Below are 53,993 nucleotides of genomic sequence, written 5' to 3'. Positions count from 1 at the left end.
GCGCTTTTGCCCGCGCAACTTTGCCCGGTGCACCGGTTGGCGGCGGGTTTGTGGTGATTACCAACAATTCCGATGACGATGACAGGCTGATAGCAGCAAGTTCGAAGGCCGCCGGTATGATGCAGCTGCACAACATGCGCATGGAAGGCGATGTCATGAAGATGTACCGGATGGCCGATGGTGTTCCTGTCCCGGCGCATTCTACGGTGACGCTTGAGCCGGGTGGTATGCATATCATGTTTATGGAGCTTGCCGGCCCGCTTGAGGAAGGCTCGACGGTGGATGTGGATCTGACTTTTGAAAAGGCCGGAAGCATTACTGTGCCTTTTGAAGTTAAAGGCATTGCTGCCGGTCGAATGCACATGGACAACATGAATCAGAACGATAGCGCATCAGACGACGCTGAATGATGGACTGATCGATGCGGAAAGAAGGCAGCAAACCAGCCTTCTTTCCTAAAAACTCCTTGAGAGTCATCTGCCTGGTTGAAACGCTGCTGGAACAGCCATTTTGCTCCGATAAAATCCAGTTTGATTTTCTGCTACCAGTTTTGGTTGCGCGCTTTGCGCGCCCGCTTTTTCTGATGCGCGTGTTTTGACGTGGACATGGTCAACGTTTGCTGGTTATTGGGCACAATTGTGCGCAATGGCGCGTTTCTCTTTAAATCTGTTGTGACCGATCGCTTCCGGTAGGGGAAAGCGAAACTGTTCCGGTCCCCGGAAAACACTTGCCTTTGTTGCCATATGCACCAAGGGCAGAAATGAGAGCGGATCAGATGAACCAGTCAGGTGATGTGACAGCTTTGATGCGGTGGTTTCGCAGTTTATCGCTGCGTGTGTGGCTGGGTGTCGGCATGGCCGCGGCCCTTTTGCCGCTCGCTATCGTCGCGGTGATCGGTTATGTCACTTTTCACAATCAGATCTCGCGTCCGTTTCGCGATGTTGTGAACGCGCAACATCGCATTCTTGTTCCTTTGGAACGCATTCATAATGAGCTTTGGGATATTTCGGCAGCGGTCAACGATTTCGCCGAAGAGGGCAATGAAGCCTATCGGCGTGCGTTTGAGGCTACCGAGCGAGAAGTGGCCGTTCAACTGAAAGAGCTAACAGCCGCTGTTGAGGATCATGACCGTTTTCAGCCGATTCTGACCGGCGTTCAGCAGCAGTGGTCGCAGCTGCTCGAAACCGCCTCTCAGATAAAGGCAGGCAATCCGGCCGATGCCGACCCGGCGCTGCACCGTTTCGAGGATGTGATTGCCGAAACCGCCAGACGCTTGGGCGATATTTCGGAGACAGTGCGCATCGATACTGAAGCAAGCCATGCTGCGGCGTTAAACGCTTTGGCTCGGCTCGAAATGATCGCGGCGATCGGTGGAACGCTCGCCGTTCTTTTTGCCGCTGCCGGGATCTATATTATCGACAGAGCGCTGATCAACAGTACCGATAAGCTGGTGGACGGCGCTCTGCGCATCGCCGCCGGTGATCGTGATCGGGATATCGATGTTCAGGTGCCGCCTGAGCTGGCATCGGTTGCCGATGCCTTCAATGTGATGACCAAGCAGATCATCCAGCAGGAGCACGCCCTCGCCAAAGCTGCGCGAACAGACAGCCTGACCGGTCTTTTGAACCGGCGTGAATTCGACCGACTGCTGGCAGAGCGTGAGCAGGAAGCTGACGAAAAGACAAAGGTTTTTGCGCTGCTTATGCTGGATGTCGACCATTTCAAAGACTTCAACGATGAGTATGGTCACATTGCCGGTGATGAGGCGCTGAGGCAAATCGCAGAAACCATTCAGTCTGTTGCAAGGCAGGACGATATTCTCTTCCGTTATGGTGGGGAAGAATTTGCAATGCTCCTGCCTGACATCGGGCCGGGATCTGCATTTTCAGCTGCAGACCGTGTCCGAAAGGCTATCGATGAACAAGGCGTCAGGTTGCCAACCGGCGAATGGCATCGGATGACTGTCAGCGTCGGGGTTTCTGTCTACGGGGCCAACGAGTCCGATCCTCAGGTGCTTAGCCTTGCCGATCAGGCGCTTTACAAAGCGAAATCCAGCGGTCGCAATACCGTGAAAGTGTCCTGGTCTGGCTAAAGCCACTATGCCAGCCCTGAATGTTCCGGTGTTTTCTGATCTGACCGGGGGGTAAGCCCGGCCTGTTTTAAAGTGCGCTCCAGCAATTGCTCGTAGATCGGGTTTCCGCCAAGCCATTGAGCCACAACATTTGCAGTCAGGCATGTCGCAATCAGCGGCATGGTCATTGTGTATGCGCCTGTCAGCTCCAGTGTCAGTGCGACGCCGACCACGGGTGCGCGTACCGAGGCTGAAAACAGGCCGCCCATTGCTGCAATTCCGAAAGCAAGCGGTACAAGACCGGCTTGCGGCAGAGCCGCCTCCAGTGCTGAGCCGAACAGAAGACCGGTGCAGATTGCCAGCGCCAGCATCGGTGCGAAAATGCCGCCCGGTGTGCCGGCCGAATAGCTGCCGACCATCGTGAAGTAGCGCAGGAACGCCAAAACCAGCAGCATGGTGAGTGCCGGTGGATTGTGGCCGACGATGTTGATGATGTGCTCACCGCCTGTGACGGAAAGGGGCATCAGGATGAAAAGAGCGCCGACAGCCAAACCGATGATGGCGGGAAACAAGTATGGCACTTTCTTGTGGAGTTCGGCAGCAACAGCAGTGGTGCGCATCAGCCCGGCATTGAGGATCACGCCGATGAGACCAAGCACACAGCCAAGCACGACGAAGGCAGGCAGCAATATCAGGTCCGGCGTTGCAACGGACATGGCAAAATCGGGCGCTTTGCCGCCGATCACTTCTGTCATCACGGTTGAAAGCAGAGCGGCGACAATCACGCCCATATAGGTGCGGAAAGTGTAGGGAAACTGCTTGTGCGTTTCTTCTACGATGAAAAGGATCGCCGCCAGCGGCGCATTAAAGGCGCAAGCCAGACCCGCAGCAGCGCCGGCACCCAGCATACCGCGTCGCTCCACATCACTGACCCTGAAGAAGTCAGTTGTTGCTTCTGCGATGGACGCGCCGATATGGATCGTCGGGCCTTCACGGCCCAGCACGAGACCGGACGACAACGCGCCGACGCCTGTTAAGAATTTGACGGGCAGAATACGTTTCCACCGCACCTGCCTGAGGCCCTGCATGGCACCTTCGATCTCCTGCACACCACTGCCTCCGGCCTCTGGCGCATAGCGTTTGACGAAGAATACAGAAACAACCGTTATGGCGCAGGTTATCAGGGCGGCGGAGATGACCAGAAGTGGTCCTTTGACAACTTTTGAAAGCTGTTCTGGCCAAAGCAGCAGGTGATCAATGAAAAGATGAAAGAAGGAACCGATGGTTCCGGTCAGGACACCGGCCAGAGCAGCCAGAAAAATATAGCGTGCCTGTGCATATCGATTGCCGGGCCGATCAACCAGAGCCGTTGGGTCTTCCATAAAACTTACCTGCCTGCTGCGGGGCGTATGCGATCGTTTTTCAAAATGCGCTGCATGCCCCCTCTCAATAGGATGCCAGCCGCGTCTGATAAACAGTTAAAAGTGACACGCTTTTTGAAAAAAAACATGTTTGGCCCACACGGCCCCGATGTATTTGCAAGCAAAGCAGACAAGCGTTTGTCTGTCCAGCAGGCAATTTCCAGCGGGACCATGCGCCTTCAGGGAATTGTGTTCAGCCATTCTTCCGTCGCGAATTTCTCGGCAGCGCGCCTTTCTGCCGCTGAATATTCCTCGGCTGTTATCGCGCCTTCTGCCCCGCCGTTCAGATCTGCGAACGTGGCTTTCATACGATCAATCACCTCCCTGCGGGCCAGGCCGGTCTGGCTTCTGACCGGATCAACGCGTTTGGCAGCACTGGCTGTGCCCTTATCGGAAAGTTTTTCACGGCCAATGCGCAAGACCTGCATCATCTTTGCCGCATCCATGTCATAGGCCATGGTGACGTGGTGCAGAACGGTCCCGCCCGCATAACGCTTCTGTGCCGCGCCGCCGATCTTGCCCTTTGAACTCGAAATATCGTTGAGCGGCTTATAGAAAGCGTCGACACCGAGTTCGTTCAGCGCTTTCAAAACCCAGTTATCGAGGAAGGCATAAGAGTCAGCAAAGCTCATGCCGTCGACAAGATCGCCCGGTGCGTAGAGAGAATAGGTAATCGCGGTGCCCGGTTCGACAAACATTGCGCCGCCACCGGTGGCACGGCGAACAACTTCAACACCGAGTTCACGCGTGGCTTCCAGATCGACTTCGTTCTTGAGTGACTGGAAGCTGCCAATGATGATGGCAGGCCTTTCCCATTCCCAGAACCGCAATGTCGGAGCACGCCGGCCTGCGGCAACCTCGCGTGCCAGGACATCATCGAGTGCGATGTGCATGGCTGGGGAAACCGCTTTTGAATCAATGATCTGCCATTCAAAATCGCGCCAGGTTCTGGCAACTCCTAGAGCGCGGCGAACGGCAATGGCAATGGATTCCAGGCTGAAGCCGATCAGGGCCGCTTCAGGCCTAAGTTTCGCTTTCATGGTGTCTGTCAGCGTTTCGGCAGATGCGTCTGCCCTTAGCCCTTCCAGTGCGGAGCGGATATCGGCAAGGGCCTCGGGCGGTTCCAGGAAGAAGTCTCCGGAAATCTGAACATCGGCCAGCTTGTTATCGCGCACTTCGAGATCGGCGATAACCAGTTTGCCGCCGTGAACCTTGTATTCGCCATGCATTAATGCGCACTCCCTGCCATCGTTTATCTGACTTCGATTGTTTGTAACTGTCTTACGCATGCCTTCAGGCCGCGCGCAAGAACCAAAGCGTCTCTGCGCTTGTGTTGGGGCTTGTGTTGGGACGCCGGTCTGTCATGGAAAAAACGCTAAAATCGCGTAGATTCATACAGGTCGTAGCAGGAGGCAAAAACATGGACCAGTTCGGGCATATTTCAGAAACTGATGATATATGGCGACTTGCTGAGCAGGTTGAAGCCTTGCGCGGGCTTGTCGTCACCGAGGCTTCGTTTATTCTGAAAAGCTTCGGCCCGGAAGCAGCGGCCATGCCGGCCATTCAGAATCTTGCTCATTATCTGGCGCTGCGCCATCATGATCTCAGGCCGCTTCAACGGGTTTTGATGCGTCACGGGCTATCCTCGCTCGGTCGGCTGGAAAGCCGGGTTCTGCCGACGCTGGATGCGGTTCTTGTCGCGATCTCGGCCCTTGCAGGGCGTGAAAGCCCGGTTCCGTCGCCATCATCAGCGCAGTTTTTTGCAGGCGAGGCACAGCTGGAACATGCGACCGATCTCATGTTCGGGATGCAGCCTGTCTTAAGGCGCAGCCGCATCATGGTGACCCTTGAAACAAAAGCCGCAGAAGATCCGGGGTTTGTCCGTGACCTTGCTCAGCGCGGAATGGATATCGCACGGATCAATTGTGCGCATGATAATCCGGATGTCTGGCGGGCAATGGCGAAGAATGTCGAGGCGGCGGCGAAAGCCGTCGACCGGAAAATAGGCGTGCTGATGGATATCGCCGGGCCAAAAATCCGAACGGAAAAAGTTGTCACCGCCGAAAAGAAGGCGAAGGCGAAGGTCGGGGACCTTATCCGTCTGGTGACCGCATCCGAACCGGCCTGTGACAACAATGTCAAATTTTGTGCCTCCGTCTCTCTGCCGCAAATGGTGACCCGGCTGAAAGTGGGAGATCGTGTTCTCTATGATGACGGCAAGTTGCAGACTGTTGTGGTCAGTCTCGGTGATGGCGAAGCGCTGGTTCGCGTCGATCGGGCCAAGGCAGGCGGCGCAAAACTGAAACCCGAGAAGGGCGTAAACCTGCCTGATACCGCACTCGGCCTCTCGCCACTCACCGATAAGGATTCCCACGACCTGCTCAGCGTGATCGAATGTGCCGATATGATCGGCTATTCATTTGTTTCGCGCCCGGAAGATCTGGACCTGCTTGATGAGAAGCTGATGGTTGAGGCAAACCGAAATCCCGGCATAGGCGTGGTTGCCAAGATCGAACGTCCCGAGGCAGTGAAGAACCTGCCGGGGTTGATTGCGCGTGCTGCAGGCAGGCGTGACTTCGCGGTGATGATCGCGCGCGGCGATCTTGCTGCCGAAATCGGCTTTGAGCGTCTGGCCGAAATGCAGGAAGAGATACTCTGGATTTGTGAAGCGGCCTGCGTGCCGGTGATATGGGCAACGCAGGTGCTTGAAAACCTGGTCAAAACCGGTGTGCCGTCGCGCGGCGAAATGACGGATGCCGCCATGGGCGCGCGTGCCGAATGCGTGATGCTGAACAAGGGAGTGGCGATCGCTGACGGGGTCACGACGCTCGACACAATTCTCAGGCGTATGGATCAGCATGTCTTCAAGAAAACGCCCGAACTTCGGGCGCTGAAGAGCTGGTAAAGCATGGCGTTTAAAACGCCGGTGCTTCGAGACCTGATGCGCGATAGGCGGCGATCACGGTGTTGGCCATCAACATGGTGATCGTCATCGGGCCAACGCCGCCGGGAACCGGTGTGATGGCGCCTGCAACAGCTTCACAGGCGGCGAAGTCAACGTCACCGAGGAGCCGGGTTTTGCCTTCTCCACGCTCAGGCGCTGGAACGCGGGTGATGCCGACATCAATCACCGTGGCGCCGGGTTTAACCCAGTCCGCCTTCACCATTTCCGCGCGCCCGGTTGCCGCGACCAGAATATCGGCCTGACGGCAAACACCAGCGAGATCCTTGGTGCGTGAGTGGGCCATTGTCACAGTCGCATTGGCCATAAGGAGTAGGCGACCCATCGGGCGGCCGAACAGGTTTGATCGTCCGATGACGACTGCGTTCTTTCCGGAAAGGTCGTCCCCGAGAACCGAGCGAATCAGGATCATCGCACCGGCCGGTGTGCAGGAGATCAGTCCGGTTTTCATGTCGCCAACGGCTAGTTTTCCGGCGTTGACGATTGAGAGCCCATCGACATCCTTTTCCGGACGGATCATCTGGATAACCGGGAACTCATCAAGGTGTGCGGGAAGCGGTAACTGAACCAGAATGCCATGAATGGCGTTGTCGTCGTTCAGCTCGGCCACAACGCTTTCAAGCTTTTCCTGAGTGGTATCAGCGGGCAGTGTGATCTGAACAGAATGAAAACCACATTCTTTGGCACGTTTGCCCTTGGCGGTGACATATGTATGGCTGGCGGCGTCATCACCGACAATCACAACAGCGAGGCCAGGTCTCGTGCCGGTGCTGTTTTCCAGATCCGTTGCGGATTGCTTCACTCTCTCAATGACGGATGCTGCAATTGCCTTGCCATCAATACGTTGCGCCATCTGACCACTATTCCTCAGGCTCTTGCTCCGCGAGAAGCGGATGCTACAAACAAAAACGGCAAGCGCCGAAGCGCTTGCCTGTAACTCATATCCGGAAATGTGACCTTTCCCGGTCAGCCATTCAGTTCAGGCGCGATTTGACTTCGTCAACCGACTTGTTGAACAGCTTGGACTGAACCGCAGGTGTTGCCTTCTTTTCCAGAACAATTCGTGCAGCTTCGACGGCGACATCCACAGCTGCACCGCGAACGGCCTCAACAGCCTCAGCTTCAGCCTGACGGATTTTCTGCTCAGAGAAAGCCGTGCGGCGTTCAACATATTCCTTCGTCTTCTGCCGGGCTTCTTCCTTAATGGACTGAGCCTCACGCTCTGCAGCGGCGACAATGTCCTTGGCTTCGTCTTCGGCTTCACGACGCTTGCGCTGATACTCTGCAAGAACATGCTGGGCTTCTTCGCGCAGACGCTTTGCTTCGGCCAACTCGTCACGAATCTGATCCGCACGCGAATCAAGCGACTTCAGAAGAATGCCGGGAACCTTGAAATAGGCAACGACAATAAAGAAAAGAATGAGGCCGACGAATGCGTAAAATGTTGCGTCTAAAGTCATGGATCAGGCCTCCCTTGCGGTCGAAACCGCCGCTTCAACGTCACCCTTGGCAACACGGCCGCCAATCAGATGGGTTACGATCTCGGTGGTTGTTTCCTGAGCGATGGCGCCAACTTCCTTCAACGCTTCTTCGCGAACGGCCTGAATACGTTCATTGGCTTCGGCAAGCTTGCCGGCCAGTTCTGCTTCCAGCTGCTCACGTTCTGCATCCGCTTCGGCACGGGCTTTCTCCGCTGCGGCTGCGGAAATTGAACGGGCTTCGCTGCGAGCCTGTGCCAGTTCCCGCTCGTAAGCGGCCACGGCTTCATCGGCCTCGTTGCGCAGCCGTTCGGCTTCATCGAGATCCTGAGCGATGCGGTCATGGCGATCTTCAAGGATACTGCCCACCCGCGGAACGATGACCCGCTTCATGACCAGATAGAAAATACCAAACGTAATCGCCAGCCAGAGAATCTGCGAAGGAAACGTCGCAAAATCGAAGGGCGGAAAAACCGCAGCCTCGTGTTGCTCAGCCTGCTGGATCGCAGTTTCTGTAGAATGTGCCGTCTCAGCAAGAGCCGGGGTCACAAGCATGCTCGCCTCCTGACGCATCGCCCAGAACCGAATTTATCCGTCTGCAACGAGGCGCGATTTCAAAGTTAAGGCGGTTCAGATCATCAATCCCGTGAAACGGAAGCATCTGGCGCCCATATCTTCGGCAATAAGGCCTCGGCGCTGCCTGAGCAGTGCGCCGGGGCCAGACTGTAGAACCGTTCAGAACTTAAACGGCGAACAGCAGGAGAAGAGCGACGAGCAGCGAGAAGATGCCCAGAGCTTCTGTCACGGCAAAGCCGAAGACCAGACGGCCGAACTGGCTGTCGGCGGCAGACGGGTTGCGCAGTGCGCCGGTAAGGTAATCACCGAAGATGCGGCCGAGACCCATGGAGGTGGCGCCCATGCCGAGGCATGCAATACCTGCACCGATGAACTTTGCTGCTTCCGCTTCCATAAATGAACTCCTTCGAAATGGGTTGTTGCGGCTTAATAGCGGTGTCGGCCCGAGCTGTCCAGCCAAGCCGACCGACTTAGTTTATTTCCTAGTGATCGCCTGCATTGACGGCATCGTTGAGATACATGCAGGTCAGCACGGCAAAGACGTAGGCCTGCAGGAAGGCCACTAGGAATTCCAGCGCCGTCAGAGCGACGGTCATAGCCAGAGGCAGGATTGCGCCCCCGGTTCCGATCGTGCCGATCGCACTCAGCGAGACGACAAATCCGGCGAAAACTTTAAGCGTGATGTGTCCGGCCAGCATGTTGGCGAAAAGACGGACAGAAAGGCTGATGGGGCGCGAGAGAAACGAAACGATCTCGATCAGCGTCACGAGCGGCAGAAGAACAGGCGGAATTCCTGACGGTACGAAGACTTTGAAGAAGCCGAGGCCGTGCTTGTAAAGACCGTACCCTACGACTACTGCCATCACCATAATCGCCAGTGAGAAGGTGACGATGATCTGGCTGGTCACGGAGAAGAAATACGGGAACATGCCAATGAGGTTTGCTGTCAGAAGAAACAGGAACAGCGTCAGGACGAACGGGAAGAAAACCATTCCCTTCGTTCCGGCGCCCTCGCGCAGCATGGAGGCGACAAACTCATAAAGAAGCTCGGCAATCGACTGTGTGCGTGACGGGATCAGGCCGCGCTTGGCTGTTGCCAGATACATAAAGCCGGCAGCGGCGCCGACCGTGACCGCCATGAACAGTGATGCATTGGTGAAGGAAAGGTCCAGCCCGCCGATATCGATCGGTACGATGTTATGGATCTGAAACTGATGGGTCGGATCGTTAGACACCTGTGCTCTCTCTTCTCGTTTTGCCCGCACATCCGGCTTTTAAAAAGCCGGTTCAATCGCGAAACCAGTTTTACTTCTTGTCTCGTTTTATCCGGTCTTCCGGCTCTACCACAAGACCAACCGAGCGCAATATGTTCAAAATGCCGGCGCCAAATCCAAGAAGAAGACACACAATCATCCCCCAGGGACTTGTTCCGGCGAATCGATCCAGAATATAGCCAAGCATGAAACCAACGAAGATGGCGGATATGAACTCATTTGAGAGTTTTAGCCCCCTGGACATTTCCCGGCGGTCGTTGACCTTTTCCGGTTTGTCCGATCCCTCGTCCGTTTTCTGGCCGCGCCTTTGCCCCAGTGCGCTTGCCAGCTGCTTGCGGCGTTCCTCCAGTTCGTCTTCACCGTCCTGCATCATGGCTCATCTGCCTGCTAAAAAACATCTTAAGCTTTCGAAAGCCCCGAAGCCCTGAGTTTTTCAACCGCGATCAGCCCTCGTCTCAAGTCGGGGGCAACATAGTTTTAGAGATTTTGCTAGTCAAGCTATTCGAGTCATAAACGCACCGCCTGCGGACACGTCAGTCCGGGCGATCGAAAAGGCTGCGTTTTGCGGTCAGACGCAGCGCCTTACCGAAGCAGCCTCGCATTGAAAACAGGCCGTCTTGAATGCCCGCTATCACATCGCGATATTTCAGCTTTCCTCGCCGAATTTTGCCTCGATGAGGTCGGCAATTGCGGTGATGGCGGCTTCGGCATCATGGCCCTCGGCAGCGACAGATATCGTGCTGTCAAGTCCGGCTGCCAGCATCATCAGGCCCATAATGGATCCACCGTCAACACTCATGCCGTCTTTGGTCACGGTAATGTGTGCGTCGAACCGGTCGGCCATATTCACGAATTTTGCCGAAGCACGGGCGTGAAGGCCGCGTCGGTTGATAATTTTGATATCGCGGGAAACCGTATTCATTCAGTCGCCAGGTCCTATTTGCCGCTTAAGACGCGGCTGGCGACATTGATATATTTGCGTCCTGCGTCCTCTGCTTCTGCCAGTGCCTTGGCCATGTCGTTCTCGCCGCGTACGGCGACCAGCTTGATCAGCATCGGCAGGTTAACGCCGGCAATGACTTCGGTCTTTCCGCTGGCCATGATTGAAATAGCCAGATTGGAGGGCGTGCCACCGAACATATCCGTCAGAATGATTACGCCGTTGCCGCTGTCTGCTTTACCAACCGCTTTGAGAATATCATCGCGGCGGTGATCCATGTCATCTTCCGGGCCGATCGAGATGGTTTCGATCGCTTCTTGCGGCCCGACAACATGTTCAACGGCCAGCCGAAATTCTTCTGCAAGTCCGCCATGGGTCACAAGCACCAGTCCGATCATATGCGTTTCGCTCCCTTCTGAAGCACGGATCCGCCCGTTTCATGGGGCATTGCAGTGCTCCAACTGCTGGATTTTTCGCTGCTTTTCGCCCCCAGCAGCGCCTTCGGCGTTCCTGAGCGGAAGGCCGCCGACACAGGAGGCGGCAAACAGACTTATAGAATACGCATCTTGTCCAAGCCTGCGCGAAGTTCAAGCCAAAAAGGGTCAAATATGTCACGAAAACAAACGCGTCCACTGTGCTGATGCATGGCAAACACAGATAAGCCCGGCGAATGCGGTTTTTCAGACAAGAAGACCGGGCACCGCCGGCTGGCCGGTTTCAAGGCCGGGGCAGGCTGCCATCAGGCGGGAAAGCGGATCTGGCGATGGCCATGTCAGGTTGATCTGCGGCAATGTTCGGGTCTTCGTAACCGCCCAGCGCTGATTTACAGGCGGCATGCGTTCGGCCGTGTCCGGCCTGACCAGGCTGACAGCAAAATCGATGACAGCGGCAGAAATATAAGGCAGGCGGGCAATGCCGGTCCCGCGCACTTCAATCTGACCTGCTATGGTTTGCGGTGTTTCTGCAATAATGCGCCCGTTTGCGGCGGAAACAAAGATCTGATCGTCCGCGATGAGGCGGGAAAAAAGGCCATACGTTCCCGCGGCGCGCAGGCAGGCGAGTGCACATTCGCTCTTGCCTGCCCCTGGTGGTCCGATAAACGCAATGCCGGTGCTGCCGATGACAATCGCCGTTGCGTGCCGGTTTATCCTTTCGCGTGCATCCGTCATGAATTGCGTGAACCGGAAGCCGGGAGCGTCAGTGTGAAACAGGCTCCGGCCAGCTCTCCGGTTTCTTCATTCGTGATATTGTGGGCGGTCAGCGTGCCGCCATGGGCTTCGGCGATCTGTCTGGAGATAGAAAGCCCAAGGCCGGAATTCTGACCGAATGCCTCACTATCCGGGCGATCCGTATAAAAACGCTCGAAAATCCGTTCGATATTCTCGATGCGGATACCCGGCCCGTTATCGCTCACCGTAATCACAATCTGATTGCGATTGCGCTTCAGCCTGACGTCGATCCGACCGGTATGTTCAGGCACAAATGAGCGGGCATTTTCAATCAGATTGGTGATGATCTGGCCGATCCTGAGGTCGTGGCCGAACGCCTGAAATGCACCCTTGCCGTGGTTGGCATTTTCGGCTTCGAAATGAATTTCGACTTTCTTGGTGCGCTGGCTGGTTTGCTGTGAAAGGGAAACCAGATCCGTCAGAAGCTTTTCAGCGTCGAAGGTCTTGGCGTCTTCACGGGCAAGCTCCGCATCCAGCCGGGACGCATCCGAAATATCACTGATCAGACGATCAAGCCGGCGGACATCATGCTGGATGATTTCCGTAAGGCGCGCTTTGGACTCCTCTGTCTTGGCAAGCGGTAGTGTTTCGACCGCACTTCGAAGCGATGTCAGCGGGTTTTTCAGTTCATGCGCCACGTCTGCGGCGAAACTGTCAATGGCATCAATTCGGTCGTAAAGCGCTGTCGTCATTTCCCTGAGCGCCTTGGAAAGATGGCCGATCTCATCCTGACGCGATGAGAAGTCCGGAATTTCTTCCCGTTCCCGCGGGCCGCCTCTACGGACACGCACTGCGGCATCGGCCAGCTTTCTCAGCGGATTGGCAATCGTTGACGACAGCATCAGCGACAGAACCATCGTGACGACAGCTGTAACGGCAAACATGCGGATAATGGCGAGGCGTTCGGCATGGACGATCTTGTCGATCTCACCGGCCTGGGTGGACAGCATAAGCACACCGAGCACGGCGCGAAACCGCTGAATCGGCACCGCAACAGATACGATCAGCTTGCCGCCATCGGTAACGCTGACCTGCGTGGAGCGCTGGCCGTCCAGTGCCTTTTCGACTTCCGCGTAAATCGAGCCGTCACCACTTGGCGCCTCCTGATAGCGCGGCAGGTCGCCCGGCTGTAAAAGGCGGTTCATCAGGCTGCCGAGCCTGCTTTCTGCGCGGTCTACGAAGCTTTCTTCAACCGGTGGCAGATCAGAGCGCAGCACATAGCTACGCGAATACATGTAGCGCGAATCCAGGATCAGGTTCGCATCCGGATCGAAGATTCGAGCACGGGTGCGGGTGGGGGAAATCAGCCGTCTGAGGATCGGGGCGACCTTTTCCGTATCGATCGGAAAGCGAAGATCTTCATCGCTGGTTGTCGGGCGGGCACTTTCTCCTGCCTGAAGCTCCAGAAGCTTCTGCGGATCGATGGTCATGGTGTCGGTTTCAACCGAAGCTGAAGACGCAATAGCCCCTGCGATGATCTCGCCCTGTGTCAGCAGGCTCTGAATGCGTGCATCAATCAGCCCTTCGCGAAACTGGTTGAGATAAAGGATGCCGCCGACAAGGAAGAAGAGCGCCAGAAGGTTGAAGAACAGAATGCGCCAGTTCAGGCTGGAAAAGACCGTGGAGCCCAGAAGCCATCGCAGCGCGGCAAATGGCCTGATCCATCGCCGCCCCGGTTTCCTCTTTGCCGATGCTTCCTTGCTGTCTGCCACGCTTCAGTTTCGCTCTGTGATCAGGCTGCTTCGCGGAAACGGTAGCCCACGCCGTAGAGCGTTTCAATCATGTCAAATTCGGTGTCCACCATCTTGAACTTCTTGCGCAGCCGCTTGATGTGGCTGTCGATCGTACGGTCATCGACGTAAACCTGATCGTCATAGGCAGCATCCATCAGGGCATCACGGCTTTTAACAACGCCGGGGCGCTGGGCGAGAGACTGAAGGATCAGAAATTCTGTCACTGTAAGGGTCACAGGTGCGCCTTTCCAGGTGCAGGTGTGGCGTTCGCGATCCATCAGAAGCGGCCCGCGTTCAAGCGGCTTGCTGGCTTCGCTTTCAACCGTCTTGATGCCGCTGGCTGCATTTTCCCGCGCTGCGGCGCGACGCAGAACGGCGCGGACGCGCTCAACCAGAAGCCGCTGCGAGAACGGTTTGGTGATGAAGTCGTCGGCCCCCATCTTCAGGCCGAAAAGCTCATCGATCTCCTCATCCTTCGATGTCAGAAAGATGACCGGAATGTCTGACTTCTGGCGCAATCTGCGTAGAAGCTCCATTCCATCCATTCGGGGCATCTTGATGTCGAAAATCGCCAGTTGTGGCGGGTTGGACTGGAGACCGGTCAGCGCCGTGGCGCCGTCGGTGTATGTGTCGACGCGAAAGCCTTCCGACTCCAGTGCAATCGAGACTGAGGTCAGGATATTGCGATCGTCATCCACCAGAGCAATCGTCTGCATGCGTGGGTCTCCTTAGCGTTTAAAAGAGCATGCGAGCCCGTATTCAGGTTCCAGCCCTTGTTGGAAAAAAACTGGAACAAATTGTGGCAAAGCGGTCAATACCAAGAATTTACCGGGGTTGAACCCTTTTAGAGCCGTTTTTCTCTGATTTTCTAAGTCCATGAGTTAAAACGCAGAATCAGGAATTCTGCAATTTTAACAATTTCATTAAATCGATTAAACCTATGAAATTATTGACCTTTATAAAATCCAAGGTTGATGAATGCGAAATTATTTAATATGTTTTTAAAAAATTCATTTTGTTTAAATCGGTGAAGGATCGTTTCGATGGCGGAGGAGCTTGGCGTTTTCAATCACGAATTTTCTGCACGAGAGTCGGGATTGCGGGGGCTAAAAAGAGTTTATTACAATCTGTTGCCGGCTGAACTTTGCGAGGAGGCGGTTCGGCGCGGTGAGGCGACCATGACGGCTGATGGTGCGCTGCGGGCACTGACAGGGCAGCATACCGGCCGGTCTGCCAAGGACAAGTTTGTTGTCTTTGATGACGCGACACGCAATGCGGTGTGGTGGGACAATAACAAGCCCATGTCTGCCGAACACTTCGCGCTCCTTAAAGCAGATATGCTGGCGCATGCGGAAGGCAAAGACCTGTTTGTTCAGGATCTGATCGGTGGCGCCGACAGTCAGAACGCGCTGCCAACGCGTGTCGTGACAGAGTATGCTTGGCATTCGCTGTTCATTCGCAATCTTCTGATTCGGCCGGATATGGACGCGCTTGAGCGGTTTCAGGCTAAGCTGACGATTATCAATCTGCCGAGCTTCGTGGCCGACCCCAAGCGCTACGGCTGCCGGACGGAAACGGTGATCGCCTGCGATCTGGAGAACGGCCTCGTTCTGATTGGCGGCACATCCTATGCCGGTGAAATGAAGAAATCTGTGTTCACAGTCCTGAACTACCTTTTGCCAGCGCGCGGGGTGATGCCGATGCATTGCTCGGCCAATGTCGGCGACAATGGCGATGCTGCCGTATTTTTCGGCCTCTCCGGCACGGGAAAAACAACGCTCTCAGCTGATCCTGAGCGCACGCTGATCGGCGACGATGAGCATGGCTGGGGCGCAGATGGACTCTTTAACTTCGAAGGCGGGTGCTATGCCAAGACGATCCGCCTTTCGGCAGAGGCTGAGCCGCAGATTTATGGAACGACAAAGCGTTTCGGAACTGTGCTTGAAAATGTCGTTCTCGATGCCGATCGCAAGCCGGACTTCGACGACGCGTCGCTGACGGAGAACACGCGCTGCGCTTACCCGCTTCACTATATCTCGAATGCATCATGCACCGGGCGGGCGCCCCATCCCAAAACCATCATCATGCTGACGGCCGATGCTTTCGGTGTGTTGCCGCCGATTGCCCGACTGACGCCGGACCAAGCCATGTATCACTTTCTCTCCGGCTATACCGCTAAGGTTGCCGGGACGGAAAAAGGTGTAACAGAACCGGAAGCAACTTTTTCAACCTGCTTTGGCGCTCCGTTCATGCCGCGTCATCCGGCAGAGTATGGCAATCTTTTAAAGGCGCTGATTGCAAAACATGGTGTCGATTGCTGGCTCGTGAATACCGGCTGGACCGGCGGGGCCTATGGTATTGGTCAGCGCATGCCAATCCGGCAGACCCGCGCCATGCTCAAAGAAGCGCTTTCCGGCCGCCTTAGAGATGCCCAATTCAGGGTTGATAGTCATTTCGGATTTAGTGTTCCGGTTGATATTGCGGGCGTCGAGCGCTCTATCCTTAACCCGCGCAGCACTTGGGCTGACCCATGTGCCTATGATGCGCAGGCGGCCAAGCTGGTGGATATGTTTGTCGCAAACTTTGCGCGCTTTGAGCCACATGTTGACAGCGGCGTGAAGGCCGCCGCGCCAGGCGTTTTGGTGGCTGCGTGAATCGGAATTAAGCTCGGCAGGAGGAGTGCCTGAAATGCCCGGGATGCGAATTTGCGCGCCCGGGCATTTCTCGTCTCGAGGTGTCATGTCTACCAGGCGAGTTCCACATGGGGGCGACCGTCCGATGTTCTGGCGGCAGACCGGCCGGTTTCGTCGACTGTGCAATTGATCCGGCGACGCATCGATGAAAAGCTGTCAAAGGCCACGACATCGACGGGCTCGTCGAATTTCAGTGTCAGGCGGTATCGGCGTGGATGGTCGGCAAGCATTTGCGCCGAAATGATTTCAGCATCGAAGGCATGGCCAAGATAGGAGCCCGAAACTCGTGTGCCCAGCGCCCATGGATTGAGTGGTGGCCGGTTGCCCGCCTTGGCGTGAAGCGTATTCCAGTCGCGAAAACCATACTGTGCGGCAACCAGTTCCAGCGCGCGGGCATGGGAGATCGCTTCATTTTCCTGTGCGAGCCGGGTGCGCAGACGTTTCGCCTGATCTTTGATAGCCTCAAGAGAGGGGAGTGGTAAATTCGGCATGGCGAAGTTTTCCATTCGCATTCGCCTGTCAGGTGTTTCGGTGTCCGCGTTGCCGGAACCGCGAATGCGCAAGGTTTGAAAACATCGCTCAGACGGTTGTCGCGGGTACTTCACCATGGGTTGTTCAAACCCAGCGGACGGCAGGCGACCCAAGCCTTGGGAATTGGCTAAACCGCAATCATGGCGAAGTCAAGATAATGGATTGCAAGCCTTCGCCGTGGGTATCTCTTGAAGCCTTGTTGTCACCATGAGATAAAGCGTGCATGGCCTCAAGCGATCTCTTCATCAATGACCGGATAACGATTTACGGCTGGGAACTGACCGAACAGTTTGTCCTGGCTGGCGGTCCTGGCGGGCAGAATGTGAACAAGGTTGCAACTGGCGTGCAGCTTTTTTTCGCAGTCGAAAGCTCACCGTCCTTGCCGGAGCGCGTGAAGCGGAATCTGGTCCGGCTGGGTGGCCGCAAGGTTTCGAAGGAAGGCGTTCTGCTGATTGAGGCAAATCGCCATCGCAGTCAGGAGCGTAACCGCGAGGATGCCCGCGAACGGCTGAAGGAACTGGTTTTGGCCGCTGCCGCACCGCCGCCGCCGCGTCGCCGCAAAACCAAGCCCACGCGTGGTTCGATTGAACGCCGGCTGAAGGAAAAGGCGGGCCGCGCCACCATCAAGAAGATGCGTGGCAAACCATCATCCGACGAGTAGGATAAACGATGAGCGAGCAGGCTTTTCCAACTGGCTTTCGCTATCTGCCGGATTATCTCGACCGCGCAGAACAGACAGCGCTGCTTGAGGACATACGTGCTGTTGTCGCGGAGGCACCGTTATATGTGCCGCTGATGCCGCGCACCGGCAAGCCTATGTCTGTCAGAATGACCAATTGTGGCACGCTTGGCTGGCTCACGGACAAGGAACGCGGCTATCGCTATCAGGAAACACATCCCGTCACCGAAAAACCATGGCCAAAAATGCCGCGACGACTGCTTGATCTCTGGCATGATCTTGCCAGTGTTGAGGTGCCACCGGAGGCATGTCTGATCAATTTCTATGAGTCGGACGCTAAAATGGGCATGCATCAGGATCGGGACGAGGCCGATTTTTCCGCGCCGGTCCTTTCGATATCACTGGGCGATACCTGCCTTTTTCGTGTCGGCGGACAGGAGCGCAAGGACAAGGCGGTCTCGTTTAAGCTGAAAAGCGGGGATGTTGTGCTGCTGGCTGGCGATAGTCGTCTGGCGTTTCACGGGGTTTCGCGGATCTACCCGGATACATCGACTTTGCTGAAAAACGGTGGGCGCATCAATCTGACGCTGCGACGCGTGACACCGGTTCCTTAAAGACTTTTCCGTATGGTTATGGCGCCCGGATCAGGCCCGGGATGACGCAAGAAGTGGACTTTTGCGAAAGGCTCAGGGCTTTTTGCGTTTAAAGTTTCCTCAGCGCCACTGTCTCCACCAGATGATCACGGCCTTTGCGCAGGATCAGATCGGCGCGTGGTCGGGTGGGCAGAATGTTCTGCTGCAGGTTCACAAGGTTGATGTTATCCCAGAGGTCTTCAGCGATCTGCAATGCATCGGCCTCTTCCAGCTTTGCATAGCGATGGAAGTATGAAGCCGGATCCCGAAATGCGGTTTGCCGCAGTTTCTTGAAACGCGAAACATACCACTGGTGAATCTGCTCCATATCGGCATCGATATAGATCGAGAAGTCAAAATAGTCCGAAACGATCGGGACCATGCGCCCGCCTTCCGGCAGGTGGCGCGACTGTAAAACATTGATACCTTCGAAAATCAGGATATCAGGCCGGTCCACGGTGACGAACTGATCAGGCATCACATCATAGCTCTGGTGCGAATAAAGCGGTGCCTTCACATTGGGCATACCGGCCTTGATCGCAGACAGAAATTTCAGGATCGCGCCGGTATCAAAGCTTTCGGGAAAGCCCTTGCGGCGCATGAGCCCTTCCATTTCCAGCACGGCATTGGGGTACAAGAAGCCATCAGAGGTGACGAGGTCGACCTTCGGGCTGGAGGGCCAGCGTGCAAGAAGCTGTTTCAGAAGACGCGCGGTCGTGGATTTTCCGACGGCCACCGGACCGGCAACGCCGATGATAAAGGGTGTTTTATTGTCGGTTTGGCTGAAGTTCAAAAAGCGCTTGCGCTGACGAAACAGCATTTGCGACGATTCCACATGCGATGACAAAAGCCTGGACAGCGACAGATAAATGCGCCGCACCTCTTCCAGATCAATCGGGTCGTTCAAGGAGCGCAGCTGCCGGACTTCTTCGGCTTTAAGCGTCAGTGGCGTATCAGCGCGAAACCGCGACCACTCATCTGCTGAAAAAAAGCGGTAGGGCGAAACCGGTTCTGACCAGCTTTCTCCCGATGCGCTGTCCTGTCCCATCAAGGCTTCCTGAAACGCAGTCATCATGAAGGCGTGCGCCCTGCTTTCTCTTCGAGGCCGGTACGGCCGGTGCGCCGCTCCAGTTCCGCCATCACATCGGCAAGCGGAATATCGGCGATTTTAAGAACCACCAGAAGATGATAAAGCAGGTCTGCTGCTTCATAGGTCAGGTTTTCGCGGTCTTCGGCGATGGCACCGATCACCACTTCGACGGCTTCTTCGCCCAGTTTTTTGGCGGCTTTGGTCTGACCTTTGGAGACGAGCCTGGCCGTCCAGCTTTCCTCCGGCGATGCTTTTGCCCGCTCGGCGACGATGGTTTCAAGGTCTGCCAGTGAAAAATCGGTCATCGCGTTTCTCCTCAGTCCAGCCGCATGGCGATACCGTGATCAGCCATATACTGTTTTGCTTCACCAATGGAATAGGTACCAAAGTGGAAGATCGAGGCGGCCAGAACAGCTGTTGCATGTCCTTCGCGAATACCATCCACCAGATGGTCCAGCGTGCCGACACCTCCGGAGGCTATAACCGGCACTGATACGGCATCGGCGATTGCGCGGGTCAGTTCCAGATCAAAACCCGATTTGGTGCCGTCACGGTCCATCGAAGTCAGCAGGATTTCACCTGCACCGCGCTCGACCACGTTTCGGGCGAATTTAACTGCGTCGATTCCGGTTGCCTTCCGCCCGCCATGGGTGAAGATTTCCCAGGCGCTGTCGGTTTCATCGCCCGGCGTTTCGCGTCGCTTGGCGTCAATGGCGACGACAATGCACTGATTGCCGAATTTATCGGCGGCTTCCGCCACAAAATCCGGGTTTTTAACTGCAGCGGAATTAATCGAAACCTTGTCAGCACCGCAAAGCAGAAGCTTTCGGATATCGGAAACCTCGCGCACGCCGCCGCCCACGGTCAACGGCATGAAGCAATGTTCTGCCGTGCGGGTAATAACGTCATAAATGGTTTCGCGATTGTCCGACGTGGCGGTGATATCGAGAAAGCAAAGCTCATCGGCGCCCGCGGCATCATAGGCTTTTGCAGCCTCCACCGGATCTCCAGCGTCAATCAGGTCAACGAAATTCACGCCTTTGACAACGCGGCCATCTTTTACGTCTAGGCAGGGGATAACGCGGGCTTTCAGTGACATGTTCAATCCTCTCCGGGCAGCTTCTGGCCGTTGCCTTGTATCGTCAGACCTCAGGCCTGCTTTTCTTATAGCGGCGAAGCCCGTGTATCAATGCCATGACCAACAGCCAGACAAAGGCAAGCGCCAGAGCAGCGGGCATGGAAAAGAATGCATACCAGAAGGTCATGCCGAGGTTGCCGAGCAGGTGGCTGAAATCATGACCGGCAATGACGCAAGGGTAATATCCGGCCTCATCCAGTCTGCAACCATTCACGCTCGCAACAAATGCTGCCAGCATGGTCAGCACGATCGGCAGAAAAGCCATCAGAACGAGAAGCAGCGCAAACAGGATTGAAAACCATGGCTGACGCCGGGTTACCTTCTGCTCTGACATCAAAGGCCGCGGGCTTTCAGCAGGGCCATTGCCTCAGCCGGGTCAATCCGGCCGTCATAAAGTGCGCGGCCGGAGATTGCGCCTTCCAGCACCTGCGCATCATCTTCCGTCATCCGGGCGATGTCATCCATGGAGGCAAGGCCGCCGGAAGCGATCACCGGGATGCTGACGGCACGGGCAAGCTCCAGTGTTGAGTCCCAGTTGATGCCGGTCAGCACACCGTCGCGGTCGATATCGGTGTAAATAATCGCGGCCACACCTGCACCTTCAAAGCGTTTTGCCAGCTCAATAACCTCCAGCTCGGAAGCTTCCGCCCAGCCTTCAACGGCCACTTTGCCGCCGCGGGCATCGATACCAACGGCGATCTTGCCCGGAAAAGCCTTGCAGGCTTCCTTCACCAGATCCGGGTCACGCACGGCAACGGTGCCGAGAATGACGCGGGACAGGCCTTTGGAGAGCCAGTTTTCGATGTGTTCGAGTGAGCGGATACCGCCGCCCAGCTGCACCGGGTTTTTCGTGGCCTTCAAAATGGCATCGACAGCCTCACCATTGACGCTCTCACCGGCAAAGGCACCGTTCAGGTCAACGACGTGGAGATGCGTGAACCCTTGGTCCTCAAAGGCTTTTGCCTGCGCTGCGGGGTCGGGGTTATAGATTGTCGCCTGCTCCATGTCGCCCAGCTTCAGGCGCACACATTGTCCGTCTTTCAGGTCGATGGCGGGAAAAAGGATCATGATGGTTTTTCCGTTTTGTCTGAGTAACCGCCCGGCTCACGCCATGATCCGGGCATCAGGCCAGCATGACCGGTGAGTGGAACGGCAGAATGGAAACTAGCGATTAAGGCGTCCACATCAAAAAGTTGGCGATCAGTTTCAGGCCGAGAGACTGGCTTTTTTCCGGGTGAAACTGAGAGCCTGCCTTGTTGCCATCGGCGACGAAGGCGGTCACAGGCCCACCATAATCAGTGGTGGCAATCACCTGTTCCGGCTTTCTCGAAGCCAGATGATAGGAGTGGACGAAATAGGCGTGCAGACCGTCAGCGCCGGTTTTGATGCCGTCAAACAATGGGTGCTCGCTTTTCAGTTCCAGCGTATTCCAGCCGATTTGCGGGATCTTCAGTTGCGGATCGGCTGGGGTGATCTGGGTAACGTCACCGGCAATCCAGCCAAAGCCTTCGCTGGTTGTTTTCTCAAGTCCGCGTTCGGACATCATCTGCATGCCGACGCAAATGCCGAGGAATGGCCGTGCCTTTTCCTCTGCAACATGACGGATCGCTTCGACCATGCCATCCACGGCTGCAAGTCCGGCCCGGCAATCGGCATAAGCGCCAACGCCTGGCAGCACGATGCGGTCGGCCCCCGCCACGATATCGGCATTGTCCGTCAGAATGATTTCGGCATCGATGGCGTTTTCCCGCGCAGCACGCTCAAAGGCCTTGGTGGCCGAGCGCAGATTGCCGGAGCCGTAGTCGATGATTGCAACTTTCATAGTCATTCAGATATGTCCCGGAATGTCAGGTCTCGGCGAGGCCGGGAACCGTGAATGAAGGTCCCGTATCTCTTTCAGTAGACGAAAAATAAAGCTCTTCGGCCTCATCAATGCCGCTGGCGACAATCACATCGCGCAATTGCCAGCCGCGCTTTTCCATCGCATGCGCCTTCCAGCCACGCGCTTCCAGCGCAATAAACAGGTTCAGCGCCAGCGAAGCAGCCCCCGTTGCAAAGGCGAGGTGCTCAAAACCGCCTGCAACAGCGAGGATGACCGATGCCAGAAGTGTTAGCAGTCCGGCCATCCAGACCCGGTTTGCCAGAAGCCAGAACGGGCCGAAGATCAGCGCCAGCCACGAAAAACCATCACAGATGAAGCGCAGCTTCTCCGGATCGGCGTTTTCATCTGGGCTGAGCACAAGATAGCTTCGCATCAAAGGCGTTCCTTAAGCCAGCATGCCCTTGGTGGAGGGCACGCGGCCTTCTTGTCTGGCGTCGATCTCGGCTGCAGCACGCAGCGCACGGGCAACGGCCTTGAAACAGGTTTCGGAAATATGATGGCTGTTGGCGCCATAATGGTTCAGCACATGAAGTGTGATGCCGGAATTCTGTGCAAGCGCATGGAAGAACTCGCGTACCAGCTCGGTGTCGAACGTGCCGATTTTCTCCGATGGAAATTCAACCTTCCAGACCAGAAAGGGCCGGCCGGAAAGATCAAGCGCCGCCTTGGTCATGGTTTCGTCCATGGCCAGATCAATGGAGGCATAACGGGTTACGCCACGCCGATCTCCCAGCGCCTTTGCCAGCGCCAGACCGATGGCAATGCCCACATCTTCGACCGTATGGTGATCGTCGATGTGGAGGTCGCCCTTTGCCTTGATCGTCATATCGATCAGTGAATGGCGGGAAAGCTGGTCAAGCATATGATCGAAAAAGCCGATCCCGGTGGAAATATCGGCGATGCCGGTACCGTCCACATTGACGGAAACCGAGATCGAGGTTTCCTTGGTTTCGCGCGAAATGTCCGCGCGGCGGGCGTTTTCCTGAGCGACCATCTTCGCCTTCTGCCTCCTCATATGTCTGTTTCGTTCGTTTCTTAACAGCCGGGCGTTACAAGCGCAAAAGAAAAGCGGCTTTATAGCTGTGCCGCCTTTCGTCGCCCTTGCCTTTTCCTTCCGGCGTTTCTCGGCTAAAGCAGGTCTCCGATTGCTCTTAAAGTTGACGCCGCTGATGACCGAAGAAAAACAGACGACCGCAACACGCCCGGCGCTTATCTATTTTGCTGCCGCCTTCGGTGCCGGGTGCCTGCTGGCGATGATGACGCATATGAATGGTGTCGTCACCCAGTATGGCAATGCGCTTTATTCGTCATGGACCGCCCATGGTATCGGCACGCTGGCGGCTGTCATCATTCTGTCGGTTCAGTTTTTCCGGAGATCGGCTGCCACCCGGCCAACCGGAGACAGCCTGCGTGGAATCCCTTGGTGGGCCTATCTCGGTGGCGTTTCCGGCGCTGCAACTGTGGTTTTTGCCTCGCTCGCGGTCAATTCACCGCTGGCGCTTTCCGGCACGATTGCACTCGGGCTGGGCGGGCAGGTGCTGTTTTCACTGGCTGCTGATTACTGGGGTTTCTTCGGTCTTCCGGCGCGGAAACTTGATATGCGTGATCTTCTGACGGTTACGCTGATCCTGATGGGAAGTCTTCTGATCATTCTGTCGGGAGCGTCTCAATGATTGCCGCCATTGCCTTTGCCGTCGTCGCCGGGGTTCTGGTCGGCATCAGCCGTCAGGTGAACGGGCGCTTAAGCCTTTCGACGTCGCCGATGGTTTCGTCCTTCTTCAACCATTTTGTCGGTTTTATCGCGATGTGCATTGTCGCGCTGGCCGTCGGCGGACTGATCCCGCAAACACTCTCCGATATCCCGGTTTACGCCTATCTCGGCGGTCCGGTCGGTGTCATCTTTGTTGCCGCCGGATCGTGGGTGATCCCGAAAATTGGCGCAGTCAATACCGCGGTCCTGATCATTGGTGGTCAGATGGTGGCCGGTGTCCTGATGGATCTGGCAGAGGGTGCGGGTGGTGATTCCTGGCTCAGATATGCCGGGCTGGCGCTGATTCTGGCCGGAATCCTGCTTGCACAACAGCGCAAAGCAGGCTGATCATTCCTGTCCCGATTGCAAATGTGGCAATCGCTCCTACATAGGATGCCGGATCGGTATCCGGGTCAACCGCATACCGCAAAAGAGGTTTTGAAAATGAGCGAACACAATCCATTCGGCACCATGCATGCGACAACCATCATCACCGTGCGCAAGGACGGAAAGGTTGTTATGGCCGGCGACGGTCAGGTGTCGCTCGGTCAGACGGTTATGAAAGGCAATGCCCGCAAGGTGCGACGCATTGGCAAGAACGGCAACGTGATTGCCGGTTTCGCAGGCGCAACGGCCGATGCCTTCACTCTGCTGGAAAGGCTGGAGCGCAAGCTTGAGCAATACCCCGACCAGCTGATGCGGGCCTGTGTCGAACTCGCCAAAGACTGGCGGACGGACAAGTACCTGCGCAATCTGGAAGCGATGATGCTGGTCGCGAACAAGGATATCACGCTGGCCGTGACCGGTAATGGTGATGTTCTGGAACCGGAAAACGGTGTGATGGCCATCGGGTCAGGCGGCAATTATGCTTATGCGGCAGCCTGGGCGTTGATGGACAGCGACAAGCCTGCCGATGAGATCGCACATCGTGCAATGAAGATTGCATCGGAAATCTGCGTTTATACCAACGGCAATATCATTGTCGAAACACTCGACGCGGCCTGAAACGGCGCGTGACAACAACGGTCCGGCGCTTCCTTTTCAAAAGGCCGGGTTCCGTCAGGAGTAATCAATCATGACAAATTTTTCCCCGCGCGAGATCGTTTCCGAACTCGACCGCCACATTATCGGCCAGCATGATGCCAAGCGCGCCGTTGCTATTGCACTCAGGAACCGCTGGCGCCGTCAGCAGCTGCCTGATGATCTGCGCGATGAGGTGATGCCAAAGAATATTCTGATGATCGGCCCGACCGGCGTCGGCAAAACTGAAATCTCCCGTCGTCTGGCAAAGCTTGCAGGCGCACCGTTCATGAAGGTGGAGGCTACAAAGTTTACCGAAGTCGGCTATGTCGGCCGCGATGTCGAGCAGATTATCCGCGATCTGGTTGAAATCGGCCTCGTTCTGGTGCGCGAGAAAAAACGTCAGGAAGTGCAGGCAAAAGCCCATGCCAATGCGGAAGAGCGTGTGCTGGAAGCGCTGGTTGGCAAAACCGCTTCGCCGGCCACGCGTGACAGTTTCCGCAAGAAGCTGCGGGCTGGTGAACTGGACGACAAGGAAATCGATATCGAGATCGCTGATACCGGTTCAGGTTCGCAGGGCTTTGAAATTCCCGGCATGCCGGGCGCCAATGTCGGTGTTCTGAACCTTTCCGATATTTTCGGCAAAGGTATGGGGCAGCAGACCAAGAAGGTTCGCACCACGGTGAAGAATTCTTACGAAGATCTGATCCGCGACGAGTCCGACAAGCTGCTGGATGATGAAGTGATCCAGCGTGAAGCTTTGCGACTGGTGCAGGAAGAGGGCATCGTTTTTCTCGATGAGATCGACAAGATCGCCGCCGGTGACGGGCGCATGGGCGCTGGTGTTTCGCGCGAAGGTGTTCAGCGCGACCTGCTGCCGCTTGTGGAAGGCACCACGGTGGCCACAAAATATGGCCCGGTCAAGACCGACCATATCCTGTTCATCGCGTCAGGCGCGTTTCATGTTTCGAAACCGTCTGATCTCTTGCCCGAGCTTCAGGGCCGCCTGCCGATCCGCGTTGAACTCAGGGCGCTGACGCGGGAAGACTTCCGCCGTATTCTGACGGAAACACAGGCCAGCCTGATCCGTCAGTATCGTGCGCTGATGGAAACTGAAGAGTTGACGCTTGAATTTACCGAGGATGCGATTGATGCCCTTGCCGATGTGGCCGTTCATCTGAATGCAACGGTTGAAAACATCGGTGCGCGTCGTCTGCAGACGGTGATGGAGCGTGTGCTGGACGAGATTTCGTTCACAGCGCCGGATCAGTCGAGCCAGTCGATCATGATCGATTCCGAATATGTTCGTCAGCATGTCGGCGATCTGGCTCAGGATACGGATCTTTCGCGCTACATTCTGTAACCGCTTTTGCCATCCAAGAATTTTCAAAGGCCGGGGCTCGTCTCCGGCCTTTTCTGTCTGGAAACCTGTTCCGGCCTTTCAGCCGTCTTTGCGTGCAATAATAAAGGCGGCCTTGTTTTTGCCGGGGCACCACTGATGGGCAATGCTGAAACCCGTCTCGGCCAGTTCCCCGGTCAGTTGTTTTTGTGTGAAATAGCCGACATAGGGCGCTTTGCCGAGCAGCTGCATCACCGGAATGGCCGCGCGGATATAAAATGAGAAATCGGAAAGGCATGCCGTTGAAGTGATGAAAACGCCACCCGGTTTCAGCACGCGATAAACAGTGTCGAGGACGTGTTTCCGGTTTTTGACCAGGTGCAGAATGGAATGCGCCATCACGACGTCATACTGTTCAGCGCCGGAGGACAGGGTTTCCACGTCACCTTCGCGGAAATTGACATTGTCTATTGCCTGGTCGGCGGCTTTCCGGCGGGCAATGGCGATCATGTTTTCTGAAATGTCGACGGCATCGATCTCAGCCACAGCAGGCGCGTGGTAAAGCGCGGTTGAACCCGTGCCGCAGCCAAACTCGAAGACGCGCATATCCACTGAAAGATATTCGCGGGTGATATCGAGTTTGCGTTGATATATCTCGGGATCAGAAACAGGGTCTCTGGCGTATTTATCGGCAATCTTATCCCAGAACTGCTTTGATGGTTTCATCGTCTGCGTTTCTCTCTTAATCTGAAACTCTGCATGGGACAGTTTTGTCCGGCCACGCCCATAAAACCATGCTTTTATGACAAAGTATGCCGCAAACCCGGTCTGGATGGTCGAAGTGCGCTTGTTTCTGCTGAGCAAACGAGTTGCGCTGAGCGTATCGGTTCTCCAGCTGGCATAAGATCACTTTTTCCAGTTTGGAGACAATCTTTCAAATTAATTCCTGATTGATCCGTAGCCCGTTGCCGCTACATTAGCAGTTAACCAACATCACTTTTTAAGAGGCGTTCAATAATGGCCCGCATCGAAGAACATGGTCTTCAGTTCGACAAGACGCTCCATGATTTCCTGACTGAAAAGGTTCTGCCCGGAACTGGCGTTGCTGCCGACGCCTGGTTCAAGGGTTTTTCGGAGATTGTGCATGAGCTTGCGCCGATCAATCGCGCGCTTCTGAAAACCCGCGATGCAATGCAGGAAAAGCTCGATCGCTGGTACAGGGAAAATGGCGCTCCGTCAGATATGGCGGCCTATGAGGCTTTTCTGCGTGAGATCGGATATATCCTGCCTGAAGGCGAAGATTTCTCGGTCACCACAGAAAATGTGGACCCTGAGATTACGACAATTGCCGGTCCACAGCTTGTCGTTCCGGTGATGAATGCCCGCTATGCGCTGAACGCGGCCAATGCGCGCTGGGGATCGCTTTATGATGCGCTTTACGGCACGGATGCGATTTCTGAAGATGATGGCGCGGAGAAAGGCAAGGGCTACAATCCGAAGCGTGGCGAAAAGGTTATCGCTTGGGCCAAGGCATTTCTCGATAAGAATATGCCGCTGGCTTCAGGCTCGTGGGCCGATGCGCGTGGCTTTGGCTATGAAAGCGGAACGCTGCTGGTGAAGACCCCGGCCGGTGAAACCGGCCTGGCCGATCCGTCGCAATATGCCGGCTACAGCGCCACGAGCGATGATGCATTCAGGCTCGTCTTCACCAATCATAATCTGCATGTCATCGTGACGATCGACCCGGACAACATGATCGGCAAGGACGATCCTGCACATATTGCAGATGTGGCGCTGGAATCAGCCATTACCACGATCATGGACTGTGAAGATTCTGTTGCCGCTGTTGATGCGGAAGACAAGGTTCTGGCCTATTCCAACTGGCTGGGCCTGATGAAAGGTGACCTGACGGAAGAGGTCAGCAAGGGCGGTAAGACGTTCACCCGCAAGCTGAATGACGATATCGCATTCAGTTCGCCCGATAGCGCTCCGGTCAGCATTCCGGGTCGTTCTATGATGCTGGTGCGCAATGTCGGTCATCTGATGACCAATCCGGCGATCCTTGACAAGGATGGGCGCGAAGTGCCGGAAGGCATTATGGATGCAGCCATCACGGCACTGATCGCGCTTTACGATATTGGCGAAAACGGACGCCACATGAATTCGCGTGCGGGTTCGATGTATGTCGTCAAACCGAAGATGCACGGGCCGGAAGAAGTGGCCTTTGCCACCGAGCTTTTTGCCCGCGTTGAAAAAATCACCGGTATGAAGCCGAACACCATGAAAATGGGCATTATGGATGAGGAACGCCGCACCACGGTGAACCTGAAGGAATGCATTCGCGCTGCGAAAGAACGGGTTGTCTTCATCAATACCGGCTTCCTGGATCGCACTGGTGACGAAATCCACACTTCAATGGAAGCCGGACCGATGATCCGCAAGGGCGACATGAAGGCTGCCCCGTGGATCTCCGCTTATGAAAGCTGGAATGTCGATATCGGCCTTGAATGTGGTCTGGCCGGTCATGCGCAGATTGGTAAAGGCATGTGGGCCATGCCGGATCTGATGGCCGGAATGCTGGAAGCCAAGATCGGTCACCCGAAGGCCGGTGCCAACACGGCATGGGTGCCGTCCCCGACAGCTGCCACGCTCCATGCCACGCATTACCACGAGATTGATGTGCGTGCCGTTCAAAAGCAGCTGGTGAGCCGCGAGCGGGCCAGCCTGACCGATATTCTGTCTGTGCCGGTTGCGGTTCGTCCGAACTGGAGTGAGGAAGAGGTTCAGGCCGAGCTGGACAACAATGCGCAGGGCATTCTGGGTTATGTCGTGCGCTGGATTGATCAGGGTGTCGGCTGCTCCAAAGTGCCGGACATCAATGATATCGGCCTGATGGAAGATCGCGCGACGCTGCGCATCTCTTCGCAGCATATGGCCAACTGGCTTTACCATGGCGTTGTCACGGAAGAGCAGATTGTCGAAACGATGAAAAAAATGGCTGCAGTTGTTGACCGTCAGAATGAAGGCGATGCTGCCTACCGTCCCATGGCTGGTCACTTTGACGAGTCTGTTGCGTTTCAGGCGGCACTCGATCTTGTGCTGAAGGGCCGCGAACAGCCGAATGGCTATACCGAGCCTGTGTTGCATGCGCGCCGTCTGGAGCGCAAGGCCAAAGACGCGGCCTGACCTGGCCAGGATAATACGCCCGTTGATTTACGGCCTCCGCCTTTATGGGCGGGGGGTTTTTGCCGTCTGGCCAGAAGGTGAACTGTATTTGGCGGCTGGCCTCTGCTTGCGCGGCCCGGACAGTGTGCCTACATCTCTTTTCGAGAATGCGAATGGTGCACGATGCCGACACCAGCCGGAGGCCCTATGCTGATAGCCGCTGCCCGCGAGGCGCTGAAAGATCTGATCGACCCGAAGATGCGCGGCATTCTCTGGAAGGTGCTGGGCCTGTCGCTTTTGTGCCTGATCGCGCTCTGGGTTGCTATTCGGACGCTTTTTCTCTGGCTGGCCGTGCCGTGGCTGGCGCAGCTTTTTCCGACCATGCCGGAATGGACCGGCTGGATTACCTTTGTGCTGCTGATACTGGCCGCTGTCGGTCTGGCGCTTGGTCTGGCATTGCTGATGGCACCGGTCTCCGCTTTTGTTGCCGGGATATTTCTCGATGAGGCAGCGGAGCATGTGGAGCGTAACGATTATCCGTATGACCTGCCTGGCAAAGCCATGCCGGTCATACAGTCACTGGTTCTGGCAGTGAAGTTTCTCGGCGTGGTCATTGTCGGCAATATCTTCGCGCTTTTTCTGCTTCTGATACCCGGTGTGAATCTCGTCGCGTTTCTGATCGTGAATGGCTATCTTCTGGGCCGTGAGTTTTTCGAGTTTGCTGCAATGCGTTTCATGCCGCCGGAAAAGGCACGGGCACTCCGGCAGAAATACGGATTTCGGGTCTTTCTGGCCGGTCTTGTGATCGCCGGTTTTGTTGCAATTCCGATCGTCAATCTGGCAACGCCACTGTTCGCTGCCGCCTTCATGATTCACATCGTCAAACGTTTGCCGGTTGGCTCTGCCTGATCTGCGGTTTATGCGGATAAAATGACATGACACGCAATAAAAGGCGAATAATATCGCCTTGTTTCGAAGGCTATATCGGGTTATCACCGATATTGAGGTGATAACAACAACGACGAGACTGGAGTGAAGGCCGATGAGCCGTATTGTCTACCTGAACGGGGAGTGGTTGCCGGAAGCGGAAGCGAAGGTTTCCGTGTTTGACAGAGGCTATCTGTTTTCCGACGCGATTTATGAAGTGACCTGCGTGCTGGATGGCAAGCTGCTGGACTATGACGGGCATTCGGCACGGCTGAAACGTTCAACCGGCGCAATCGGCATCAAAATGCCGGTCGATGACGAGACGCTTCTGTCGCTGCATCGCCAGATTGCCGAGAAGAACGAAATGACGGAAGGCCTGATCTATCTTCAGGTCTCGCGTGGGAACCCCGGCGATCGCGATTTCATGTTCACCGATGACATGACACCGACCTTCTTCATGTTTACCCAGAAGAAGAATGTGATTGAGACCAAAACGGGCAAGAACGGCATTACCGTTGCCAGCGTTGAGGATCTGCGCTGGGGCCGGTGCGATATCAAGACCACACAGCTGCTTTATCCAAGCCTTGCCAAGATGGAAGCGCATGAAAAGGGTGCTGATGATGCCTGGCTGGTGCGCGACGGGCTTGTGACCGAGCAGTCTTCCGCAACCGCTTATATCGTCACAAAAGATGATGTGGTGATCACCCGCCCGCTCAGCCATGAAATTCTACCGGGTATTACCCGCGCGTCCGCACTTGTGATTGCCGAAAAGAATGGCATCAAGGTCGAAGAGCGCGCTTTTTCGGTGGATGAGGTAAAAGCTGCCAAAGAGGCGTTCTACACGTCTGCCAGCAATTTCGTGACACCGGTGACAGCCATTGATGGTCATCCGATCGGCGATGGCAAGCCGGGCGCACTCAGCCTGAAACTGCGTGACCTCTATATTGAGGACCGGCGCGCCAACGCGATCTGATACGAGGATCGAACAATCAGGCCAGGGGAACCAGCGGGGCCGGCATTTCGCTGGTTTTCTCCGCGGCCTTGCAGATGTCTGCGATCACACAGGCCAGACAGTCGGGTTTTCGCGCCTTGCAGCAATAACGTCCGTGCAGGATCAGCCAGTGGTGGGCGTGAAACAGATAGTCCGCCGGAATGATTTTCTCGAGTGTTGCCTCCACCGCGTCGGGCGTTTTGCCCGGCGCAAGACCGGTGCGATTGGCAATGCGAAAGATATGTGTATCGACAGCGATGGTTGCTTCGCCGAAAGCCATCGACATCACCACATTGGCGGTTTTCCGGCCAACACCGGGCAGCGTCACCAGTTCATCGCGGGTCTTCGGTACTTCACCGCCGAAGTCGCTGATCAGCCGCTTGCTGAGCGCGATGACGTTCTTTGCCTTGTTGCGGTAAAGGCCGATGGTTCGGATGTAGCTGATCAGGCGCTCCTCACCCAGATCGACCATCTTTTGCGGGGTGTCAGCAACGGCAAAAAGGTCTTTCGTCGCCTTGTTGACGCCGACATCCGTCGCCTGCGCGGAAAGAGCAACCGCCACAAGAAGCGTAAACGGATTGGTATGGTTCAGCTCGCCTTTCGGCTCGGGCCGCTGTATGGAAAAACGGCGGAAAATTTCCCGGATCTCATCTGCAGAATAGGCCGAGCGAGCCAGGGCGCGTTTGCGGGCAGCTCCGGAATTTGACTTTTGGGCCCGTTGGGTGCTCACTGATGACTTGGCTTTTGTCATTTTATTTTCACCTCTGGCATGGGCACGATGACCGATATTGAAGCGCTGCATCATCAACCGGAGAAGATGTCTGGCGGTCAGGCATCATTACATCCGGTTCAGGCAGCATCCGGCGAACCGCCGGTGTTTTCAGCCGAACTTTTCCCCCATCGTTCGCTGGGGCGCAAGGGATTTCGCGTTTTGCTCGCCGTGGCCGCGCTCGGTTTTCTGCCAAATACTGTCTATTTTCTTGCTGAAGGTGCCTGGCCGATTGCTGTTTTTTGCGCGGTCACATTCCTCGGGCTGTACGGTGCTTTCCGGCTTTCTTATCGCTCTGCGCGCACGCGTGAATATGTGTGGCTGTCGCCTCATCAGATCAGGGTCTGCAAATATGCGCCCTCGGGCCGCGTTTTCGAAGCGGGCTTTAATCCGCTCTGGACGCGCTTCATTGTCGATCACCATCCCGAGTTCGGGATCACCGGAATGCGGCTTACAAGCTCGGGCGAGACCGTGGAAATCGGAGCATTTTTGAACCCGGAGGATCGGGAAAGCTTTGCAAAGGCGCTGCGTTCTGCACTGGCGAGCGTGAAACAGCGGATATGACGCAGGAAACGGGTGGCTTCGCTGCAGAAGGCATGGTTGTTTCGTTGCACTAGAGCGCTGTCGCATCCATTCGGATGCACAAAGGACGTTCTAACCTATTGAATCTACGCATCGTGCTTTCTGAAAATCGATTCCGATTTTCGGGCCGATGCTGTAGGGAGTATGACGACCATGACCGCTATATTGAATGATATTGCCGCCAACGCAGTTGATGCGACGCCGCACGGATCGGATTATGAGATTATCTCAGCCGTGATCGCCATGATCAGCGAAGGTTACCGTGCCCAGCCGGGGCTTGAAACAATCGCCGCGCAGCTTGGCCTGTCACCCACCGCACTTCAGAAGGTTTTCTCGCGCTGGGCCGGGCTTTCGCCAAAAGCCTTTTTGCAGGCAGTGACACTTGATCATGCCAAGCGACTTCTGGGCCAGGAACATCTGCCATTGCTCGAAGCGTCATATGAGCTTGGGCTTTCCGGCCCGGGACGCCTTCATGATTTGTTTGTGACCCATGAGGCCATGTCGCCGGGCGAATGGAAGGCCAGTGGTGCCGGGCTTCATATCCGCTATGGTTTTCACCCATCGCCATTCGGGACAGCGCTGGTGATGATCACCGGCCGCGGTCTCGCCGGGCTGGCCTTTGCGGATGCCGGACAGGAGCGAACCGTGTATGACGATATGGCGTCGCGCTGGTCGCAAGCATCCTATATCGAGGACAGTGCCGCGACCGCACCCTATGCCGCACGGATTTTCAACCCGGAACAGTGGAGCGCCGAACAGCCCTTGAAAGTGGTGCTGATCGGAACTGACTTTCAGGTGCAGGTCTGGGAAAGCCTTCTGAAAATTCCGATGAACAAGGCGAGGACCTATTCTGATATCGCAGCTGAAATTGGCAGGCCGAAAGCCTCACGCGCGGTCGGTGCTGCTATTGGGCGCAATCCGGTTTCCTTTGTCGTGCCCTGCCACCGCGCGCTTGGCAAATCGGGTGCCCTGACCGGTTATCACTGGGGGCTCACCCGCAAACGCGCCATGCTTGGCTGGGAGGCCGGCAAGAGCTGAAATGCCAGTGCCTTGCAAAACACCTGCGCGAAACCATTCACATTTTTTAATTTCGGGTTGAGCGCCGTCAATGCAATACCTAAATCGATTGATAAGGTGCATTTACCCGAATAAACGCCCGGACGTGGAACTACGTACGGAGGTTGTCGGTTTCGGGCTTGCTTCCCGCTTCGATGTTTGCAAACAGTCATTGAAACATCATCGCGGCGCGATATCGGTAATACCAAATGCGCGGGAGGCAGCGATCAGGCTGCCGGGCGTTATTCAAGCAGAGTGGTCCGTCTTTCTTCTGTGCGCAGGCGAAAGCACAGGCCCAGATTACGAAGGATGAATATCATGGCTTCCAAACTTGACCAATTGCGCGAAATGACCACGGTTGTGGCAGATACAGGCGATATCAAAGCCGTTGAGAAACTCAAACCAGTCGATTGCACGACCAACCCCTCCATCGTTCTGAAGGCCCTGTCGACCGACATGTTCGACGACCAGATCGACGAAGCTATCAAATGGGGCAAGGCGCAGACCGGTTCGAAAGAAGCTGTCGTTGATGCGGTAGCAAGCCGTCTGGCAATTGACGTCGGCGCAGCGCTCGTCAACATCGTGCCCGGCCGTGTCTCCACAGAGGTTGATGCGGACCTGTCCTTCAACATGGAAGGTTCGATTGCCAAGGCGCACGAAATCATCAAGGCTTACGAAGATCGCGGTATTGGCCGTGAGCGCATTCTCATCAAGCTGGCATCTACGTGGGAAGGCATTCGGGCCTGCGAAGTGCTTCAGAAAGAAGGCATCGACTGCAATCTGACGCTTCTGTTTTCCAAATGCCAGGCGATTGCCTGTGCCGATGCCGGCGCGTTTCTGATTTCGCCGTTCGTTGGTCGTATCCTTGACTGGTACAAGAACGCCACTGGCGAGGAATATACCGCTGAAACCGATCCGGGCGTTGTCTCCGTTCGCTCGATCTACAACTATTACAAGGCTAACGACATCAAAACCGTTGTTATGGGCGCATCTTTCCGCAACATCGGTGAAATCGAAGGTCTTGCCGGTTGCGACCGTCTGACCATTTCTCCGAACCTTCTTGAAGAACTGGCAAATGATGAAGGCAAGCTGGAGCGCAAGCTGTCTCCGGAGGCTTTTGAGCCGGAAGAAAAGATCAAGATGGACGAGCAGACCTTCCGTTGGATGCTGAACGAAGATGCAATGGCGACCGAGAAGCTGGCTGAAGGCATTCGGAACTTTGCCAAGGACCTTGGCAAGCTGCGCACCATTGTTGCGGAAAAGCTCGACGCCTGATTCCGGCGCAACATCGTCTGAACGTATTGTGCTTTTCAAGGCCCGGCGCTCGCGCCGGGCTTTTTGTATGGCCTATCGTGGCAGGCCACAGCTGCGCGGTGTTCAGCAATCCTTAATCTGCTTACTTTCGAATATGTATATAAAAAGTTGCGTTTGATTGACCTGCAGTGCGCTTCAAGAATACGAAGTTATAAAAATATTCCGATAAAAACGTCGTGATCCCCTGAAAATAAGGGTCTCTCGGAAGTCTTTTGCAATGTGTCTGTTTTATGAAAGTCTTTGAAAAATAATGATTTCCCTGCTTGCACAGATTTAAGAGAGAATTCAAGGGTTTTGTCGTCAACGAAAAGCGAACACAAAATTCGAATTTCGACAACTTGTTAATCGAGTGATTAAATCATATCTCCCGGTCATCGAACAAACAGACAAGCTTCTGTTCAAAGGAGAGAATGATGAAAAACCTTATTGCTATCAGCGCCGTTGCTGCTGGCCTCGCAGCCGCTCCTGCAGCTTTCGCTGTTCAGCCAACGGCTCTGCCCGACACCGGCACACTGACCAAGGCTCCGGCTGGCTCGACCGTAACAATCGCTTCCAAAGACCAGTTCGGCACGAAATACATGAACTATTACAGCGTGAATGAAGATGGTTCGCTTGAATTCGTCTTCCAGGAAGGCATTGGCGACTGATCGCCGCTGACGCTGATCAAAAAACGAAATCAGAAAAATATGCAAACCGAACCAGCCGCCAAAAGCCATATTCAACAAGGCTGGTACTAGGGAGAAATACCATGAAAAATGTTTTTGCAGTCACCGCCGTTGTTGCTGGTCTTGCCGCTGCTCCTGCAGCCTTCGCTGTTCAGCCGAACGCTCTGCCGGACACCGGCACACTGACCAAGGCTCCGGCTGGCTCGACCGTAACAATCGCTTCCAACGATCAGTTCGGTACCAAGTACATGAACTACTACCGCGTTGCTGAAGACGGTTCGCTGGAGTTTGTCTTCCAGGAAGGCATTGGCGACTGATCTGACGCCAGCAGACTGAAATTATAAAACAAAAAAGAAACTGAGCCAGTCACATACTCATGCAGAGGTGGCTGGCAGCAGGGAGAAATACAATGAAAAACGTTTTTGCAATCACCGCCGTTGTTGCTGGTCTTGCCGCTGCTCCTGCAGCCTTCGCTGTTCAGCCGAACGCTTTGCCGGAGACCGGCACGCTGACCAAGGCTCCTGTTGGTTCTACTGTCAACATCGAAGCCCGCGATCAGTTTGGTACGAAATACATGAACTACTACCGCGTTGCTGAAGACGGTTCGCTTGAATTCGTCTTCCAGGAAGGCATTGGTGACTGATTAAGTCGCTGAATGCAAAAGATAAATAATTAGAATCGACCAGCCTGACCGGTAAAGCAAGGTCGATGGCTGGTACCAGGGAGACTATCATGAACAATGTTTTTGCAATTGCCGCCGTAGCCGCCGGTCTTGCCGCTGCTCCTGCAGCCTTCGCTGTTCAGCCGAACGCTCTGCCGGAGACCGGCACGCTGACAAAGGCTCCGGCTGGTTCTCCGGTCACCATCGAGTCGACCGACCAGTTTGGCACGAAGCACATGAACTACTACCGCGTTGGCGAAGACGGTTCCCTGAACTTCGTTTTCCAGGAAAGCGTCGGGAACTGATCAGCCTTCATTTGGTCAGATACAGGCAATAAAGTGGGTGGCGCAGGCCGCCCACTTTATTGTTGTCAGCTATGGCGGTGACGGGAGAGCAAGGATGAAAGCAAGGGTTATCTTCAGTGTACTGGCATTGCTGCTTGCACCGGCTGCCTATGCGATTGACTATTCCGCCATCCCTGAAACCGGGAAGGTTTCGAAGGCGCCGGTTGGCAGCACAGTCACCATTCAGGGCACTGGCAAGTTCGGGGGCGAGTATCAGAATGTTTTTCGTGTGCAGCCGGACGGTTCGCTGAAATTCATTACGCAATATCCGATCAATACCAATGATAACTGATCGGTTTGCCCTCGCGTTCAACATAAGTTGAAGCTGCAAAACGGGCCGGGAACGGTTTTTCTGAAACTTCCGGCAAGCGAGATGCGTAGTCCCTTTTATAGATCAAAACGGGAGAAGCATGATGAAGAAACTTGCTATTACAATTGCTGTTCTATTGCCCTTCGCCGTAGCACCGGCCATGGCAAAACCATATCTTCCAGATCCGAGTGCCGTGCCTCAGACCGGAATGGTCAGCAAGGCACCGGTTGGAAGTACCGTTACAATTGATTCAACCGGTAAATTCGGGACGCGCTATGGCAACGTCTTTAAAGTGCAGCCGGATAAATCACTGAAACTGATGTATCAGTATGAGCTGCCGAACCAGCAAAATGGCTGAGATACTGAGAAAGAATAAAAAAGCCGCGCTTTTGGTTGAAGCGCGGCTTTTTGTGTCGGTGTATGGTTACTTCGCCATCCCAAGCAGGGTGGAGACGAGCCCTGCCGTCGATGAATCGTGGTCGTCTGCGCTTTCCTTGCCTGATACGACCGGCAGAAGGCCGGTTGCCAGCTCCTTACCAAGCTCAACACCCCATTGGTCGAAAGAGTTGATGCCGAAAAGGGCACCTTCAACAAAGACCCGGTGCTCATAAAGAGCGATCATCCGGCCAAGCGCGTATGGTGTCAGGCTGTCGTAAACGAAGGTGATTGAGGGGCGGTTGCCGGAGAAGACCCGGTGAGGTCCAATTTTGTCCGCAGTTGCCTCATCGCTCCCCTTGTTCAGAAGCTGTGTCTTGGCTTCCTCCAGCGTGCGGCCCTTCATCAGCGCTTCGGATTGTGCCAGGCAGTTCGCCATCAAAAGCTGATGCTGGTGGCGCAGATCCGTCTCGAAGCCGTTGGCGGCGATCATGAACTCGATCGGGATGATATTTGTACCCTGATGCAGAAGCTGGAAGAAGGCATGCTGGCCATTCGTTCCAGGCTCGCCCCAGACAATCGGTCCGGTTGGCGTGGTAACATCTTCAGAGCCGACGGTAACCGATTTGCCGTTTGATTCCATATCGAGCTGCTGCAGATAAGCGGCAAAGCGCGACATGCGCTGATCATACGGGATGACCGCACGAGAGGGATAATCGAGCACAACGCGCTGATAGTAGCCGATCAGGCCCAACATGAAGGGCAGGTTCTCTGTGATCGGGGCATCCTGGAAATGCTTGTCAATGGCGTGGGCACCATCCAGAAACCTGCCGAAATCCTCAGCGCCGATGGCGATCATCAGCGGCAGGCCAATCGCAGACCAGATCGAGTAGCGGCCACCAACCCAGTCCCAGAAACCGAAGACGCGATCTTGTTCGATTCCGAAATCGGCGACTTTTTCGAGCGCAGTGGATACAGCGCAGAAATGATGGCCGACTGCCTCTTCTCCCAGTGCATCGGCGATGAACTTGCGCGCCGTTTTGGCATTGGTCATCGTTTCGATGGTGGTGAAGGTTTTTGAGGCGACAATGAAAAGTGTCGTGGCCGGATCAAGGTCCTTGATCGTGTCGGCGATGTGCGCGCCATCGACATTTGAAACATAATGAAGTTTCGGACCATCGTGGAATGGGGCGAGCGCCAGCGTCGTCATCGCCGGGCCGAGGTCCGAGCCACCAATGCCGATATTGACAACATCTGTAAACGTCTTGCCTGTTGCGCCTTTGGTTGCGCCGGAGCGGATGCCCTCGGCAAACTGTCCCATGGCCTCAAGCACGGCATTGACGTCCGGCATGACATCCTTGCCGTCGACCATGACCGGTGTGTTTGCACGGTTGCGCAACGCCGTGTGCAGAACAGCACGGTCTTCGGTGATGTTGATTTTCTCGCCGGAGAACATCGCCGCTCGTTTTTCTTCAACACCGACTTCCTTGGCCAGTTTAACCAGAAGCGCCAGGACCTCGCTGTTAATGGCTGTTTTGGAAAAATCCATCAGCAGGTCTTCAAAGCGGAGGCTGAAATTTTTGAAGCGTTCAGGATCAGCGGCAAAGGCTGCGCGAAGATCGGTCGCGTCGGTCTTTCCGGCTGCGGCCTTGATATCCTCAAGAGTGGCATTCATGTCTATGGCTCCCTTTGATGATTGAAGCGTCTTTCCAGCGAAATGGCGAAACGGTAGCGCAGTTCCGTGAACCGAATAAAACGAAAAAAGCGGCGGCTGTCCGCCGGCGAGACTATAAACCCTTCTTAAAACGATTAAATGCGTTTTTGCCAGTCCGGCGTTGAATAATGAATTCGTTTTTTGGCATTGAAAAACTGACGGGCGGGAAAATCAACCGTTACCCACACTGTTTCCTGTCCTTTGACGGCGGTTGGCCCGCACGGTGTGGGACAACAAAAAGCCGGTGAAGCAACCGCTACACCGGCTTTTGGCATTGGCGCACTTGAGATTTTTTAAGCCGCCGGGTGAGCCCTGGCGCCGTGTTCGTTGCGCTTGCTTGGAACAATCATGAAGTAGATGAACACAAACGGGATTGCGCTCCAGTAGGCTACCGATTTGTCATGGCCCATGTCGTGGGCGCGGAAAGCGGTGAAGCGTCCGAAGGCAAGGCCGGGAACAACGGCGTATATCGCAAGCCCCATATAATAGGCGGTTGAAAGCGCGATGTCTGTGGTGGTGCCGGCTTCCAGCGGAAAGGCGAATTCCAGCAGATAAGAGATCACCAGGTTGATCAGGAAAATGAAGCAGGCACGCAGAAAATAGTCTCTTCGGTCATAGGTGCGGTTGCTATTCGTAAGGTAGACACCCAGCAACACGCCTATGGCGCTGGTTGCATAGGGAAAGAAAAACAGGCCTGACATTTCGTTTCCTCCTCAAAACGGCAGATGCGCGCTTTGTCGCATGTGACGGATTGTCGCATAAAAAAATCGAACTGTCTAACGGACTTCCGGGGCATTACCGGATGCCGCCAGACAGAGGTTTACGAAGATATTCCTGAAAGGGTAAACGTCGGATATGCTCGGGTGTTTCAAATTAACCCCGCTTTTTGTTAAATTTCTGGTGTTTCATCGTTTGATGGGCGAATTGTCCCGATTGAGCGAGGTCAATGTCAAAGTCGGTTTCTGCTATTCTGCAGAGCTTACAAAAGCTGACGAACGCCAATTAGAGCCATTATTTTGCTGATATATTGCGAAAATCGTCTCGCAAAGGTGACGGACGCGCGGCCTTGTGCCAAAATGCCACAGGGCAGGGACTAAAATCTGTGTCGAAAATGCGGTAATGCAGCGCATGATTTGGGCGTCTGCGTGGCAGAGTCCAGCTGTTTATACGAGAATGTCTGTTTAAGGGGGCGGCCGTCGCGGGACTTTGGGGCCGGTGACCTTCAGGCATATCAGTGACAACCCAGTCCGTGAGATCCGCGCAATTCGGACGAGAAACTAGAGAATGAAGACGATTGTGAACCTTCTCAAGTTATGGAAACTTGCGCTGCTGCTACCGGTGGCGCTCTTTTTGTCGGGCTGTCAGCTCGTTCTCCTCGATCCCGCCGGCTGGGTTGCGGACCAGGAACGCGATCTGCTGGTCGTTTCAACCATTCTGATGCTGATCATCATCGTTCCGGTGCTGGTCATGTCGGTCTACATGCCGTGGCGCTATCGTGCCTCGCGTCAGAAGACGGATGACTATGATCCGGAATTCGAACATTCTGCACTGTTCGAAGCCTTCATCTGGGGCGTTCCGGTGATGATCATCATCGCACTTGGCGCCCTGACGTGGATCTACACGCATCGCCTCGACCCCTATAAGCCGCTCGACCATATTGCCGGTGAGCCGCTTGAAATTGAAGTGGTGTCGATGGACTGGAAGTGGCTCTTCATCTACCCGGAAGAGAATATTGCCACCGTGAACGAACTGGTTGTGCCCACCGGTCGCGCTGTTAATCTGCGTCTGACGTCGACATCGGTCATGAACACGTTCTTCGTTCCGGCCCTTTCCGGCATGATTTACACGATGGCAGGTATGGAAACGAAGCTGCACGTGGTCGCTGATGACGCCGGCAAGTACTATGGTCGCTCGGCCAACTATTCCGGTCCCGGCTATGCGCACATGGATTTTGAGACCTTTGCTGTTTCCGATCAGGAATTCGACAACTGGGTCAATAAGGTTCGCGCCGAGGGCTCCGAGCTGACCGATCAGGTTTATCTTGATCTTTCAAAGCCGACCGTTGCGGACAACGTTACTTATTATAATGGCGTATCGGATGGGCTATTCGACCGGGCTGTTGGCCTCTGCGTCGAACCCGGCAAGGTCTGCATCGGCGACATGATGATGCAGGATATGATGGGTGGCGGTGGCCTCAAAGGCATCGAGACCAAGGATCAGTACCTCTATGATGAATTCCCGCCGGGCGAAGGCTTCGACCAGCATGAATTCGACGGTGTTCTTCGTGGCAATGAAGATGAGCCGAAAAGAGGCCCGGTCAACGTCAAGAACCCTGATCAGAAGGTCGTGAACCTGAACGGCGACGGCTCTGCGTCGGATGCATCTGAAACTGTGAGGCAATAATGGCAGCTGATAGCACAACGAGCTTCCTTTTCGGTAAGCTCGGATGGGATGACATCCCGTATGATGTCCTGATTCTGGATGTCACTTTCGCCGCTGTGGTGATTGCCGGTCTGACCGTATTCGGTCTGATCACCTATCATCGCAAATGGGCTTACCTCTGGAACGAATGGTTCACCTCGGTTGACCATAAGAAGATCGGCATCATGTATGTCGTCCTCGCGCTGGTGATGCTGTTCCGCGGCTTCACAGATGCCTTTATGATGCGAACCCAGCAGGCCATCGCTGCTGGTGGCGCCCAAGGCTATCTGCCGCCGCACCATTTTGACCAGATTTTTACCGCTCACGGCACGGTCATGATTTTCTTCTTCGCCATGGCCTTTCTGGTCGGCGTGATGAACATCGCCATGCCGCTTCAGATCGGCGCGCGTGATGTGGCCTTTCCGTGGCTGAACAACTTCTCCTTCTGGATGACGGTGTCCGGCGCGATCCTGCTGAACATCTCCCTGTTCATCGGTCTTCTGGGCCGGACCGGCTGGCTTGCCATGCCGCCACTTTCGGGAATCGCATACTCGCCCGATGTGGGGGTCGACTATTATATATGGTCTCTCCAGATCGCGGGGATAGGAACGACGCTATCCGGTGTGAACATGATCGCCACCATTCTCAAGATGCGTGCGCCGGGCATGACACTGATGCGGATGCCGGTTTTCACCTGGACCACACTGTGCGCCAATGTTCTGATTGTTGCAGCCTTCCCGGTTCTGACGGCCACACTGGCTATGCTCGCCCTTGACCGTTACTTCGGCATGCATTTCTTCACGAATGACATGGGCGGCAATCCGATGATGTATGTGAACCTCATCTGGATCTGGGGGCACCCGGAAGTCTACATTCTGATCCTGCCCTGTTTCGGTATCTTCTCCGAAGTCGTTGCAACCTTCTCCGGCAAACCGCTGTTCGGTTATCGTTCGATGGTCTACGCGACGGCCTGTATCATGGTTCTGTCGTTTATCGTCTGGCTGCATCACTTCTTCACCATGGGCTCCGGCGCCAGCGTGAATACCTTCTTTGGTATCACGACGATGATTATCGCTGTGCCAACGGGCGCGAAGATCTTCAACTGGCTGTTCACAATGTATCGCGGCAAGATCCGCTTCGAAACGCCGATGTACTGGACAGTTGGCTTCCTCGTCACCTTCACGATTGGTGGTATGACCGGTGTTATGCTGGCTGTCCCGCCAGCTGACTTCCAGTTGCACAATTCGCTGTTCCTGATCGCGCACTTCCATAACGTGATCATCGGCGGTGTCGTGTTCGGCCTGATGGCCGGTTATACCTACTGGTGGCCAAAGCTGTTCGGCTTCAAGCTCGACGATACCTGGGGCCGTCGCTCCTTCTGGTGCTGGCTGATCGGCTTCTACCTGGCCTTCATGCCGCTTTACGTTCTCGGCCTGATGGGTGTGACCCGTCGTCTGCAGAGCTACTCTGATGTCGGCTGGCAGATCTACTTCGTTATTGCCTGCATCGGTATGCTGGTCATCGGTGCTGGTATCGCCTGCACGGTTATCCAGCTCATTGTCACGATCAAGAACCGCGACAAGCTGAAGTGCGGTCCTGACCCGTGGAATGGCCGTACCCTGGAATGGGCAACGACTTCGCCGGTTCTGCCCTACAACTTCCCGCAGGATATCGTCGTTCACGGACGCGATGCCTGGTGGCAGATGAAGAAGGAAGGCTTCAAGTGGTCGACGGATTACCAGCCGATCCATATGCCGAAATACACCTGGGCCGGTATCGTTCCGGCGGGCATTTGCCTGGTGCTCGGCTTTGCTCTGGTCTGGCATATCTGGTGGCTTGTTGCGGTCAGCTTTATCGCAGCTGTCGGCACGATCATCGCCCACACCTTCGACTTCGATCGTGATTACTATGTGCCTGCCGAACAGGTTAAGAGCGACATGGAAAAGGCCAAGGAGACCTATGCATGACGGTCGCTGACACGACTAACGATACGCATCACGCGGATCACGAAGAGCATCACGATAGCCCGACCCAGCTGGGGTTCTGGATCTATCTGATGAGCGACTGCCTGATCTTTGGCACGCTGTTCGCAACTTATGCGGTTTTGGGGCGTGCCTATGCAGGCGGCCCCTCTCCGCAGGACCTGTTTGAACTTGACTTTGCGCTGATCGAAACGGCACTTCTGCTGTTCTCATCCGTGACTTTCGGTTTCGGCATGTTGCGGATGGAAAAGGGCGACAAAGCTGGCCTGCTGCGCTGGCTCGCTGTTGCTGGCCTGTTTGCAATCGGCTTCCTGATCATGGAAGTGTATGAATTCCATCACTTCCTCGAAATCGGGGCCAGCCCGGATCGTTCGGCCTTCCTTTCGGCCTATTTCACGCTCGTTGGCACGCACGGCCTGCACGTGACCTTCGGCTGCATCTGGCTGATCGTGCTGATGGTTCAGATTTCACGCCGGGATATGGATACGGCTATGCGCCGCCGTGTGTCGACGCTGTCGATGTTCTGGCACTTCCTCGATCTGGTCTGGATCGGCGTCTTCTCACTCGTTTACCTTACGGGAGTCGTCCTATGAGCTCAGCCCACGACCATGCAAGCCATGAGGGTCATGGTACCGTAAAGACCCTGATGACCGGCTTCGTGCTGGCGGCCATCCTCACCATCATTCCGTTCGGTCTGGTGATGGCGGATGCGATTTCCAGCAAGACGCTGCTGATCTCGATCATCATGATCTGTGCGGTTGCGCAGATCCTTGTTCACCTGCGTTACTTCCTGCTGCTGACGTCCGAGCAGGAGCATGGCTTCACCATGGCATCGGCGCTTCTGGCGCTGATCCTGCTGTTGATTGTCCTGGCCGGTTCGCTCTGGGTCATGCACAACATGAACAAGTACATGATGCCGCTGCCGGAAAGCGGTTATACGATCATGGATGATGGCACCATCGTCTGCGCGACACCTGAAATCGCCGAGCAGCTTCGTGATGCAGGCGTTACAGGCAACATTGTGATCCAGAACCAGTAAGTTCTGATTGCTAAAACAGAATGATGCGCCTCCCTTTGGTTGTTGCCGGAGGGGGGCGCTTTGCTTTTTCAGTCGACGCCGCGCGATGTGTCGCGGTGCGTTTGAAGTCAAAAGCCGCTAAAGGCTTCCTTTGATACAGGCTGCGGACTTGGCTTTTCAGGAAACGCAGGTCTGTTCTGCCCGCTTGTTCTAACCCGTTTTCGCGGATTTCAGATGTTTCCGCCTGTCTGCGAAATTCCATAGCGAGCGCCTGAATGCCAACTGGAGATATCTCAATGTCGACCACCCCGAGAAACTGGTTTCGTATTTCGGTGATAACGGCGATTGCGGCCGTGTTGTTCGCAGGCTTTGTCGGCCTCGGTATCTGGCAGCTTTACCGCCTTCAATGGAAGCTGGATCTGATTGAGGCTGTAAATACGCGAGTTGAGGCGCCCGCCGTACCCGCACCTGGCCCTGAACAATGGTCCGACGTCACCCGCCAGAACGACGCCTACCGGCATGTCGAGGTCAAAGGGCGCTTCCTGAACGATCAGGAGGTCCAGATCTATTACCCGACGGAACTTGGCCCGGGCTACTTCGTCATGACACCGCTTCAGCGGCCAGACGGCACCTATCTGCTGATCAATCGTGGTTTCGTGCCAGAGGAAAAACGCGACCCGTCGACCCGGCAGGCACCGGAAGGTGAGGTGACGGTGACTGGTCTGCTCAGAATGTCGGAAGACAAGGGCTGGCTGTTCTCACGCAAGAATGAACCGGAAGATGGGAAGTGGTACCGGCGCGATGTCGGGTCCATCATGTCAACAAAGGGGCTGGAACCTTATGCGCCCTATTTCATCGATGCCGATAACACGCCGAATGCGGGCGGCTATCCGATAGGCGGCCTGACCGTGGTGAAGTTTCGAAATGCGCATCTCAGTTACGCGCTGACATGGTTTGCCATGGCGCTCGGAACGCTTGCTCTTTATGTCTTCCTGCTGCGTGTGGAAGGCGTGTGGGGTTCGCGGCCTTTGTTTCAGGACGATGATGATGAATGATGCTGTTCATCAAAGCCGTATTGACTGAACGAAAAGAAAAAGGCCGCGGACATCACATCCGCGGCTTATTCATTCAGACTTTTGCGGGCAGAAAGGTTTCGGCAAGCTCGGTCCAGAAGCTCGCGCCGATGGGCAGAAGAGCATCGTTGAAATCATATTGCGGATGATGGAGCGGCTTGTCGTCTTCTGATTGCCGTGATCCCAAAAAGAAATAGGTTCCGGGACGTTCATTGAGGAAATAGGCAAAATCCTCGCTGCCCATGAATGGATTTTCGAGGTCTTTCACCTTGTCCCCACCGGCAAAACGCTTCGCCAGTTCGCGCACAAAAGCTGTCTGTTCGACGTCGTTGATTGTCGGGTCATAGCTGCGCTCGTAGATAACTTCGGCGGTCTGGCCGAAGCTTCTGGCCTGAAAATCGGCAATCTCCCGGATGCGCTGCTCCAGCAGGTCACGGGTTTCCGGCGTGAACGAACGAATGCCGACAACGATTTCAGCCGTCTCGGGAATGATGTTGCTGGCGGAGCCGCCATGGATCGAGCCAACGGTGACAACGGCTTTCTCGTGCGGGCTGACATTGCGTGATACGATGGTTTGCAAAGCCAGAACAATGCTCGCGGCAGTGACCATCGGGTCGGAGCAGCTTTCCGGGTGCGCACCATGTCCCCCGGCACCCTTCACGATGATTTTTGCTTCATCGACTGCGGCCATAATCGGCCCGTCCCGGAACCAGAATTCGCCAAAAGGCAGAACTGGTTCGTTATGCAGGCCAAAGACGGCATCGCACGGGAAACGCTCAAAAAGGCCCTCATCGACCATGATTTTGGCACCACCGAAATTTTCTTCAGCCGGCTGGAAAATCAGGTTCAGCGTACCGTCGAAATTCTTTCGCTCAGCCAGCATTCTGGCCGCACCCAGCAGCATCGCGGTATGGCCGTCATGGCCGCAGGCATGCATCTTGCCCTCGATTGTGCTCTGATATGGCTTGCCGGTTTCCTCGTGGATCGGCAAAGCATCAAGATCGGCACGAATTCCTATGGACCGTTTGCTGGTGCCACATGTCAACTGGGCGACGATGCCTGTTTTCGCCAGACCGCGATGAACAGTATAGCCCATCGCTTTCAGTTTCTTTGCGACATAGTCTGACGTCCACAATTCATCCAGCCCAAGTTCCGGATGCTGGTGCAGATCGTGGCGGATGGCGACGAGCTCTTCGTCGAAGTTCTTCAGTTCAGTCATGAAAGGCTTTCATATCATGCACCGCGCGTGGGGAGGCGGCGCTCGAAATAACGGAACAGGGCAACCAGAATGCCTGTCAGGCAGAGATAAAGAAATGCCAGAAACAGAAGTGGCTCATAAGTGAGATAGGTATCCTGACGAACGCGCGAAATCGCAGCAAACAGATCAACCACAGTTATTGTCGCCACCAATGGCGTTGACTTCAGCTGCATCACCATTTCGCCATTGAGCGTCGGCAGTGCGCGGTGGATGGCGCGCGGCAGCCATATGCGTCTGAGGATCGTGAACCGGCTCATGCCATAGGCGCGCGCTGCCTCCAGTTCGCCTTTGGGAACGCCTGCAAAGGCCCCGCGCATGACCTCGCCTTCATAACCGGCGCATGAGAGTGTCAGCGCCAGAACACCATAGGGCCAGGCCACCCGCAGATAAGGCCATAAAAACGACTGGCGGATATCCGGAATGCCGGGAAACAGCGAACCAAGTCCGTAGTAAAGCAGCCACAGCTGCAATAGCAGAGGCGTGCCGCGAATGATGGTACAAAACGCCTTGGCAGGCCATGCCAGAAAACGCGGGCCTGTCACCTGAACAAGTCCGATCGGGATCGACAGCAGGAAGCCCAGCGTGAAGGTAACGACCAGAAGCAGGAAGGTGACCCATAGCCCGGAGAGAAGCACGCCCGCATATTCGGGTAGCCAGTCCCAGCGCATCGTCATCGCCATCCAGACCACAAGTGCGGCAGCCACGGCCATCATGACCAGCCGGTGCGGCTTGAAGAGCGCCCGCAGGCCGGGCAGAGGCGGTGGGGCTGCAAGATCCTGAAGGTCTGCGGCGTGTTCGTTGTTCTGATCGGTCATGACTGCGGCCTCGTCATGCCGCGTCGGGCGCGTTTTTCAATGAAATGGATGATAACATTCGAGATCAGCGTCACAATCAGATAGAGCACACCGGCGGCAGAGAAGAACAGCAGGTAATCTTTGGTCACACCGGCGGCCTGCCGGGTGGCAAGCGTCAGCTCGGTGAAACCGACAACGGCCAGAAGGGCTGTGTCCTTTGTCGTGATCAGCCAGAGATTGGCGAGACCGGGAATGGCATGGGGCAGCATGGCGGGCAGCGTGATCCGGCGCATGATTTTGGCCGGAGCCATACCGTAGGCACGCGCAGCTTCGATCTGGCCTGGCGGAATAGCCTTGATGGCGCCACGCAGCACCTCAGTTGAATAACCACCCTGCACCAGTCCGATCACCATGATACCGGCGACCATGCCGGAAATATCCATCGCCTCATGTCCGAATGAGGCCAGAATATTATTCAAGGCGTCCGTTCCGGCGTAATACAGCAGAACGATCAGCACCATTTCCGGGACAGCGCGAATGACGGTGGTGTAGATTTCCATGAGATCGCGGATCACCGGGCCGCCATAGAGCTTTCCGGCCGCACCGAAGACACCGATGATCTGGCCGACAATATAGCCACCGGCCGCCACTTCCAGTGAGGTCAAGAGACCCCGGAGCAGAACACCGCCCCATCCGGGCGGAGACAGTGCGAGTAGTTCCCAGCTGATCATTTTGGGCAGAAAATCCTTTATTGCCCGCCGGTCAGACGGGAAAGCCGGAAGCGTGACCGCCTCCGGCTTTGTGTTCTAGCTATCAGTTGCCACCATAGATGTCGAAGTCGAAATATTCGTCCGAAATCTTTTCATAGGTGCCGTTTTCGAGAATTGCGGCAATACCGGCGTTCAGCTTGTCTTTCAGCGCAGTATCGTCCTGACGGATGCCAAAACCGACATCAGCGCTGATCACGCTCGGGTCCGGCTCAACGTTTCCAACCAGTTCGCAGCAGGCGATGCCGTCCTCGGACTTCAGGAAGTCATCAAGCGCCAGACCATCGGCCTGAACGGCATCAAGGCGACCGGCATAAAGGTCCTGGTTGGCTTCGTCCTGCGTCGCATAAATCTTGATCGTGGCGTCCGGGAAGTGCTTGCGGGCATATTTCTCGTGGATCGATGCGCCCTGAACACCCAGCAGCATGCCATCGAGTGCCTCGTTGGTTACAGCATCAATGCCTGCCCCCTTGGCCTCGATCACCACGGTCGGGCTGGTGTAATACTTGTCAGAAAAGTCGATGATTTTCTCGCGGGCATCGGTGATTGAAAGCGATGCAACGATCATGTCGATCTTGCCGGAAGTCAGCGCCGGGATAATGCCGTCCCATGCAACCGGCGTGATGACACAGTCCAGGTCTTCTGCAGCACAAACGGCCTGGGCGATATCGATTTCCCAGCCGGACCAGTTGCCCTGGGCATCAGGAACCGTGAAGGGTGGATAGGGCTCGGCAGCAACACCCATTTTCACCGTTTCAGCGGCCTGTGCGCCACCGGCAAACAGAGCGGCGGCGGCTGCCATACTCAACATTGCAGATTTCAGTTTATTCATCTCGTTTGTTTCCCTCTTTTAACACCGGGCGGTTAAACAAAGACCGGGATGCGGTCATTTGTCGTCATTGAACGGAGCTGATGAATTTTTTCAGACGCTCAGATTCAGGGTTGTCGAATACGATTTGCGGATCGCCTTGTTCTTCCACACGTCCATTATGCAGGAACACGATTTCACTGGCGACTTCCCGGGCGAAATTCATCTCATGGGTTACCAGCAGCATGGTCCGGCCTTCTTCTGCAAGGTCGCGAATGACTGTCAGAACTTCGCCGACAAGCTCGGGGTCCAGTGCCGATGTCGGTTCGTCAAACAGCATTGCTTCAGGCTGGATCGCAAGCGCACGGGCGATGGCCGCACGCTGCTGCTGGCCACCGGACAGAAAGGATGGATAGGCTTCGCGTTTTTCATAAAGGCCGACGCGTTTCAGAAGACGTTCAGCCTCTGCAATGGCTTCGTCGCGTTTAATGCCCAGAACATGCACCGGCACTTCGATCACGTTCTGCATCAACGTCATGTGCTGCCAGAGATTGAAATTCTGGAAAACCATGGCGAGCCGGGTGCGGATGCGCTGGATCTGCTTACGGTTTGCAGGCATGAGGCCGCCACGGCCATCGGCTTTCAGGGCAATTTCCTCGCCGTGAACCTTCACAGTGCCGCGGGTCGGCCACTCCAGCATATTGATGCAGCGCAGCAAAGTTGACTTGCCGGAGCCGCTGCCGCCGATGATTGCAATCACATTGCCCTGACGGGCACTCAGCGACACGCCTTTTAAAACTTCCAGATCGCCGAAAGACTTGTGCAAATCTTCTACTGCGACTGCTTCTGCGGGCTTGTCATCCCGCACATTTTGCTCAGCCTTCATAAATACGCTTCTGCCGTTTCCGGTAGGCCAGCCGGTGTGGCGCTCTTATTTCGGGCACTGACGGCTGACGATGAAAAATTGTTCAGTGGCGCCATTACTACACTTGCAGAGTTATTATGCAAGTGTATAACTACGCGCCATACACAGATCAATCATGGAGTTGAACAGGATGGCATTCGGAGCGCAAACAATGGCGCAGCCCATCAAGCGGGTGATCATGCGCAAGCCCGGAGCTAGCCTTTTGCAGGCTGACCCGGCGGTCTGGCATTATGGCGAAACCTTTAATGCGCAGCGCGCAATCAGTCAGTATGACCGCTTTGCCGATCTCGTCGCAGCATCCGGCGCAGAGATTATCTGGTTTGAGGATAAGGGCGACGGACTGGCAGATGCCATGTTCACCCATGATCCATCGCTTTGCACAGAACATGGTGCTGTGCTTCTCAACATGGGCAAGCCGCTTCGCAAGGGCGAGGTTGAGGGCCATGCAGCACTTTATGAAGCTGCAGGTGTTCCGGTTCTCGGCCGGCTTGAAGGCAATGGGACGGTTGAGGGCGGCGATTGCGTCTGGGTCGATGAAAAGACGCTATGCATCGGTCGTGGCGTGCGCTCCAATGCCGAAGGCATCGCGCAGGTTCGCGCTATTCTTGCGCCTTACGGCATCGAGGTTTTGAGCTTCGATCTGCCGCTGTGGCAGGGTGAAGAAGCCTGCCTGCATCTGATGAGCGTGATATCGCCGCTGGCGGACAAGCTGGCGCTTGTCTATGCGCCGCTTCTGCCCGCACCATTCTATCAGCTTCTGAAAGAAAAAGGGTATACCCTCGTTGAAGCGCCGACAGATGAGTTCATGGCGTCGAACGGCCTGAACCTCAACGTTTTGCCAACCAGGCCTTTTGACGTGATTGCCGTTGCCGGTTTTGACAAGACAAAAGCGGCGATGGAAGCGGCTGGCTGCACGGTTCACACGTTTGAGGCTGATGCATTGTGTATTGCCTGTGAAGGTGGCCCGACCTGCCTGACGCGTCCCTTCCACCGGGGCTGATATGAGCCGAAAGCCCTTCCGCCGCGCCAGCGATACCGAACGACGTGCCGATCTGACTGCGGCGATGCTTGATTGTATCGCCGAAGGCGGCATTCAGAATGCAACGGTGCGTGAGGTAGCGGAACGGGCTGGCGTGAGTGGCGGGCTGATCCGCCACTATTTCGAGACCAAGGATCAGCTGTTGCAGGCGGCGTATCGCCAGACGATGGGCGAGATGACCGGTATCACGGCGGAAGCCACAGCCGATCATGAAAAGACGCCGCGTGAACGCCTCATGCTGCTCGTCATTGCCTGTCTGACGCCACCGATGGTTGATGCACGGCGGCTTTCGCTGTGGGCCGCCTTTATCGCCATCGCCCGGATTGATCCGGCGATGGGCGCAATCCACCGTGAGGGATATCTCGAATTCCGGGATCTGATCGAAAATCTTCTGGCGGATCTTTTCAGGGTGGAAAACCGTCCGGAGGATCTAAAAGAGGTCCGGCGCCAGGCGATTGCGATCAACGCCGCGCTTGACGGGCTCTGGCTTGAGGGCTGTCTTGCCGATGATCTGTTTGAAAATGATGAATTGCTTGAAACCGGCATCCAGTCGGTCGAGGCGATTACAGGGCTGCGGCTGAAAAGCTGAGGATTGAACCATGCACTATGCGACAATTTCGAAACGACTGGCCGGTTTGGGCTCTGATAAATGGGCCGTTCACCTGAAGGCGCGCGCCTTAAAAAATGCCGGTCATGACATTCTCGAACTGACCATCGGCGAGCCGGATGTTGCCCCGGATCCGGTTCTGGCGAAAACTGTCGCACAATCGCTGGCTGCCGGTCGGGTCGGCTATTCCGGCGGGCGCGGCGAAAAGTCGGTCCTGCAAGCCTTGTCCGAACGCTATTCCCGGCGCACGGGCCGGAACATCAGACATGAAAATATCGTTTGTTTTCCGGGTACCCAGACCGCATTGTTTGCGGTGATGCTGACGCTCGTGGAAGCGGGTGATGCGGTGCTGGTCGGTGATCCGCTCTATGCGACGTATGAAGCTGTCATCCGTGCAACCGGTGCAGATATGGTGCCTGTGCCGTTGAAGCCTGAAGACGGTTTCCACATGCGCGCCGAACTTCTGGAACAGGCCATCACACCGAATGCCCGCGTTCTGCTTTTGAACACACCGCATAATCCAACCGGGGCAGTGCTGAGCGCTGAAGATATCGCGGCGATTGGCGATGTCTGCCGCAGATATGACCTCTGGCTTGTGGCCGATGAGGTTTATGAGGAGCTGATATTCGGCGGTGACTTTGCTTCACCGCTGGACCGGGACGATCTGGCTGAGCGTGCGGTTACGGTTTCTTCCATTTCGAAATCACATGCTGCCCCCGGTTATCGCAGTGGCTGGGCTGTTGGTCCGGAAGAATTCTGTCAGAAGCTCGTGCCTGTCGCAGAAAGCATGCTGTTTGGAAATCAGCCCTTTATCGCGGATGCAACCGCCGAGGCGATCCGCAATCCCAGTGGTGTCTCAACAGTGATGCGCAATGCGCTGAAACGCCGCGCAAAACATCTGGCCGAACGATTTGTCGAGGCGCCGGCTTTGACCTTCCATATGCCTGAAGCCGGTATGTTTATGTTTGTCGATGTTTGCGCCACCGGGCTTTCCGGCGAGGCTTTCGCTTTGAAACTGCTGGAAGACGAACATGTTGCGGTTATGCCCGGTTCGTCATTCGGCAAAGAAGCAGATGGCTTTATACGGCTTGGGCTGACCGTTCCGGATGAAACACTTCAGGAGGCCGCGGGCCGGATTGTAAGGTTCGCCAATAATCTGTCTGCTTCAAAGAAAGCGGTTTCAGCATGAGTGCACTAAGGATGAAGACTGTAGGAGAAGCGCTTGTCGATCTGCTTGAAGCTTATGGGGTTGATATTGTCTTCGGCATTCCCGGTGTGCACACGGCGGAGCTTTATCGTGGTCTGGCGTCCTCGAGAATACGGCATGTAACCCCGCGTCATGAACAGGGCGCAGGCTTCATGGCCGATGGCTATGCACGCGTGACCGGCAAGCCCGGCGTTTGTTTTGTCATCACTGGCCCGGGGCTGACAAACACGATTACCGCAATGGCGCAGGCGCGTGAGGATTCCATTCCCATGCTGGTGATTTCCGGGGTCAATGCACGCACTACGCTTGGCAAGGGGCAGGGCTGCCTGCATGAGCTTCCGGATCAAAGTGCGCTGATTGGGACTTTTGCCAAAAAATCCGTGACGCTGATGCGGGCTGAAGACCTCAGTGCGGCTCTGGCGGACTGCTTTGAAGCGCTTTCCACCGGCAGGCCGGGGCCTGTTCACCTGGAAGTTCCGACGGACGTAATGGTCGAGCATGTGGATAGCGTTGCACCAGCAATCGCAGCAACGGCTTCGACATCTTCGGATGCAGCATTGTTCGGTTGCGCTGCAGAAATGATCGCAAGTGCATCTGCGCCGGTTATTCTTGCCGGTGGTGGTGCGGTGCGTGCTGATGATGTCTTGCGTGGGTTCGCCGAAAGGATCGATGCACCGGTCGTGCTGACCGCCAACGGACGTGGACTGATGGCCGGACATCCGCTTCAGGTTCCGGCGAGCCCCAGCCTGGCTGCTGTCAGAGAACTGGTCGCTGCAAGTGACT

At 55.6% G+C, this 53,993-nt stretch carries 64 protein-coding genes (2 of these 64 running past the window's edge); 32 read left to right on the top strand and 32 right to left on the bottom strand.

The genetic code is table 11. The features are described 5' to 3' along the window. The 3 genes from EDC90_RS02025 to EDC90_RS02020 form a co-directional block, all read left to right on the top strand. On the top strand, nucleotides 1-410 hold the 3' portion of the coding sequence (locus EDC90_RS02025) for a copper chaperone PCu(A)C (protein ID WP_132308025.1). The gene continues 208 nt to the left of window position 1, outside the view; only the last 410 of its 618 coding nucleotides appear in the window; its start codon lies off the left edge, out of view; the stop codon is at nucleotides 408-410. Nucleotides 411-421: 11 nt separating this feature from the next. Further along, nucleotides 422-598, top strand: coding sequence for a hypothetical protein (locus EDC90_RS20795; protein WP_165972707.1), 177 nt, complete (start codon nucleotides 422-424; stop codon nucleotides 596-598). A gap of 177 nt (nucleotides 599-775) precedes the next feature. Further along, nucleotides 776-2,092: a GGDEF domain-containing protein gene (locus tag EDC90_RS02020; RefSeq protein ID WP_165972706.1), complete on the top strand. Its 1,317-nt coding sequence runs from the start codon at nucleotides 776-778 to the stop codon at nucleotides 2,090-2,092. Nucleotides 2,093-2,097: 5 nt separating this feature from the next. Here the strand turns inward: EDC90_RS02020 and clcA are convergent, their stop codons facing one another. Beyond that, entirely contained in the window at nucleotides 2,098-3,453 is a 1,356-nt protein-coding gene (gene clcA / locus EDC90_RS02015) for a H(+)/Cl(-) exchange transporter ClcA (RefSeq protein ID WP_132308020.1), read from the bottom strand. 218 nt (nucleotides 3,454-3,671) lie between these two features. Continuing rightward, nucleotides 3,672-4,721 (bottom strand): lipoyl protein ligase domain-containing protein, encoded by a 1,050-nt coding sequence (locus EDC90_RS02010; protein ID WP_132308018.1) that lies wholly within the window; start codon nucleotides 4,719-4,721, stop codon nucleotides 3,672-3,674. Nucleotides 4,722-4,912: 191 nt separating this feature from the next. Between EDC90_RS02010 and EDC90_RS02005 the strand changes: the two genes are divergently transcribed. Beyond that, a complete protein-coding gene (locus EDC90_RS02005) occupies nucleotides 4,913-6,397 on the top strand; it encodes a pyruvate kinase (protein ID WP_132308016.1) in 1,485 nt (494 codons plus the stop codon). Nucleotides 6,398-6,407: 10 nt separating this feature from the next. Here the strand turns inward: EDC90_RS02005 and folD are convergent, their stop codons facing one another. The 11 genes from folD to EDC90_RS01950 form a co-directional block, all read right to left on the bottom strand. Continuing rightward, nucleotides 6,408-7,307, bottom strand: coding sequence for a bifunctional methylenetetrahydrofolate dehydrogenase/methenyltetrahydrofolate cyclohydrolase FolD (gene folD, locus EDC90_RS02000; RefSeq protein ID WP_132308014.1), 900 nt, complete (start codon nucleotides 7,305-7,307; stop codon nucleotides 6,408-6,410). Nucleotides 7,308-7,428: 121 nt separating this feature from the next. Further along, entirely contained in the window at nucleotides 7,429-7,914 is a 486-nt protein-coding gene (locus tag EDC90_RS01995) for a F0F1 ATP synthase subunit B (RefSeq protein ID WP_132308012.1), read from the bottom strand. Nucleotides 7,915-7,917: 3 nt separating this feature from the next. Further along, nucleotides 7,918-8,487 carry a F0F1 ATP synthase subunit B gene (locus EDC90_RS01990; protein WP_132308010.1) on the bottom strand — a complete coding sequence of 190 codons (570 nt, stop codon included), beginning with the start codon at nucleotides 8,485-8,487 and terminating at the stop codon, nucleotides 7,918-7,920. 187 nt (nucleotides 8,488-8,674) lie between these two features. Next, nucleotides 8,675-8,902 carry a F0F1 ATP synthase subunit C gene (locus EDC90_RS01985; RefSeq protein WP_018063478.1) on the bottom strand — a complete coding sequence of 76 codons (228 nt, stop codon included), beginning with the start codon at nucleotides 8,900-8,902 and terminating at the stop codon, nucleotides 8,675-8,677. A gap of 88 nt (nucleotides 8,903-8,990) precedes the next feature. Next, on the bottom strand, nucleotides 8,991-9,743 hold the full coding sequence (locus tag EDC90_RS01980) for a F0F1 ATP synthase subunit A (RefSeq protein WP_132308007.1): 753 nt from the start codon (nucleotides 9,741-9,743) through the stop codon (nucleotides 8,991-8,993). A gap of 70 nt (nucleotides 9,744-9,813) precedes the next feature. After that, a complete protein-coding gene (locus tag EDC90_RS01975) occupies nucleotides 9,814-10,155 on the bottom strand; it encodes an AtpZ/AtpI family protein (RefSeq protein ID WP_132308005.1) in 342 nt (113 codons plus the stop codon). Nucleotides 10,156-10,428: 273 nt separating this feature from the next. Further along, on the bottom strand, nucleotides 10,429-10,704 hold the full coding sequence (locus EDC90_RS01970; protein ID WP_132308003.1) for an HPr family phosphocarrier protein: 276 nt from the start codon (nucleotides 10,702-10,704) through the stop codon (nucleotides 10,429-10,431). 14 nt (nucleotides 10,705-10,718) lie between these two features. Continuing rightward, the gene (locus tag EDC90_RS01965; RefSeq protein WP_132308001.1) at nucleotides 10,719-11,120 is read right to left on the bottom strand and encodes a PTS sugar transporter subunit IIA; all 402 of its coding nucleotides are present in this window, start codon (nucleotides 11,118-11,120) and stop codon (nucleotides 10,719-10,721) included. A gap of 282 nt (nucleotides 11,121-11,402) precedes the next feature. After that, nucleotides 11,403-11,891 (bottom strand): HPr kinase/phosphorylase, encoded by a 489-nt coding sequence (locus EDC90_RS01960; RefSeq protein WP_132307999.1) that lies wholly within the window; start codon nucleotides 11,889-11,891, stop codon nucleotides 11,403-11,405. Beyond that, the gene (locus EDC90_RS01955) at nucleotides 11,888-13,663 is read right to left on the bottom strand and encodes a sensor histidine kinase (RefSeq protein WP_132307997.1); all 1,776 of its coding nucleotides are present in this window, start codon (nucleotides 13,661-13,663) and stop codon (nucleotides 11,888-11,890) included. Before EDC90_RS01955 ends, EDC90_RS01960 begins: the two co-directional genes overlap by 4 nt. A 20-nt stretch (nucleotides 13,664-13,683) precedes the next feature. Beyond that, nucleotides 13,684-14,400 carry a response regulator transcription factor gene (locus EDC90_RS01950; protein ID WP_132307995.1) on the bottom strand — a complete coding sequence of 239 codons (717 nt, stop codon included), beginning with the start codon at nucleotides 14,398-14,400 and terminating at the stop codon, nucleotides 13,684-13,686. Nucleotides 14,401-14,727: 327 nt separating this feature from the next. Between EDC90_RS01950 and EDC90_RS01945 the strand changes: the two genes are divergently transcribed. Continuing rightward, nucleotides 14,728-16,338 (top strand): phosphoenolpyruvate carboxykinase, encoded by a 1,611-nt coding sequence (locus tag EDC90_RS01945; protein WP_132307993.1) that lies wholly within the window; start codon nucleotides 14,728-14,730, stop codon nucleotides 16,336-16,338. A gap of 89 nt (nucleotides 16,339-16,427) precedes the next feature. On the opposite strand, the gene EDC90_RS01940 is transcribed toward EDC90_RS01945, so the two are convergent. Continuing rightward, complete coding sequence (locus tag EDC90_RS01940; RefSeq protein ID WP_245510893.1) at nucleotides 16,428-16,883, bottom strand: glyoxalase superfamily protein; 456 nt, start codon at nucleotides 16,881-16,883, stop codon at nucleotides 16,428-16,430. 248 nt (nucleotides 16,884-17,131) lie between these two features. Between EDC90_RS01940 and arfB the strand changes: the two genes are divergently transcribed. Together arfB and EDC90_RS01930 are read left to right on the top strand one after the other, a co-directional pair. Beyond that, the gene (gene arfB / locus EDC90_RS01935) at nucleotides 17,132-17,569 is read left to right on the top strand and encodes an alternative ribosome rescue aminoacyl-tRNA hydrolase ArfB (RefSeq protein WP_132307989.1); all 438 of its coding nucleotides are present in this window, start codon (nucleotides 17,132-17,134) and stop codon (nucleotides 17,567-17,569) included. Nucleotides 17,570-17,577: 8 nt separating this feature from the next. After that, nucleotides 17,578-18,201 carry an alpha-ketoglutarate-dependent dioxygenase AlkB family protein gene (locus EDC90_RS01930; protein WP_132307987.1) on the top strand — a complete coding sequence of 208 codons (624 nt, stop codon included), beginning with the start codon at nucleotides 17,578-17,580 and terminating at the stop codon, nucleotides 18,199-18,201. Nucleotides 18,202-18,289: 88 nt separating this feature from the next. On the opposite strand, the gene coaA is transcribed toward EDC90_RS01930, so the two are convergent. From coaA to hisB, 8 genes are all read right to left on the bottom strand, one after another. Beyond that, nucleotides 18,290-19,267, bottom strand: coding sequence for a type I pantothenate kinase (gene coaA, locus EDC90_RS01925; RefSeq protein WP_132307985.1), 978 nt, complete (start codon nucleotides 19,265-19,267; stop codon nucleotides 18,290-18,292). 23 nt (nucleotides 19,268-19,290) lie between these two features. Continuing rightward, entirely contained in the window at nucleotides 19,291-19,614 is a 324-nt protein-coding gene (locus EDC90_RS01920) for a phosphoribosyl-ATP diphosphatase (RefSeq protein ID WP_132307983.1), read from the bottom strand. Nucleotides 19,615-19,625: 11 nt separating this feature from the next. After that, the gene (gene hisF, locus EDC90_RS01915; RefSeq protein ID WP_132307981.1) at nucleotides 19,626-20,408 is read right to left on the bottom strand and encodes an imidazole glycerol phosphate synthase subunit HisF; all 783 of its coding nucleotides are present in this window, start codon (nucleotides 20,406-20,408) and stop codon (nucleotides 19,626-19,628) included. Nucleotides 20,409-20,451: 43 nt separating this feature from the next. Beyond that, nucleotides 20,452-20,781: a hypothetical protein gene (locus tag EDC90_RS01910; protein WP_132307979.1), complete on the bottom strand. Its 330-nt coding sequence runs from the start codon at nucleotides 20,779-20,781 to the stop codon at nucleotides 20,452-20,454. Continuing rightward, nucleotides 20,781-21,515: a 1-(5-phosphoribosyl)-5-[(5-phosphoribosylamino)methylideneamino]imidazole-4-carboxamide isomerase gene (gene hisA, locus EDC90_RS01905; protein WP_132307977.1), complete on the bottom strand. Its 735-nt coding sequence runs from the start codon at nucleotides 21,513-21,515 to the stop codon at nucleotides 20,781-20,783. Before hisA ends, EDC90_RS01910 begins: the two co-directional genes overlap by 1 nt. A gap of 103 nt (nucleotides 21,516-21,618) precedes the next feature. Continuing rightward, on the bottom strand, nucleotides 21,619-22,269 hold the full coding sequence (gene hisH, locus EDC90_RS01900; RefSeq protein ID WP_132308314.1) for an imidazole glycerol phosphate synthase subunit HisH: 651 nt from the start codon (nucleotides 22,267-22,269) through the stop codon (nucleotides 21,619-21,621). A gap of 25 nt (nucleotides 22,270-22,294) precedes the next feature. Then, nucleotides 22,295-22,702, bottom strand: a complete 408-nt coding sequence (locus EDC90_RS01895; protein ID WP_132307975.1) for a DUF2628 domain-containing protein — start codon at nucleotides 22,700-22,702, stop codon at nucleotides 22,295-22,297. A 12-nt stretch (nucleotides 22,703-22,714) separates the two neighbouring features. Beyond that, the gene (gene hisB / locus EDC90_RS01890) at nucleotides 22,715-23,323 is read right to left on the bottom strand and encodes an imidazoleglycerol-phosphate dehydratase HisB (protein WP_132308312.1); all 609 of its coding nucleotides are present in this window, start codon (nucleotides 23,321-23,323) and stop codon (nucleotides 22,715-22,717) included. A gap of 175 nt (nucleotides 23,324-23,498) precedes the next feature. Here hisB and EDC90_RS01885 point away from each other — a divergent pair, with 175 nt between their 5' ends. The 4 genes from EDC90_RS01885 to hslU all read left to right on the top strand — a co-directional run bounded on the left by EDC90_RS01885 (nucleotide 23,499) and on the right by hslU (nucleotide 26,462). Further along, nucleotides 23,499-24,002, top strand: coding sequence for a DMT family transporter (locus EDC90_RS01885; protein WP_132307973.1), 504 nt, complete (start codon nucleotides 23,499-23,501; stop codon nucleotides 24,000-24,002). Further along, nucleotides 23,999-24,427: a DMT family transporter gene (locus tag EDC90_RS01880; RefSeq protein ID WP_132307971.1), complete on the top strand. Its 429-nt coding sequence runs from the start codon at nucleotides 23,999-24,001 to the stop codon at nucleotides 24,425-24,427. The genes EDC90_RS01885 and EDC90_RS01880 overlap by 4 nt, the downstream gene beginning before the upstream one ends. Nucleotides 24,428-24,523: 96 nt before the next feature. Then, nucleotides 24,524-25,084, top strand: coding sequence for an ATP-dependent protease subunit HslV (gene hslV, locus EDC90_RS01875; RefSeq protein ID WP_132307969.1), 561 nt, complete (start codon nucleotides 24,524-24,526; stop codon nucleotides 25,082-25,084). Between the two features lie 70 nt (nucleotides 25,085-25,154). Further along, on the top strand, nucleotides 25,155-26,462 hold the full coding sequence (gene hslU, locus EDC90_RS01870) for an ATP-dependent protease ATPase subunit HslU (RefSeq protein WP_132307967.1): 1,308 nt from the start codon (nucleotides 25,155-25,157) through the stop codon (nucleotides 26,460-26,462). A 78-nt stretch (nucleotides 26,463-26,540) separates the two neighbouring features. Here hslU and EDC90_RS01865 read toward each other — a convergent pair whose 3' ends face one another. Continuing rightward, a complete protein-coding gene (locus EDC90_RS01865) occupies nucleotides 26,541-27,302 on the bottom strand; it encodes a class I SAM-dependent methyltransferase (protein WP_281015390.1) in 762 nt (253 codons plus the stop codon). Between the two features lie 153 nt (nucleotides 27,303-27,455). On the opposite strand from EDC90_RS01865, the gene EDC90_RS01860 reads away from it, so the two are divergent. The 3 genes from EDC90_RS01860 to EDC90_RS01850 all read left to right on the top strand — a co-directional run bounded on the left by EDC90_RS01860 (nucleotide 27,456) and on the right by EDC90_RS01850 (nucleotide 31,503). Beyond that, nucleotides 27,456-29,624 (top strand): malate synthase G, encoded by a 2,169-nt coding sequence (locus EDC90_RS01860; RefSeq protein ID WP_132307963.1) that lies wholly within the window; start codon nucleotides 27,456-27,458, stop codon nucleotides 29,622-29,624. Nucleotides 29,625-29,810: 186 nt separating this feature from the next. Continuing rightward, complete coding sequence (locus tag EDC90_RS01855) at nucleotides 29,811-30,512, top strand: sulfate transporter family protein (RefSeq protein ID WP_132307961.1); 702 nt, start codon at nucleotides 29,811-29,813, stop codon at nucleotides 30,510-30,512. A gap of 133 nt (nucleotides 30,513-30,645) precedes the next feature. Continuing rightward, on the top strand, nucleotides 30,646-31,503 hold the full coding sequence (locus tag EDC90_RS01850; protein WP_132307959.1) for a D-amino-acid transaminase: 858 nt from the start codon (nucleotides 30,646-30,648) through the stop codon (nucleotides 31,501-31,503). 16 nt (nucleotides 31,504-31,519) lie between these two features. Here EDC90_RS01850 and nth read toward each other — a convergent pair whose 3' ends face one another. Beyond that, a complete protein-coding gene (gene nth, locus EDC90_RS01845; RefSeq protein ID WP_132307957.1) occupies nucleotides 31,520-32,272 on the bottom strand; it encodes an endonuclease III in 753 nt (250 codons plus the stop codon). 66 nt (nucleotides 32,273-32,338) lie between these two features. Here nth and EDC90_RS01840 point away from each other — a divergent pair, with 66 nt between their 5' ends. The 9 genes from EDC90_RS01840 (at nucleotide 32,339) to EDC90_RS01800 (ending at nucleotide 37,580) form a co-directional block, all read left to right on the top strand. Then, complete coding sequence (locus EDC90_RS01840; RefSeq protein ID WP_132308310.1) at nucleotides 32,339-32,854, top strand: DUF2244 domain-containing protein; 516 nt, start codon at nucleotides 32,339-32,341, stop codon at nucleotides 32,852-32,854. Between the two features lie 171 nt (nucleotides 32,855-33,025). Continuing rightward, complete coding sequence (locus tag EDC90_RS01835; protein ID WP_132307955.1) at nucleotides 33,026-33,910, top strand: methylated-DNA--[protein]-cysteine S-methyltransferase; 885 nt, start codon at nucleotides 33,026-33,028, stop codon at nucleotides 33,908-33,910. 336 nt (nucleotides 33,911-34,246) lie between these two features. Then, nucleotides 34,247-35,203: a transaldolase gene (gene tal / locus EDC90_RS01830; protein ID WP_132307953.1), complete on the top strand. Its 957-nt coding sequence runs from the start codon at nucleotides 34,247-34,249 to the stop codon at nucleotides 35,201-35,203. A 452-nt stretch (nucleotides 35,204-35,655) separates the two neighbouring features. After that, the gene (locus EDC90_RS01825) at nucleotides 35,656-35,889 is read left to right on the top strand and encodes a hypothetical protein (protein ID WP_132307951.1); all 234 of its coding nucleotides are present in this window, start codon (nucleotides 35,656-35,658) and stop codon (nucleotides 35,887-35,889) included. A 101-nt stretch (nucleotides 35,890-35,990) separates the two neighbouring features. After that, nucleotides 35,991-36,224, top strand: a complete 234-nt coding sequence (locus EDC90_RS01820; RefSeq protein ID WP_132307949.1) for a hypothetical protein — start codon at nucleotides 35,991-35,993, stop codon at nucleotides 36,222-36,224. Nucleotides 36,225-36,316: 92 nt separating this feature from the next. Next, complete coding sequence (locus EDC90_RS01815; protein ID WP_132307947.1) at nucleotides 36,317-36,550, top strand: hypothetical protein; 234 nt, start codon at nucleotides 36,317-36,319, stop codon at nucleotides 36,548-36,550. Nucleotides 36,551-36,639: 89 nt separating this feature from the next. Beyond that, the gene (locus EDC90_RS01810) at nucleotides 36,640-36,873 is read left to right on the top strand and encodes a hypothetical protein (protein WP_132307945.1); all 234 of its coding nucleotides are present in this window, start codon (nucleotides 36,640-36,642) and stop codon (nucleotides 36,871-36,873) included. Between the two features lie 94 nt (nucleotides 36,874-36,967). Further along, a complete protein-coding gene (locus EDC90_RS01805) occupies nucleotides 36,968-37,204 on the top strand; it encodes a hypothetical protein (protein WP_132307943.1) in 237 nt (78 codons plus the stop codon). Between the two features lie 118 nt (nucleotides 37,205-37,322). Next, nucleotides 37,323-37,580: a hypothetical protein gene (locus tag EDC90_RS01800; protein ID WP_245510892.1), complete on the top strand. Its 258-nt coding sequence runs from the start codon at nucleotides 37,323-37,325 to the stop codon at nucleotides 37,578-37,580. A 66-nt stretch (nucleotides 37,581-37,646) separates the two neighbouring features. On the opposite strand, the gene pgi is transcribed toward EDC90_RS01800, so the two are convergent. Together pgi and EDC90_RS01790 are read right to left on the bottom strand one after the other, a co-directional pair. Then, nucleotides 37,647-39,272: a glucose-6-phosphate isomerase gene (gene pgi, locus EDC90_RS01795; RefSeq protein WP_132307939.1), complete on the bottom strand. Its 1,626-nt coding sequence runs from the start codon at nucleotides 39,270-39,272 to the stop codon at nucleotides 37,647-37,649. 332 nt (nucleotides 39,273-39,604) lie between these two features. Then, nucleotides 39,605-40,012: a DUF805 domain-containing protein gene (locus tag EDC90_RS01790; protein ID WP_132307937.1), complete on the bottom strand. Its 408-nt coding sequence runs from the start codon at nucleotides 40,010-40,012 to the stop codon at nucleotides 39,605-39,607. A 583-nt stretch (nucleotides 40,013-40,595) separates the two neighbouring features. On the opposite strand from EDC90_RS01790, the gene cyoA reads away from it, so the two are divergent. The 4 genes from cyoA to cyoD are packed head-to-tail and all read left to right on the top strand — an operon-like array spanning nucleotide 40,596 to nucleotide 44,753. Beyond that, a complete protein-coding gene (gene cyoA, locus EDC90_RS01785) occupies nucleotides 40,596-41,714 on the top strand; it encodes a ubiquinol oxidase subunit II (protein WP_165972705.1) in 1,119 nt (372 codons plus the stop codon). After that, nucleotides 41,711-43,699 (top strand): cytochrome o ubiquinol oxidase subunit I, encoded by a 1,989-nt coding sequence (cyoB, locus tag EDC90_RS01780; RefSeq protein ID WP_432419978.1) that lies wholly within the window; start codon nucleotides 41,711-41,713, stop codon nucleotides 43,697-43,699. Before cyoA ends, cyoB begins: the two co-directional genes overlap by 4 nt. Continuing rightward, nucleotides 43,696-44,307, top strand: coding sequence for a cytochrome o ubiquinol oxidase subunit III (gene cyoC, locus EDC90_RS01775; protein WP_132307933.1), 612 nt, complete (start codon nucleotides 43,696-43,698; stop codon nucleotides 44,305-44,307). The genes cyoB and cyoC overlap by 4 nt, the downstream gene beginning before the upstream one ends. Beyond that, on the top strand, nucleotides 44,304-44,753 hold the full coding sequence (cyoD, locus tag EDC90_RS01770) for a cytochrome o ubiquinol oxidase subunit IV (RefSeq protein ID WP_132307931.1): 450 nt from the start codon (nucleotides 44,304-44,306) through the stop codon (nucleotides 44,751-44,753). Before cyoC ends, cyoD begins: the two co-directional genes overlap by 4 nt. A 10-nt stretch (nucleotides 44,754-44,763) precedes the next feature. Here cyoD and EDC90_RS01765 read toward each other — a convergent pair whose 3' ends face one another. Further along, complete coding sequence (locus tag EDC90_RS01765; protein ID WP_132307929.1) at nucleotides 44,764-44,994, bottom strand: hypothetical protein; 231 nt, start codon at nucleotides 44,992-44,994, stop codon at nucleotides 44,764-44,766. A 34-nt stretch (nucleotides 44,995-45,028) separates the two neighbouring features. On the opposite strand from EDC90_RS01765, the gene EDC90_RS01760 reads away from it, so the two are divergent. After that, complete coding sequence (locus EDC90_RS01760; protein WP_132307927.1) at nucleotides 45,029-45,787, top strand: SURF1 family protein; 759 nt, start codon at nucleotides 45,029-45,031, stop codon at nucleotides 45,785-45,787. 73 nt (nucleotides 45,788-45,860) lie between these two features. On the opposite strand, the gene EDC90_RS01755 is transcribed toward EDC90_RS01760, so the two are convergent. The 5 genes from EDC90_RS01755 to EDC90_RS01735 all read right to left on the bottom strand — a co-directional run bounded on the left by EDC90_RS01755 (nucleotide 45,861) and on the right by EDC90_RS01735 (nucleotide 50,318). Then, nucleotides 45,861-47,024 (bottom strand): M20 aminoacylase family protein, encoded by a 1,164-nt coding sequence (locus EDC90_RS01755; RefSeq protein WP_132307925.1) that lies wholly within the window; start codon nucleotides 47,022-47,024, stop codon nucleotides 45,861-45,863. Nucleotides 47,025-47,038: 14 nt separating this feature from the next. Continuing rightward, entirely contained in the window at nucleotides 47,039-47,878 is an 840-nt protein-coding gene (locus EDC90_RS01750) for an ABC transporter permease (protein ID WP_132307923.1), read from the bottom strand. Continuing rightward, nucleotides 47,875-48,588 (bottom strand): ABC transporter permease, encoded by a 714-nt coding sequence (locus tag EDC90_RS01745; RefSeq protein ID WP_132307921.1) that lies wholly within the window; start codon nucleotides 48,586-48,588, stop codon nucleotides 47,875-47,877. Before EDC90_RS01745 ends, EDC90_RS01750 begins: the two co-directional genes overlap by 4 nt. An 82-nt stretch (nucleotides 48,589-48,670) precedes the next feature. Next, complete coding sequence (locus EDC90_RS01740; RefSeq protein ID WP_432419976.1) at nucleotides 48,671-49,456, bottom strand: transporter substrate-binding domain-containing protein; 786 nt, start codon at nucleotides 49,454-49,456, stop codon at nucleotides 48,671-48,673. Nucleotides 49,457-49,520: 64 nt separating this feature from the next. Then, nucleotides 49,521-50,318: an ABC transporter ATP-binding protein gene (locus EDC90_RS01735; protein ID WP_132307919.1), complete on the bottom strand. Its 798-nt coding sequence runs from the start codon at nucleotides 50,316-50,318 to the stop codon at nucleotides 49,521-49,523. Nucleotides 50,319-50,508: 190 nt separating this feature from the next. Here EDC90_RS01735 and EDC90_RS01730 point away from each other — a divergent pair, with 190 nt between their 5' ends. The 4 genes in view from EDC90_RS01730 to EDC90_RS01715 are tightly spaced (at most 11 nt apart) and all read left to right on the top strand, a layout consistent with a single transcriptional unit that may run on beyond the window. Beyond that, the gene (locus EDC90_RS01730) at nucleotides 50,509-51,357 is read left to right on the top strand and encodes a dimethylarginine dimethylaminohydrolase family protein (protein ID WP_132307917.1); all 849 of its coding nucleotides are present in this window, start codon (nucleotides 50,509-50,511) and stop codon (nucleotides 51,355-51,357) included. A gap of 1 nt (nucleotide 51,358) precedes the next feature. Next, complete coding sequence (locus EDC90_RS01725; RefSeq protein WP_132307915.1) at nucleotides 51,359-51,985, top strand: TetR family transcriptional regulator C-terminal domain-containing protein; 627 nt, start codon at nucleotides 51,359-51,361, stop codon at nucleotides 51,983-51,985. A 10-nt stretch (nucleotides 51,986-51,995) separates the two neighbouring features. Continuing rightward, nucleotides 51,996-53,192 carry a pyridoxal phosphate-dependent aminotransferase gene (locus EDC90_RS01720; protein WP_132307913.1) on the top strand — a complete coding sequence of 399 codons (1,197 nt, stop codon included), beginning with the start codon at nucleotides 51,996-51,998 and terminating at the stop codon, nucleotides 53,190-53,192. 11 nt (nucleotides 53,193-53,203) lie between these two features. Next, nucleotides 53,204-53,993: the 5' portion of a 5-guanidino-2-oxopentanoate decarboxylase gene (locus EDC90_RS01715; RefSeq protein ID WP_245510891.1), read on the top strand. 788 nt of this gene lie beyond the right edge of the window; 790 of the gene's 1,578 nt are visible here — the first part of the coding sequence; it begins with the start codon at nucleotides 53,204-53,206; its stop codon lies beyond the right edge, outside the window.

The organism is Martelella mediterranea (assembly GCF_004342225.1).
GTDB lineage: Bacteria > Pseudomonadota > Alphaproteobacteria > Rhizobiales > Rhizobiaceae > Martelella > Martelella mediterranea_B.
Note: the sequence above shows the minus strand (reverse complement) of the source record. Positions and strands in the feature narration are given on the sequence as shown.

Coding starts and splice junctions, on each gene's coding strand:
- EDC90_RS20795 (WP_165972707.1), top strand. CDS start 422: ATGCGGAAAGAAGGCAGCAAACCAGCCTTCTTTCCTAAAAACTCCTTG.
- EDC90_RS02020 (WP_165972706.1), top strand. CDS start 776: ATGAACCAGTCAGGTGATGTGACAGCTTTGATGCGGTGGTTTCGCAGT.
- clcA (WP_132308020.1), bottom strand. CDS start 3,453: ATGGAAGACCCAACGGCTCTGGTTGATCGGCCCGGCAATCGATATGCA.
- EDC90_RS02010 (WP_132308018.1), bottom strand. CDS start 4,721: ATGCATGGCGAATACAAGGTTCACGGCGGCAAACTGGTTATCGCCGAT.
- EDC90_RS02005 (WP_132308016.1), top strand. CDS start 4,913: ATGGACCAGTTCGGGCATATTTCAGAAACTGATGATATATGGCGACTT.
- folD (WP_132308014.1), bottom strand. CDS start 7,307: ATGGCGCAACGTATTGATGGCAAGGCAATTGCAGCATCCGTCATTGAG.
- EDC90_RS01995 (WP_132308012.1), bottom strand. CDS start 7,914: ATGACTTTAGACGCAACATTTTACGCATTCGTCGGCCTCATTCTTTTC.
- EDC90_RS01990 (WP_132308010.1), bottom strand. CDS start 8,487: ATGCTTGTGACCCCGGCTCTTGCTGAGACGGCACATTCTACAGAAACT.
- EDC90_RS01985 (WP_018063478.1), bottom strand. CDS start 8,902: ATGGAAGCGGAAGCAGCAAAGTTCATCGGTGCAGGTATTGCATGCCTC.
- EDC90_RS01975 (WP_132308005.1), bottom strand. CDS start 10,155: ATGATGCAGGACGGTGAAGACGAACTGGAGGAACGCCGCAAGCAGCTG.
- EDC90_RS01970 (WP_132308003.1), bottom strand. CDS start 10,704: ATGAATACGGTTTCCCGCGATATCAAAATTATCAACCGACGCGGCCTT.
- EDC90_RS01965 (WP_132308001.1), bottom strand. CDS start 11,120: ATGATCGGACTGGTGCTTGTGACCCATGGCGGACTTGCAGAAGAATTT.
- EDC90_RS01960 (WP_132307999.1), bottom strand. CDS start 11,891: ATGACGGATGCACGCGAAAGGATAAACCGGCACGCAACGGCGATTGTC.
- EDC90_RS01950 (WP_132307995.1), bottom strand. CDS start 14,400: ATGCAGACGATTGCTCTGGTGGATGACGATCGCAATATCCTGACCTCA.
- EDC90_RS01945 (WP_132307993.1), top strand. CDS start 14,728: ATGGCGGAGGAGCTTGGCGTTTTCAATCACGAATTTTCTGCACGAGAG.
- EDC90_RS01940 (WP_245510893.1), bottom strand. CDS start 16,883: ATGGAAAACTTCGCCATGCCGAATTTACCACTCCCCTCTCTTGAGGCT.
- arfB (WP_132307989.1), top strand. CDS start 17,132: ATGGCCTCAAGCGATCTCTTCATCAATGACCGGATAACGATTTACGGC.
- EDC90_RS01930 (WP_132307987.1), top strand. CDS start 17,578: ATGAGCGAGCAGGCTTTTCCAACTGGCTTTCGCTATCTGCCGGATTAT.
- coaA (WP_132307985.1), bottom strand. CDS start 19,267: ATGGGACAGGACAGCGCATCGGGAGAAAGCTGGTCAGAACCGGTTTCG.
- EDC90_RS01920 (WP_132307983.1), bottom strand. CDS start 19,614: ATGACCGATTTTTCACTGGCAGACCTTGAAACCATCGTCGCCGAGCGG.
- hisF (WP_132307981.1), bottom strand. CDS start 20,408: ATGTCACTGAAAGCCCGCGTTATCCCCTGCCTAGACGTAAAAGATGGC.
- EDC90_RS01910 (WP_132307979.1), bottom strand. CDS start 20,781: ATGTCAGAGCAGAAGGTAACCCGGCGTCAGCCATGGTTTTCAATCCTG.
- hisA (WP_132307977.1), bottom strand. CDS start 21,515: ATGATCCTTTTTCCCGCCATCGACCTGAAAGACGGACAATGTGTGCGC.
- hisH (WP_132308314.1), bottom strand. CDS start 22,269: ATGAAAGTTGCAATCATCGACTACGGCTCCGGCAATCTGCGCTCGGCC.
- EDC90_RS01895 (WP_132307975.1), bottom strand. CDS start 22,702: ATGCGAAGCTATCTTGTGCTCAGCCCAGATGAAAACGCCGATCCGGAG.
- hisB (WP_132308312.1), bottom strand. CDS start 23,323: ATGGTCGCTCAGGAAAACGCCCGCCGCGCGGACATTTCGCGCGAAACC.
- EDC90_RS01885 (WP_132307973.1), top strand. CDS start 23,499: ATGACCGAAGAAAAACAGACGACCGCAACACGCCCGGCGCTTATCTAT.
- EDC90_RS01880 (WP_132307971.1), top strand. CDS start 23,999: ATGATTGCCGCCATTGCCTTTGCCGTCGTCGCCGGGGTTCTGGTCGGC.
- hslV (WP_132307969.1), top strand. CDS start 24,524: ATGAGCGAACACAATCCATTCGGCACCATGCATGCGACAACCATCATC.
- hslU (WP_132307967.1), top strand. CDS start 25,155: ATGACAAATTTTTCCCCGCGCGAGATCGTTTCCGAACTCGACCGCCAC.
- EDC90_RS01860 (WP_132307963.1), top strand. CDS start 27,456: ATGGCCCGCATCGAAGAACATGGTCTTCAGTTCGACAAGACGCTCCAT.
- EDC90_RS01855 (WP_132307961.1), top strand. CDS start 29,811: ATGCTGATAGCCGCTGCCCGCGAGGCGCTGAAAGATCTGATCGACCCG.
- EDC90_RS01850 (WP_132307959.1), top strand. CDS start 30,646: ATGAGCCGTATTGTCTACCTGAACGGGGAGTGGTTGCCGGAAGCGGAA.
- nth (WP_132307957.1), bottom strand. CDS start 32,272: ATGACAAAAGCCAAGTCATCAGTGAGCACCCAACGGGCCCAAAAGTCA.
- EDC90_RS01840 (WP_132308310.1), top strand. CDS start 32,339: ATGTCTGGCGGTCAGGCATCATTACATCCGGTTCAGGCAGCATCCGGC.
- EDC90_RS01835 (WP_132307955.1), top strand. CDS start 33,026: ATGACCGCTATATTGAATGATATTGCCGCCAACGCAGTTGATGCGACG.
- tal (WP_132307953.1), top strand. CDS start 34,247: ATGGCTTCCAAACTTGACCAATTGCGCGAAATGACCACGGTTGTGGCA.
- EDC90_RS01825 (WP_132307951.1), top strand. CDS start 35,656: ATGAAAAACCTTATTGCTATCAGCGCCGTTGCTGCTGGCCTCGCAGCC.
- EDC90_RS01820 (WP_132307949.1), top strand. CDS start 35,991: ATGAAAAATGTTTTTGCAGTCACCGCCGTTGTTGCTGGTCTTGCCGCT.
- EDC90_RS01815 (WP_132307947.1), top strand. CDS start 36,317: ATGAAAAACGTTTTTGCAATCACCGCCGTTGTTGCTGGTCTTGCCGCT.
- EDC90_RS01810 (WP_132307945.1), top strand. CDS start 36,640: ATGAACAATGTTTTTGCAATTGCCGCCGTAGCCGCCGGTCTTGCCGCT.
- EDC90_RS01805 (WP_132307943.1), top strand. CDS start 36,968: ATGAAAGCAAGGGTTATCTTCAGTGTACTGGCATTGCTGCTTGCACCG.
- EDC90_RS01800 (WP_245510892.1), top strand. CDS start 37,323: ATGATGAAGAAACTTGCTATTACAATTGCTGTTCTATTGCCCTTCGCC.
- pgi (WP_132307939.1), bottom strand. CDS start 39,272: ATGAATGCCACTCTTGAGGATATCAAGGCCGCAGCCGGAAAGACCGAC.
- EDC90_RS01790 (WP_132307937.1), bottom strand. CDS start 40,012: ATGTCAGGCCTGTTTTTCTTTCCCTATGCAACCAGCGCCATAGGCGTG.
- cyoA (WP_165972705.1), top strand. CDS start 40,596: ATGAAGACGATTGTGAACCTTCTCAAGTTATGGAAACTTGCGCTGCTG.
- cyoC (WP_132307933.1), top strand. CDS start 43,696: ATGACGGTCGCTGACACGACTAACGATACGCATCACGCGGATCACGAA.
- cyoD (WP_132307931.1), top strand. CDS start 44,304: ATGAGCTCAGCCCACGACCATGCAAGCCATGAGGGTCATGGTACCGTA.
- EDC90_RS01765 (WP_132307929.1), bottom strand. CDS start 44,994: ATGGAATTTCGCAGACAGGCGGAAACATCTGAAATCCGCGAAAACGGG.
- EDC90_RS01760 (WP_132307927.1), top strand. CDS start 45,029: ATGTCGACCACCCCGAGAAACTGGTTTCGTATTTCGGTGATAACGGCG.
- EDC90_RS01755 (WP_132307925.1), bottom strand. CDS start 47,024: ATGACTGAACTGAAGAACTTCGACGAAGAGCTCGTCGCCATCCGCCAC.
- EDC90_RS01750 (WP_132307923.1), bottom strand. CDS start 47,878: ATGACCGATCAGAACAACGAACACGCCGCAGACCTTCAGGATCTTGCA.
- EDC90_RS01745 (WP_132307921.1), bottom strand. CDS start 48,588: ATGATCAGCTGGGAACTACTCGCACTGTCTCCGCCCGGATGGGGCGGT.
- EDC90_RS01740 (WP_432419976.1), bottom strand. CDS start 49,456: ATGAATAAACTGAAATCTGCAATGTTGAGTATGGCAGCCGCCGCCGCT.
- EDC90_RS01735 (WP_132307919.1), bottom strand. CDS start 50,318: ATGAAGGCTGAGCAAAATGTGCGGGATGACAAGCCCGCAGAAGCAGTC.
- EDC90_RS01730 (WP_132307917.1), top strand. CDS start 50,509: ATGGCGCAGCCCATCAAGCGGGTGATCATGCGCAAGCCCGGAGCTAGC.
- EDC90_RS01725 (WP_132307915.1), top strand. CDS start 51,359: ATGAGCCGAAAGCCCTTCCGCCGCGCCAGCGATACCGAACGACGTGCC.
- EDC90_RS01720 (WP_132307913.1), top strand. CDS start 51,996: ATGCACTATGCGACAATTTCGAAACGACTGGCCGGTTTGGGCTCTGAT.